Raw genomic sequence first — 57,671 nt, forward strand, 5'->3', positions numbered from 1 at the left:
CTGTTCAAACGATTGGTTATACTACCTGTTCCTTTTGTAATTACTTCGCTAAAAAGCGTAGAAGGATCATAACTCTTTAATGTTGTCCAAGTATTATCGGAACCTATACTTAATTTATATTTTAAACCATCTAAAATTTCATACTCACCGTAAACATTCATCAATAAGTTTGATAAATCATTAACTCTTTGACTTTGAGAAACAATACCTATAGGATTATCATTGGTCACTTCTCCTGTAAAAGTTTGAATAGTAAACTCTCCGTTTTCATCTCTTACAGGCAATGTTGGCAAATATCCAGCTACATCTGTTATTCTGCTAGAGTAAGGGGCAGATTCTGTTTTAGCATAGTTAATATTTAATCCAATCTTTAATTTATCACCAATCTTAGTATCCAAGTTTACTCGTGTTTGAAATCGCTCTAGTTCACTACCAACATAAATACCCTCTTGGTTTAAGTAATTTCCAGACATGTAGTAATTAGTACTTTTTTCCTGACCTGACACCGAAAGCGTATGACTTGTTGTGATTGCAGAATTTTTGTAAACTTCATCTTGCCAATTGGTTCCTTTACCAAAAGAATCTACATCAAAAACTTCTGAACCTTTTACCTCATTTTGAAATTCAGCATATTCCCTAGCGTTTAACATGGATAACAGTCTTTGAGGAGACGTCATAGATACAAAAGAATCGTAGTTAATCTTTGGTTTACCTGCTTTACCTCTTTTTGTAGTAATCAATATCACACCGGCAGAACCTCTAGAACCATACAAAGCAGTAGCAGATGCATCCTTAAGCACTTCGATTGATTCAATGTCATTATTGTTTATAAAAACGTTATTACCAGAACCAATGTAACCGTCTATTACAAATAATGGTGAACTATTACCGTTTATGGAGTTTGTTCCCCTAATTCTTATACTGGCTGCTGCACCAGGTTGAGATGATGTGGGAGTTATCTGTAAACCCGAAGCTGCTCCTCGTAATGCATCATCCAACCTTACGGCAGGTGTTTCTGTAATTCTTTCAGATTTAACTGAGGTTACAGAACCTGTCAAATCTGATTTTTTTATAGTACCATAACCAACTATAACCACTTCGTCCAAACTAGCCGCGTCCTCTTTCAATTTAATACTTAATCTGGTTTTGTTTCCTTGAATTTGAACTTCTTTGGTTTTGTAACCTACATAAGATACGATTAAAACGGTGTTTTCACTCGTTGTAGTTATTATAAAATTACCATCAAAATCACTTTGAGTTCCATTGACAGTCCCTTTTTCTATAATATTTGCGCCTGGCAATGGTTGCCCAATCTCATCAGTAACAACACCCTTAACTTCAATTTGTTGAACATCATCAGACACCTTTAACTTCTTCTTTATATAAATGGTGTTATTATTAGTAACTTCAAAACTAAAGTTACTTCCTGATAAAACCTTCGATATCAAATCTATAACAAAAACCTCACCTTTTATTAATTGAATTTTGCCCCCATTCTCAAATAGATTTTTTGGGTAAACAAAACTGAAATTGGTTTGCCTTTTTATTATTTTAAAGACATAATTTGGAGTTACTAATTTATCTTTATCAATTATTATCTTTTCTTGAGCGAATGCTTTTGTGTTGGTAAGTGAAAAAGTGGATGTACAGATTAAAAAGACAAACACTTTCATAATCGTTAATACCCTTTTTCTGAATAGAAAAGGGACATTAATTAATTTAATTTCCATAAATTTGTATTGTGTTAGTTAGACATTAGTTTAGTTGATACTCTATTAAAGGAACGAGAGTTTCACACCGCCAAATGTTTAGTCTCCGTTCCTTTTTTTCTTATTTTATTACTACCTATAATTTTTCGGTTTTCAAAATTTTAAAATTGGTTGCTACTTTGATTTTTCCTTGAATATTAATTGCTCTCAATTTGTTAGATATTTTGAATATTAATTAGTCATGATATTTTCACAGTAAAATGATGATAAGAACACTAATTTAAGTTTTCAAAATGACATTATTAATTAATGTTCTTTATTATATTACAAGCTAGAATTTACAAACCCTTGCTTTTTTAATATTTTTTTTTACTTTCTATTATTATTTTATGATATTTACACACCTTCGAATACGAATTTAATTATGGCTTACGTTTACACAAATGATACAGAATTGATAGAACACCTTAAAAGAGGTATAGAAAGCGCGTATGTTTACGTAGTGACTTTTTATCATAAACCTCTATTTATTTATGCGCTGAGCTTAACAAATGATCGTGATAGTTCGGAAGATGTTGTTCAAAACGTTTTTTTAAAAACTTGGGAATATAGGAAACGCTTAAACTCGAATTACTCAATCAAAAGTTTTTTATACAAAACCACGTATAATGAGTTTATAAATCAATATCATAAAAAGCGAACAACCTTTGCTTTAGAACGCCTTTACACTGAAGCGCTTGATGAATTTATTGATGAAAACAATACTCAATTATTACAAGAAAAGATTGCTTGTGTAAACAAGGGGATTGAAAAATTACCCAAGAAATGCAAAAAAATTTTTCTATTAAGCAAGAAAGACGGACTCACTAATATGGAAATTGCAGAGCACCTAAACGTTTCTATTAAAACTGTTGAAGGACACCTTGCCAAAGCCTATCGTTTATTACGTGAACGAGTCGGTGCACAATTAAAAACAATATTACTTTTATTGTTCGGACCAAATGTTGAAACCCTTGTTAACTAAAAAAACAGCTTTATTAAAACGTTCCATATTTCTACCTTTTTTTATATAATACATTTATGAAGTGCAAAAAAAAACAGAGCAGTAGCTCTGTTTTTTTTAACACTAATTCTATTTACCACTCCTCAAAAGCTAAATCTTGTTCTGGTGGTCTTCTTATAATTAAACTGTCTATAACTTCAAAGTCTTTCCCATTTAAGGTATAACTATATTCTATATTAAATGCTCTAGTTACAGAATTATAGGTACCTGTTCCAGAAAAATCAGTAACATTTGATCCTGGAGCTAACTCGAAACTTACAGTACTTGTAGTCTCATCAATATTCATTATAAATTTTTCGTTCGTATTAGCTCCTACCCCTGGTGTAATTACAGAGTTCCTATCTATGGTTTTTAAATCCCATGTTTGGTTTTTAACCAAATCTGCATTGTTATACGTCACTTCATTTACTACTGCTCCAGAAGCATCCAACTCTTTTTGTGCCCCTTTATGGTAGTAAGTACCATGATATGGACTAATATATTTAACAACAAGAATAGTATGGTCTTTTGGTGAAGGTAAAATATTGCCATCTGGTCCAATACCGCCAATAGAGTCTAAAGATGACTCTGTTATCCGAAGTGGTAAGGCGTAAGTATTTGTTGTGGCATCAGCATCAGTAGTAAACAATTCTCTATTTAGAGTTACCGTAATATCACCAATGAATTTTCCTTTTGGTATAATCATTTTATTGGCATTGCTCAATGTGTAATAAGATTCAGGTAAAAGAGTGAAACCGCTTGCCCCGTCCACATCACTCAATAAAGACGGATCAATAACAAAATTTGCATATTCATCGGTATCATTAGACCTTTTGCCTCCCAAAGCTACTCCTACTTTAAATTGCATATCCTCATAGGCTACAATAGTTCGTAAAGGTTTCTGACTTGCAAAATAAACGGTTGTTGTATCAAAATCTTTTATAAAATCTTCGTAAGGTTCACAAGATGTTGCTAGGACAAGCAATAGTCCAAACATCAATAAACATTGTTTCATTAAAAATACTTTTTTCATAATTTTTATTTTTTACCAACCTAAATTATTAACTAGATTCGGACTTTTTATTAATTCATCATAAGGAAGTGGTGCATAGTAATACTTAATGTCATTAAAATTCCTAGGCTCTAAATCAAAAGTTTCATATTGAAATGAACCATCATCATTTTTAATAACCTTTACCCCTTTTACCGTTTCATTTAATGGCAATAAAGCACGTCTTAAATCAAAATAACGATGATTTTCAAATGCCAATTCTAAACGGCGTTCATTGTAAATCAATGTTCTGAATGCATCTTTTCCTAATGTAGCAATTTCATCGACATACGTGTTATCTGAAATTCCTGCTTTAGTTCTAATTTCCTTAATGATATCAACCGCTGTTTGAGCTACGCCGTCTCCAGTGCCTAATGGACCATATGCTTCATTTGCAGCTTCAGCTAAATTCAAATACAATTCTGTTTTACGCAAGTGAGGGTTATAATGTCTATCTCCCCCTGGTGCATCAACATCATTTAAACCTGGAGCAAGTGACATCCACTTTCTCACATAATAACCTGTTCTTGTATTGTTAGGAAAAATAGATCTAGAATCCACACCACCTTCATAAATTTCAAGGTTTCTATTATTAAACTCCCTATCATTATATAGTACGTTTAAATATAATCTAGGATCCCTATTGTCATAAGGGTTACTTGCATCATAACCAGAACGCGGATCTTCAATAGGGTACCCATTGGCTGAGTAAAAAGCATCTACCAAATTTTGAGAAGGCCCCGTACGTGCCGCTCCAAAATCAACTACTGGGTAATTGGTGTCTTCTAAATTTGATCCGCCATGATAAGTTCTAAAAATAAACTCGTTAGGCGTATTATTACTATTAAAATCTGCTTCACTTAAACTCGTAAAAATACCTATTTCATCAATAGCTTCTTGAGCATGTATTGCTGCTGTACGCCATTTATTTGTATAAGCCGCTTGGTTAGTAACACTATATTGACCCATTCCAGAAATGGTAATAATAGTATCGGGTTGGTAAGCTGGACTAGCGGCATATAAACTTACTCTAGATTTAAGTGCTAATGAAGATTGACCATCTGCTCTACCGATATTACTATTACCGAGTACTGGATCATTACCACTATACACAAAAGGTAAATTAGCATAAGCAGAATCAATATCTTTTAAAATTTGATCCACACACTCTACATAAGTATTTCTTCTTGTATTTTCTAGATCTTGTGAGTCTTCGTCCAATAACGAGCCAGTGACAATTGGATAGCCTAAAGCTCTTCCATCTGCAGTTTTACCGCCATAAACTTGTAATAATTGAAAACCCCACCAAGCTCTTAAAAAGAAAGCTTCACCTTTTAGATTTTTTCGCTTTAATGCATCTTGTTCTTCCGAAAGGATACTATACTTTACGTTATCACTTAATCCATTTTCTAAAAAAATATGAATATTACGAAACTGAGTATAAGAGCGATTCCATCTATTTAAAGGTGTAGTATTTGGTGTTAAACCACCAGAACCTAAACGATATACGCCGTTCCCAAACTCATTAGAAACCGCATTATCTGTTGCTGCATCTAAAAAATCTCCTCCAAATTCATCTGTAATTGTATTTGGTATATTTCCATAAGCATTTAGCAAGAATCCTTCCATAGATTCTGGATTAGTAAAAGCAAAATCTCCACCAAATGTATTATCTATCTGTGGTTCCAAAGAACAGGAAACCATAACTATAGATAGAACAAATAATATAATTTTAATAAATTGTTTTTTCATCATTTTTAATTTTTTAAAATCCTAATGTTACACCACCTGTTATAGTTCTGAATAAAGGATAATTATTAACACCAGAATCTGAAACTTCTGGATCGAGATCTTTTATGTTAGACAAAACAAATAAATTTGCTCCTCTTAGGAAAAACTTCATGTTTTTTACTGTCCACAAATCTTTAGATAAAGAATAACTTAATTCCACATTTTTTAATCTAAAAAATGAGGCACTATCTAACCAAAATGTTGATCCTCTAGTATCATTAAGAGGGCTTAATGTTGTTAAAATAGGTTCTGTACCATTTGGGTTGTTTACCGGATGAAATCTATCATTAGCCAATACAGAGTATTTACCCTCTCCGCTATTTCTAAAATAGTCATTGGATTTTATAAAATTAACTCCTAGTTCCGAAACACCTAATATGGACAATCCGAATCCTTTATAATTAGCATTTAAAGTAATTCCTAAAGTAGTTCTAGGAAAATTGTTACCTATTACCGTTTGATCCTGCTCATTTACAACACCATCATTATTCAAATCTTTATAAGAAACGTTTCCAACCCCGTAAGGTCCTAATGCCTGAAACGGCGCATTATCAACTTCTTGTTGTGTTTTGAATAATCCATTAGAAACATATCCAATGATAGCATCTGATGGGTTTCCGATAGTATTTACATTTGTGGTAGGATCAAAAACAGTATTATTAGCTTTGACTTCATTTTTAGAAAATAAAGCATTCGCTCCAATATTAAGATTAAGGTCTCCTACGATTTTTGTCCAATCTACAGACGCTTCAAAACCATTATTCACAACCTTTCCTAAGTTTTGTGGTACATTTAACCCTCCATTAATCGTGTTAAATATTGATGTTGGATTATCAACAATAATTCGATCTCTAACTTGATTAAAATAGTTAACCTCAAATCGTAAAGTGTTTTTAAACGCAGAACCTTCTAAACCAATATTAAATTCATTTGCGGTTTCCCACAATAAATCTCGATTACCGAAATTGTCAAAGCCAGTTCTTAAATTCCCGCCACCAGTATTTCTTTCTCCGAAACTGATAGACCCATTTCTACTATACCTTGTATCATATAAATAAAATGAGGTCGCATTATCATACCCCATAACGCCATAACCTGTTTTAAACTTAAGGTAATTTAAATTTTCCCAATCAGCCAAAAATTGCTCTTCACTAAGTACCCAAGCGGCACTAACTGAATGTGATAACATATATTTCTTATTTCCAGTAAATTTATTACTCCCCATAAGAGCATAACTTAAATCAACATAGAATTTATCTTTATGCGAGAAGCTAGTTTTAAAGTAAGTGTTTGATGTTTCAATATCTTGCAATCGACCTTTATCTTGATTTAAGAAATAAAAATAAGATAAGTCAAATGCTAATTTATTATTTTTTCGTAAATCCATTTTATATTTAACATTAGATCGCCATCCTATAGATCTTCTAATATCATCGCCTCCACCTTGTCTGTTATCGGTGATTTCTCTTTGGTTTAATTTATAATAAACTAAATCATCTTGCCCACCTGCATCAATAAAACGTTGTGAAGCATAACGAATTGGATTCTGAATTTGACCTGAATTACTGAACTGAAAATTATCAAAATTCACAGTTGTACTAATCTCAAGACCTTCTGTAATACCACTGGCATCCCAATCTAAACCGAAATTTGTTTGACCAAAAAACACTTGACTATCTTGAAGTCCTCCGTAAATTTTGTCTCCATAAAGACTATTTGGATTTAAAAACGAACCGCCCAAAGGTGGTAAAACCTCTACTCCTAATCCAACAACTTCAGGACTAAGGTTTGGATCAGTAATCACAAATGGAAACTCATTTGGACGCTCAGTATTTATTTTACTAAAAACTTGATTCTCGCCTAATTTTCCCCAATTCCTATTGTCAATAACGCCATTAACATCTAGATGTCCTTTAAGTTTTGGTGTAATTTGAACATCTAAATTTCCTCGAAGACTAAAACGGTCTTTAACAACTTTTTCTCCTACTTTTTCAATACCTTCTAATCCAAGATAATTAATAAAAATAGCGTATTGAGAATCATCAGTACCTCCAGAAAATTCAAAGTTCGCATTTTTAAATGGGGCACTATCTTCTAAAAAATAGTCAATATGATTAACATCAGGATATAACAAATCATTTTCGCCTATACTTTGTCTATACCCTTCAATATCTGCAGCCGAATAGAAGGCAGAAAAACCATCATTAGCTCTAGCTTCATTATACAATGTTGCATAATCTGCACTATTTAAATATTTAGGAATTCTAGTAGTAGCTGAAACGCCATACTCTAAACTTCCTCTTATGATTTGAGTATTATTTCGCCCTCTCTTAGTTGTTACCAATACCACTCCATTAGCAGCACGCGGACCATATAATATTTTTGCACTAACATCTTTAATGACTTCGATGCTTTCAATTTCTTCAGCCGATAGATATTCTAAAGGTCTTTCAATACCATCGACTAGTGTTAATGCGCCATTATTATTTTCTCTTCCTAAGCCACGAACAAATAAATTAGGAGTATTATCTCCTAGTCCATTGGTTGTCATTTGAGTTACTAAACCCATCAATCTGCCTTGTAATGCATTTTGAAATACAGCATCAGGATAAGATTCTAATGTTTCGCCTTTGATTGTACTTATTGCACCTGTTAACTCACGTTGCGAGGTTTTACCTCCTGCGGGTAACATTATTTCATAAGCGAATCCAGAAAAATAAGGCTGCTCAATTAATACAATTTTATCATTTATAGTTTCTGTCTTTAACAAAATTGTTCTGTCCTCATACCCTACAGCACTTATTAAAAGTATATTATCTGATTTAGCCTGTAGTGTAAAGTGTCCATTACTGTCGGTATGGGTTTTAACCATTCCTTTTCCTAAGGATATCAATGCGCCTTCTATTGGTGCATCCATTTCACTGACAATGATAGCGTCAATATTGATCGACTCTTTATTTTTATCATCCTGCCCAAAGCTTTTCATAAAAAGAAGCATAAAAAATGATAATAAGAAATATTTTAGTTTAGTTATATTCATTATTTTTTTCTCTATAGTGTAACTCATAATTACCATCCTGGATTTTGTTTATAATTAAATAAATCTTGAACATCTGTTAGTGGCATTGGATACCAGTAATGGCGAAGATTAAATACACGTTGTTCACTAGGTGCATTATAATATTCGTAAGTAAAATTCAACGTACTTTTATCCGTAACCGATTCATGACCTGTAGGAGGAATAGCTCTTACACCTCGTATTGGTTTACTCAATACATCTTCTGCAATCATCCAACGACGTAAATCAAACCATCTGTGATTTTCCCACATAAGTTCTACTGCTCTTTCGTTTCTAATTTTATCTTGAAAAGCTGTTTTAGAACTAGTAAATTCAGGTAAAACATCTGGCATACCAACTCGATTTCGAACAATGTTTATAGCTTGAACAGCTGTTAAACCATATCCTTTTGGATCTGCAGTAGGACCATAAGCCTCATTCATGGCTTCGGCATAATCTAAATACACTTGAGCAACTCTTATATAAATAGTATTGAACGTATTAAGCTCCCACTGTCTTGGACCATCTGTTGCTTCTGGCCAGATATACTTTTTACACACATAACCAGATATATCCCTTGCATTAGTATTATTGTTAGTACTTGTTTCTATATAATCCGTACCATCAACATAAAGTTCTTGATAAGTTTTGTTACCATTTCTAGCAACACTCCATTCTTCACCAGGATAGAGTATATTATTATAAAACCTTGGATCACGATTTACAAAAGGATTTTGAGGATCATAGCCAGAGCGAGAGTCATGTATAGAATAGGCATTACCATTATTAATAACCTCAAACATATCTACTATATTTTGAGTAGGATTTGTGAATCTTGCATCACCTCCAGCAAGTCTTCGAGGTAGGTAAAGCTGTTGGATACTTTTTCTATTATGATTACTATGCGAGATATCAAATCTATACCATAACGATTCATCAGATATGTTGACCTCTTCGTGGTAAAAAATGTTTTTATATTCAGAACCATTCATCAACCTATAATTAGATGGACCACTTCCTCCAACGCCACTTGCAACATATTTTATCGTATTGTTAGCATATTCTGCTGCACGCTCAGCCCATGATTGACTGTAATCCAAATATTGCGTACTGTTAGTATCATTTTGCATCAATGGGCTTGCTGCATATAGGGCAGCCATTGATTTTAATGCTAAAGCCGATCCTTTAGTAGCGCGTCCTGCTTGAATATCTTCCCAACGGTGTGGAAGCAAAGCAATTGCTTGGTCTAAACCAGAAATTAACCATTCTGAACTTTCAGAATATGTTTTCCTTACTAAATCAACGTCGTCATCCCCCGCATAAGCCTTGTCTAAAAGTGGCAAACCACCAAATCGTCTAATCATTTCGAAATAATACCAAGCCCTTAAAAAATAAGCCTGCCCTGCTAATTCATCTTTTTCATCTTGTGAAAGGTTAGCTGTAATATCATTTTCAAGAGCTTCAAGTACTTTATTAGTTATACGAATAGCATATGAAGCATTATTAAATATAGGAGCCCTCCAAAGTCTGTTATTTGGATTTTTCCAACCAATTTCTGGAACATCATCATGATTTGTCCAAGCCCCAGTATTCAAAAATTCAACTATAGAAGAATTATTTTGCAAACTCCCTGCTTCGTCTGAAAGAGCATATATAGCATCACCTTGTGACCTGTTTTGAGATGTCCAGTTCAATTCGTCATTTAGAACAACATAACAATTATCTAAATAAGCTCTAAGCGAAATGTAATCAGAAAAAACAACATCTTCACTTAACCCAAACTCAGGGTTTACTTCCAAATAATCTTCACATGATGTTAATCCTATAAATAGTAACATCAATAATGTAATATTAAATTTTGTTTTCATTTTTTATGTCTTAAAATGTTATTCTTAAACCTAAATTGTAACGTTTTACCACAGGATAAGTATTGGCTCCTGGAGTTTCTGGATCAATTTGGCTATCTAATTTGGACCAAGTGAATAAATTGTTACCATTAGCATATAGTTGTAAAGATTTTATTCCTGCTTTTTTAACAAGCCCTTTATCAAACTTATAATTGAATTCAATATTTTTTAAACGTAAATAGGCGCCATCTTGATAAGACAGTGTACTTGGATTAAGGTTATAAGCATTTCCTACTCCTAAATGCAGTGCTGGATTTTGAGCCGTTAAAGCTGTTTCTGGTGTAAACCTATTTATAGCATTTGAATTTGCTTGTACATAATAATCACCGGTAAAACTAAGTGTGTATAAATTAGGCATTACATAGCCCACATCAGTTACTCCGTACAACAAAGCCGACATACCAAAACCTTTGTAGTTTGCTCCAAGATTCAAACCATACGTTCTTAAAGGACGCCCTGGTTGTACGTCCATTACTACTTGATCATTGGAATCTATAGCGCCATCACCATTATAATCTGCATATGCAACGTCCCCTGGAATTAAATCTCCTTTTACAGCACCTCCTAATGTGGGAGCTGTGGCATTGTATATATCATCTAAACTGCGAAATAAATCAGTTTGTATTAATCGAGCGTTCCAACCAATAGGCTTACCTGCTTCCTTTAAATATTCTGGGCGTAATCTTGGATCGTTTCTAAAAACGGTTCTATTTTCAACAAAAGCCGTATTAAAATTGATATTATAGCTAAAATCTCCTAATGAGGATTTCCAACCTATATCAAATTCATAACCATGATTTTTTGTAACACCAATATTCCCTGTAGCTTCTGCGTCAATTCCCACAAAAACAGGTTGCCTAACATTCATCAAAATACCTGAACGATCTTCCTTGAACAGATCTAGGTTTGCGCTAAGACCTTTTAGCACTTCCAATTTAAACGACACATTATGAATACGACTTTCTTCCCAAGTAGAGTTTGTATTCGCAAGTGCTCCTTCTTCAAAAAAACTAGGATTTTCTTGAACGTTTATATATCCAAATAGGTTTTGGATATTATAAGGTCTATTATTAATATTATAAGTCTGTATGTATTGAAAACGATCGCCACCATTATCAGAACCAGTAACTCCATAAGAATAATTTATCTTAAAAAAGTCTAACCAATTTTTTGTATTCTTTTTAATAAATGGTTCTTCTGAAACTACCCATCCGGCACCTATTGAAGGAAAGAAACCAAAACGCTTGCCACGAGCAAACTTTTCAGAACCGGAATACGATCCATTAACTTCTAACAAATAACGTTTTTTAAAATAATAATTCACCCTACCAATCCACTCTTCTCGTTTATAAGCATAACCTCCTCTAGGTTTTTCTTCCTGTCTCCAAAAAATAGTATTACTATTTACCTCATGGTCTCCAAAGGTTCGCTTATAGTCCATTTGAAATTTATAATTAAGTCTACGACCATAACCACTTAAACTTGGAGTGCCAGATGAAATATAACCAGGTTGAATATCAGTTGTTGGATACCTAAATTCACTTAATAAAGGATAAGTAACATCTCCATTTGAACTAGTGATAGGATTTGAATAATCGTATTGGCGATAGTACCGAATAATCTCAATATCAGGAGATGCTGCACCGTCACCATAATTAGGAACAGCAATTACTTTTTCATAATTTGAAGATGAAGTATAATTGATCGTTGCACTAGCGCTAAGCCCTTTGGTTATAAAATCCAATTCCTGTTTAAGTAAGGCATCATACAACCCTTGGTAGTATTGAAATGTTGTTTGACCAGCTTCGTTAGTACGAGCTATTAGGTTTGTAAGTCCGTCTTGATCAGTTCCATAAAAACCATCCTCATAACGTATAGGATAAAGATTTCGTGGTGCACTGAAAAGTTTATTAAAGAAAATATTATCTTGACCAAATGCAGGTTGTGACACCGTTCTATAATTGCCCGCAAAATTGATACTAAACTTTGTTGATTTGGTAATATCAAAATCAAAATTTGAACGCCAGTTGTAGCGTTTTAATTTAAATGCAGGATCAAAATTTTCGTTTGCCTTTGTTTGGAATACATCCCCATCATTTCTGTGTCCTAAGGAAACAAAATACTTTACCAATGGCGAACCTCCACTAACATTCATATTGTATGTTTGTTCGAAACCTGTTCCAATCAATTCATTAAACCAATCTATTTCTGGGAAATATTGATTATATGGTCCTATTTGATCTCTGTTTTGTTCCCATGCATTTATAGTAGATTCTGGAATAAGAATGTTCCAATTTCTATCGTTAGTAGCTGCTTCGTTGTGTAAGCGTTGCGCCGTAATAGCATCTACAAAATCAGGTTTTTCTGTTACCTGTTTAAGTCCAAAATTTGATGACACATTAAATTTTGGAGCTCCAATCTTACCTCGCTTTGTTGTAATTAAAATAACACCATTGGCCCCTCTAACACCATAAACTGCTGTGGCCGAAGCATCTTTTAATACAGATATGGTTTCAATCTCATTAGGATCTAAATTATTAATTTCTCGTTCTATACCATCTACTAAAGTTAATGGAGCTCCATTTCCTTGCCATGACGAGTTTCCTCTTATAAATATTTGAGCCGCATCATCACCAGGCCGCCCACCACTATTAACAGCGGTTAAACCAGGTACTGCACCTTGTAAAGCTTCAGAAATAGTACTCACTGAACCTACTCGTTGAAGCGTTTCTCCTTTTACTGAAGTTACAGCACCTACAAGTGTTTGCTTGGTTTGTTTTGCAAATCCCACAATAACAATCTCATCCAATTTTGAAGTAGATTCTAACAAAACAATATTGAACTTTTTATTATTTCCTGCAGGAATTTCTTGAGTAACAAAACCTAAATAAGATACTACTAGAACTGATGTTTTATCTTTGATATTTAAAGTAAACTCTCCATCAAAATCAGTTTGAGCACCATTACTCGTGCCTTTTTCAATAATATTTGCACCTGGTAAAGGCTGTCCGTTTTCGTCAGTAACAATTCCATTTATTTGGTATTTCTGTACATTGGTATTGACTAATGATTTACTTTTAATATAAATTGTATTATTTTCTGTGAACTCAAAACTAAAGTTTTTATCTTCTAGGACTTTACCAACTAATTCTGAAACTTTAATTTCTCCCTTTCTTAAATAAATTTTAGGTGTATTATCAAATAAACTTATAGGATAAACAAAACTAAAATCAGTTTGTTTTTTTATAATTTTAAATACACCTTTAACTGTTACCAATTGATCTTTGTCAATTAATATTTTTTCCTGAGAAAACATGTTCACCGTTGATAAAGAGAAAACGGTAGTACACATCAAAAATATAAATGTTTTCATAATAAATATTAAGATCCGTTTTCTAGCTAGATAGCGGAGATTAACTAGTTTAATTTTCATAAATTGCTTTGTGTTAGTTATACATTAATTTAACTGATACTCTATTTATTAACAGAAACTATAATCTCACACCGCCAAATGCTAATTCTCGTTTCTTTTTTAAATTTTATATTCTACCTTATTTGAAATGAGATAAAAACCTAATTTTGTTTTATAAATTTAATTGTTTTTAATAAGCCAAAACTTTTAATTGTCAAAAAGTACGTTCCTACTTCTAGTTCTTTGACATCAATTGATTGCTCTTCTAAATTAGTTATGTTTTTTAGTTCTAGGTTTTTTACTTTTTTGCCAAATAATGAATAAATCGTTAATTGAACTTCTCCTTCACTAAGATTATTTAGATTCAAATTAATCTTATCATTTACTGGATTAGAGTAGATTATAAATTCATTAATATCTCTACCTCTACTGGGCATTGATAAATTGTTATCACTCGTTAACGATATAAATAAATCAATTTCTTCTTGATCAAAAGGCGTTCCATCGGTTCGAAACAAATCGTGAAACCAAAGTTCTGGTTCAGGAAATGGATCTCCTGGATTAATAACCTCTCCTCTTTCTCGCTTACCATTTAAACCACCATTTGCATTTGTTCTGCTACTCCATGGCCAAATAGTACCTGTTTTACCAGATACTAGCCCCCAATTTATTGCCCCAGCATTCAAATCTTTTAAAACGGGAAGGATTGCTTGTACAGTACTTCCTTTTTCTCTTGCAAGCCATTCAGTAACTACAACTGGCCTACCACCTTTTTGATAGTTTAAAATTAATGTTCTTACATCTTCTGGTCCTTTATAAGTATGAATTGATTGTAAATCTGAGTTTACCTCATTTATTTTACGATTAGTTCCTCCTATACTTCCAGCAGAATTGGACATAATAGGCTGTGATGGGTTAATTTCTCGTGCCCAAACCCAAGAATTATATACTAACTTATTAGATTTCTCTCTGATGCTTGTATCAGATCCTGCTTCGCCTTCTAAGTCACCGTTTTCGCCACTTCCTCTCCCAGGCTCATTATAAAGTTCCCACATTAAAACTCTAGCATCATCTTTAAAATGTTCTATTGTTTTTTGTACATAGCCTTTTAACTTTGCAACTTCTTCAGGCGTAGCCAATCCATCTGCATATCTTAATGCTAACTCTCTTGCTGGAGAATTGACCCAGCCAGAGTTATGCCATGCAATTACAGGTAAGGGTTGCGGACCTAATTTAGGTTCTGGATAATGGACATCCTCAAAAAACACAAAGAAAGGACGAATTTTATGATTTTGACAAATAGTTAGGAATTGGTCCATACGATCGTATAAACCTTGTTCATCATCTTCCCAAACTAAATCATGCAGATATACACGTAAAGTATTCATACCCATATCTTCTGCCCATCCTAATTCTTTATCAATTGTTACAGGATCCCAAGTAGAGGCCTGCCACATTTCAATTTGATTAATAGCTGTAGCTGGGTTATAATTACACCCTACTAACCACGGTAAATCATCATACCAATCGTTTATTTTTTCTTTAGTCCATTGTCCTGCAACTGGCACTAAATAATCAATCTCTTCATCTACATCTCCTGTAGGTTCCCATACAAAAATGGTGTTTTCATCAGGAGTTACACCAGCCGCATCTATATCTCCATTTGCTTCATCCCATCTTACATAGCCTAAAGCATGTTCTGCTCCGTTTTCAAATTGTACAGGTACTTTAGGCCGTAATCTAAATTCATTGTTCCCTAAATCTATATATGTAAATTGACCATTATCAAGGTTGCCACCAGTTGCCAACAAACTTCTATAACTCTTATTGGTAAAGTATTTAAGATTACTATTTCTGGCTTCATCTTCATATACTTTAGCCTTTAAAAGCACTTTGCCTTCTCCATTAATAGTCCACTTAAAGGCTGAATATTCTGTATCAGGCGTGTCTGACAAAATGGATAATTGATCATTATTATTTGGATCTAATGTCCAATATTTATCGCTTTTTTTAACCTTAATATAGCCATAAGTATTGGCTGTTTGGGCATAAGAATTCAGTCCAAAAATAAAAACGATAACGAAAAATAAAACTCCCGTTTTCACTTTTGTTTTTTTTATTACTTTATCTAAGCTTGAATAATTCATGTGTTAGTTTAGTTATTATTTTATAAAGTTAAGTTTAGTTAGGCTTAACTCGTTTCCATACTGATCCTTAATGCTTCTCTTTATTTTTTAGATTTAAAGTTTATTGGTAAATAAATTTTTTTAAAATAAAACACTAAGATTAAAATGATATTAACCTTAGTGCTTAATAACTTATTATTTAACTAGTAATTTGAAACTTTGCTTTTTACCTGCATGCTCCAAAGCCAAAATGTACATTCCCGAATTTAATGCAGTAATATTGATTTCTTTAGTTCCCTTTGGGAAATCATAATCCAAAGATTTTACTTGCTTACCAAGTAAAGAATATATTTTTAAAGAAAGCTTGCCTTCAATTTTAGAACCAAAATTTAATTTTACAATATCTTGTGCTACTGAAGGATACATTTTGATATCATTACTAATAATATTATCGTTTGTACTTAGTGATGTTACAACTTCCCATGTAAAAGTTTCATCAGTACCTGCTGCCCCTGACACTATACCTGAAGATATTTTTGGAACACTAGCAGTATAAGCTACAACGTAAGTTCCTTGTGGCATTCCATTTATCCCGGTTTTAAATGGTGCTAATTGAAACTCATTATTTGTACCTTTAGTAATTATATACCTTGCATTTCCTAAAGTACCTAAGCCTAATGGAGCATCAAAATTACCACCTCCTGTATAATATCTAAGGTAGTTAGGCGTAAATGCTACAGACTGAAAAGAAACTATAACGTTATTTGGATCAGTATCATCAATAACATTATAAGTAAGAATAGAATTGGTATCAGCCGTACCAGTAATTGATGAAGGACTAGCATCAGCCAGAGTAACGTAATTTCCATCAGATGTTTTGATGTATCCTGTGTCTCCATTAGTTTGCCCAAAGCAAACTATTGTGAAAATTGATAATACCATTGTTAATGTAATTTTTTTCATGTTATTTAAATTTAATTGTTAATAATTCTGCTCTATTTTGAATTTGTTATTTCTATCGGAACCAAGACTAATAATGAACTACAATTAATCTTGTTTTAAGAACTTAAAAAACTGCACTTTACCTGCGTTTTCTATTTTCATGATGTACATACCAGCTTGTAAATTGCCAATATCTATTTCATTTTTACTTGTACTCCCCTTAGATGTTAAATTCTTTTGGCCAACCAATTTCCCTAAAATGGAATATATTTTTAATGAAATTTCTGCCGCTTCTAAACCATTTAAGTCAACATAGATTTTATTATAAGCAGGTATAGGGTATATTTTAATTTCATTATTTAATACATCCTCTTGAATACCTAAGCTAAATTCTGGCACCCAAATAAAAACCGTATTGTCTGTATCTGTTTTACCAGAGGCATCAATATCGCCATTAGCTTCATCCCATCTTACGTACCCAATACCGCTAGTATTGTCTCCAAAAGTTATTGGATCAACTGGTCTAAGTCTAAATTCAAAATTTCCTAAATCTTCAAATGTAAATTGCGCATTTGTTAGATTACCAGCTTCTGCTTTGAGACTTCGGGTACTGTTACTTGTGTAATATTTAAGGTTACTTTTTCTAGAGTCGTCATTTTCATATTCCTTAGCCTTTAATAACACTTTACCAGCATCATTTTCAGTCCATTTAAACGTTGAATAAATGACGTCTGGAGCATCCGATAATGCACTTAATCGGTCTCCATTTTTAGGATCCATTGTCCAAAACTTTCCGTTCTTCTTTACTTTTATGTAGCCATATCCTCCTATGGTTAAATCATCTTCAGGTTCCGGTACATTTTGTTCAGGAAGCTGCGTTGGGTAAACCTTAAACAATCTTGAAGCATGTGGCGGTAAATAGAACGTCCAATTGTCATTACCTTTCAATACATGGAACTCATCTGTCCATAAATTATCAAGCCTTAAATTTGAAGTATTATCTATAATTCTATCAATATCAAAACTTAAAGGAAGTGAGCCCGAAGTATGGTTAAATAAAGCGATATACAAAATGCCAGTACTTTCTTCTTTATAATAAAACACATTTGGTGTTAGTTCACTTGCTAGGTCTAAAGGTTCAAAAGAAACACCTTTATTTAAAACGTTAAATACTTTTGTTTTTGTAAGGTACTTTAGGGCCATATCCCTTCTGTGAGGATCTGTAAAATCATCAGAAGACTGAAAATATCCAGTTATAGCTGCAGCATTGATTTGAGACATGGTAGCTTCTTCATTATCTTCATTTGGATTAAAATCTACATCTCCTGGATCCAAATTATCATAAAGGTTACCATTACCTAACCACCATCCACCTGCTAGAGCATTCAATTCATATTCGATAGTCTCAAATTTATAGCTTGTATCACCTGAAATTCGTCTTGAATGACCATATTGGAATGGAAAATATGGAGAAATAGCTAAGTTTATATGCATTTTACCTTCCAACTTATCAATCAAATTTTTCATTCCAAAATTATAAGCCTGGACCCCTGTTTTTATTTCAGGATTATAAAATTTACCCTCAAAACCACCGTAAAAAGTAAAGTCTAATCTAATAAATTGGTTTCCTTGAACTAGGTGGGTGTTCAAGTTTTTTTCCAATCTTGCTATATTTCCTGGATGAGTGGGGTCAAAAGCATAAACTGTTTTACCCGCATTATTAACAAATTCAACAATATTACCATCATGATCTCTTAAAACAAGTTCTCCAAGAGTATAATTTGAAGTTGCGGCATGAACCACTTGGTCTAAATTATCAATGCTACCACATTTCCAAGTGCCATTATAAGCACCTTTTATTTGATCATTAGCATCCACTTGCTCCCTAAAAGGCTTAAGTGGTTTGTGAATACCTGGAGTATTACCTGCAACAGCAATTACAACTTTTCCCTCCGTATTCTGAAATCCAGTAGGTTGTAATTCTTCTTTAATGAAAACCGGGATAGACGTTAATTCTGTAGTTGGCCAAACATCTGAAGAGTTTTTATTAGCACCATTACCCCAAGTCTTCCAACTAATGATGGTATTCTTATCAAAAGTCAATGAAGCAGCTCTTCCAAGTTTAGGAGTTATACTCCCTATGGTTTTCGCATATTCTTCTAAACCATTTTTATAGTTATCAAAGAAACCGATCATCATAGTTGATGAAGTAATTACTGTGCCGCTTAATTTCCCATGTTCAAGCTCACTGTTTATACTACTCATGGGTGCTCCACACATAACTTCTAAATTAGTTAGTAGGTTATTAACACCTTTAGTCAAAACAGCGCTTCTCCAATTATCATGAGTCAAAGCACCCAAAACAAAACCATTCCTTGAAGCTACATTATGCAAAGTCGTTACATTATAGCTTCTATTATCTCCATTTATACTTGGGTATTCCCAACGTACACCATTGGGCTGGAACCAAGGCATTGACATAGTTCTTATCTCTCCACCAACTCCTAAATCCAAAACATTTGCCCCCTGAGCAACCATAGGTGCCATATAATTAGTTTCAATGGGGGTCACATGTTCTAAAGTCAATCCAAACCGACATTGATTATTATTATCTAACACAAACCATTGTTTCATGGTAGGAAGCCCCAAACCAGTATTTACAATAGTTGTTACAGCTCCTAAAACTTGAACCGTTCTATTGGTATACATTCTACTGGTTACTGAATTTGGAATTTTCACCTCTGCATAAAAATTCATAATTGAAGCATTTCCATTAATATAAGTAGCTTCTCCCGTATCTAGATTGTAAATTATTTCTTGACTTCCTCCTAAGGAAATCGTTGTAGTATTTTGCGAAAAACCTTTTAAACAAAAAGAAAAAAATAATAGGTAAATAAAAGTATATATATATATTTTCATATAAATTATAGATATTAAAAAGAAATTAAAAATTCATTTAGAAGTGAATATAATATTGAACTTGAAACATTCTTAGAGGAAGCTACTACATACAGTAAAGAGTAACTCCCTATAAAAAACTAAACAAACTAAATTCAAACTATATTAATCAAGTATTCATATTGATTTAATAATCAAACCCTTATAACACTTCGTTAAATAAAAATTATTAATAAGAGAAGAGAAATCTTTTATTAATTCTAAAAAGACTAATTCTAGCTAGAGCGTATGCGTGAGAAATAAATAATTTAATTTCCATAAATCTGTAGTGTGTTGGTTAAACATTAGTTTAGTTGATACTCTATAAAAGTGATGAGGGATTCACACCGCCAAATGTTAAGGCCCTATTCCTTTTTTAATTTAATATTACTTTTTTATCTGTAATCTCAAAGTCTTTAATAATTTCGAAATTTTTGATACTATTTAAAATTTCTTCTAAACTTTGACTCTTTCTTAAAACACCGCTGAACATTTCATTTTCGATAGATTTATTTTGAAATTCTACATCAACATCATACCATCTAGATAATATAACCATCATCTCTTTAAGAGATTTCTCATCAAAACTAAACACTCCATCTTTCCATGATATTTGATTATAGACATCAACTGTTTTCACTATTAAATCTTTATTTTCTTTATTTAAATTTAATTGCTGTGATGGTTTTAAGTTACTACTTAAATCATCAACATTGACGACAACTCTACCTTCAACCAACGTTGTATAAACATTAGATTCATCCTTATAAGCCTTTATATTGAATTCAGTACCTATAACTTCGACTATCTGAGATTTATTAACAACCTGAAAACTAGCTCCCTTATGTTTAGAACTAGGAGATACTTCAAAATATCCTTCACCATAAACCAGCTCAACTATTCTAGATTCGCCTTCTTTAAACTTTACTGGGTATTTTAGTTGTGATTCAGAATTTAACCACACTTGAGTCCCATCCGAAAGTTTAACAAAAAATTGCCCACCTCTAGGAATGGTTAGATAATTATATTCTGTTTTTTCGAAATCTGACTCGCTTGCTTCATAAATAATTTTCACCCCATCACTATTTGCATTTTGTGTTTGAAGAAAGGTCCCCTCCTCTAGAGCAACCTGTTCTCCGTTAGCGAGCGTAAGAGTTGCTTTATCTGAACCTGGCTCAACAACTTTATGAACAATTACAGGAGTATTCTCTTCAACATCGCCCAAATGCATATTATCTTTAAATAAATATGCAAAAACCATCATTCCGACCAAAATAGCTGCAGCCGTATATTTATACACTGATTGGTTCCTTAATTTATATAAGAACGATTTTTCTTTACGTACTACCATAAGAAGCTGTATCAATAATTTTTCTGTATCCGGATTATTGACACTGTAGTTAATTACATAATGTGTTTTTACAAAGTCTTTAAACAACTCTATATTACTCGGAATCTTAATCCATCTAGAAAGCACATCCAAATCATTCGCAGATGCCGATTTCGTTAAATACTTTACTATTATTTTTTCTATCTTTGGAGACATTCCTTTATACTTCTTTTATATATTACAATACAAAATTTAAAAACCCTTGCTTTTTTTAAAAATATTTTTTAATTTATTGGATATGGCTTTAAAAAGCCCGAATTACTTTGTGCAAAGAAAAAAAGGGACCAATTTGGCATATCTTAAAAAACTATTATCTTCAATAGATCTATTAAACAATTAAAACCTAAAAAATTAATAACTTTTTCTGATTCCCCCATCTGGATAATTTTACATAAAATTTGATTGCAACAAAACTATTATGGTAATAGGATTGTATTCATTATAATTTTTGATGGATCTGTGTTGGATTACTATTACCTGTTATATTTTGAACCTTCTATTCTCTTAAATTCAATAATTAAATTGGTGAATTTTTTATTATCTATGGCTTATAATTCAAAACTCGGAGGTCGAAAAAGATTCAATGAGCAAAAATTATCCATAGTAGAGCAAAATAATAATGTTTGATATCAATTATATTTAAAACTAATCAATAAAAATAGTGAAATGTTGTATCTATCCTGTACCTAAGTAAAAAAAGAGAAGTTTTTTTTACAAAAAAAAACCGAAGAAAAACTTCGGCTTTGTACAGACGTAGAAACTCGAACTCCCACACATTGCTGCACCAAATCCTAAGTCTAGCGTGTCTAACAATTCCTCCACACATCAATAAAATTAGAAGTTAAGCGAACTTGAGCCTAAAATACATGTTTCTCATTTTAGGTTTATGTTCAAGACTTTTTTAATGAAGCGCTTTTACCGAAATAAAGTGTATACAAAATGTAATGGAAAAATAAGGTCTATAAACTTTGATACACCTTCTCTGAATCGTTTTTTGCCTTCAAAAACTGTTCTCTTAATTTTTTCATATCATCACTCACTTTTCGCTCAATAACCTTAGCGTAAATTTGTGTAGTTGATATTCTAGAATGTCCTAATAATTTTGAGACTGTTTCTATAGGCATACCATTACTCAATGTTACCGTGGTGGCAAAGGTGTGTCTAGCAATATGGAATGTTAAATTCTTTTTGATACGACATAAATCAGCTATTTCCTTTAGGTAGGCATTCAATTTTTGGTTTGAGATTTTTGGAAACAAACTTTCTTGAATCTTTGACTTGTTTTTACTTTTATACTTTTCTATGATTTCCAATGCCTGTGGCAATAACGGGATTCTTATAAACTTAGTTGTTTTCTCTCGTTTATAGTAAATCCATAATTCGCCGTCAATTCCTATGCTAATATTATCTTCAGTTAAACTAATGACATCTATATAACTCAAACTAGTATAGCAACTGAACACGAACAGATCTTTGACCAATTGCAACCGCTCAATCGTAAATTGCTTCTCTTCTACTGCTCTCAATTCTTGCAAACTCAAAAAACCTCGCTCTATTTTTATAAATTGAGCTTTGAAATTTATAAAGGGGTCTTTGTCAATCCATCCCAGCTTAAATGCTAAATTCATCAATTTTCTGAAACGCTCTATATGTTTCATCACCGTATTATTACCCATAGGTTTTTGGTGGTCCTTAGGAGTATGTCCTTTTAAATATTTTTCAAACTTAATTATGAAGTTATAGTCAAGTTCTTTCAAATAGATGTCAGTGGTCTTATACGTTTTTAATAGAAATTTTGACACATACTTTTGGGTGGTATAGTAATTTTTTTGAGTGCCCCATTTTAATTTATCCTGCATATCCTCATTATGATACTTAATAATATCAATAACCGAGTGATTTTGCTCATCTTCTCCTAAATACCTTGCTTTTATAACCTGGGAGGTTATAAGCTTATGTTCTAGCTTTAATTCTTGATAGCATTTAAAAATACTACTGTTTACTTCTTCTAAATAGTTGTTAAGTATTCTGGCGTTCTGGTTAGTGCCTCTAGATCTTCCCTTATGGGCATCCCAATCGGTTACGGAAACTTTTCGTTTTAAACTGATTGTTGCACGTTTGCCATTTACTGTAATCCTTACATAAATGGAAGCTTGGTTTGCTTTTGCTCTGGAAAAATCTGCCCAGAACAAAATACTGAAAGTTGCTGTTGTTCTCATGATTTCGTCTTTTTGTTAATACTTATTTAGTACCAGACGAAAGTCAAATCACTTTAAAGATACATTTATTCTATCAACTAATCATTGAATTTTAACAATTCGGTCAACACTTTTACTAAAATCGATTTGTTATCCGATTTGTTGACTTTTTCAACTGCATTATTTACATTCATATGACACCGTTAAAAACACAAAAACCTGTAAATCATAAGATTAACAGGTTTTTGATATAGATTGATATACTATTTTGTCGGGGTGGCAGGATTCGAACCTGCGACCTCCGCGTCCCAAACGCGGCGCGATAACCGGGCTACGCTACACCCCGAATTGGTTATCCTATTTTTAAGGACTGCAAATATATAGTTTTCTTTGAGATATAAAATCTTTTTTTAATTCTTTTTTACTTTTTAAAAATAATTTTCTTGATAAATTTTTTACAAAGAATTAATCTTAAATTTGTTTCATTAAAAAAGTAAAATAATCTTTATGCTAATTATTGGAATTGCAGGTGGTACAGGCTGCGGAAAAACAACTGTAGTAAATCAAATATTAAACGAACTTCCAGAAGGCGAAGTGGGTATACTATGGCAAGATTCGTACTATAAAGACACCTCACATTTATCCTACGACGAGCGTATAAAAATTAATTTTGACCACCCCAGATCTATAGATTTCGATTTAATTGTAGCGCATTTAAAAGATTTAAAAAACAACAAGCCTATAGAGCAACCCGTCTATTCGTTTGTAAAACACAACAGAACTGGCGATGCTATATTAACGCATCCTAGAAAGGTAATGATTGTAGAAGGTATTTTAATACTTGCCAACCCAGAGTTAAGAGATATGTTCGATATTAAAATATTTGTTCATGCCGATAGTGATGAGCGCTTAATAAGACGATTAAAACGCGACATAAAAGAAAGAGGACGCGATTTAGACGAGGTTTTAAACCGCTACCAAACCACCTTAAAACCAATGCACAATCAGTTTATTGAGCCTACTAAGGAATATGCAGATATTATTATCCCAACCAACAAGCACAATACAGTAGCTATAGATATAGTTAGAACCATAATAAACGATAAACTATAACATGGCACTTCCAAAAAGCAAATATTTAAAGCCTTTTAAAAATATATTCATACTAATATTAGTTGTATTTGTAGTTTGGATGTTGTTTTTTGATGCCAACTCGTGGTTAATTCATCATGAATTAAATACAGAAATTGAAGATTTAGAAAACGAAAAAAGCTATTATAAGAAAGAAATAGAAAAGGACGAGAAGGATTTAAAAAAGATAAGCACCGATGAAGGTTTAGAAAAATTTGCTAGAGAAGAGTACTATATGAAACGTGATAATGAAGAAATTTACATTATTGAGTACGAAGACAGCTTAAAAACTACAGATAATGACTAAAAACTTGTTTGATGGTTTCAATTCGGTTTCTGCTAAACAATGGAAACAAAAAATTCAGTTCGATTTAAAAGGAGCTGACTACAACGATACGCTTATTTGGAAAACAAATGAAGACATCGATGTAAAGCCCTTTTATCATGCCGGTGATTTTGAAAAACTACCAAACATATCTAACACCAAAGCAACCCAATGGAAAATTTGTCAAACCATTTATGTTGCCGATATTGAAAAGTCAAATTTAAACGCTATTCGTAGTATTGAAGGCGGTGTAGAACAAATTAATTTCATTATAGCATCAGATGCTGTTTCAATTAAAAATTTAATACAGAATATTAAATTAGATGCCGTAACCCTTCAATTTGAATTACTATTTCTATCTGAAGCCTACACAACACAATTACAAAACCTAGTACCAAAAGCAAAAATAAAACTAGATTGCATTGGTCAATTAGCTAAAACAGGTAATTGGTTTAAAAATTTAAAAGACGATTTAAAAACCTCTGAAAGCCTAATTAGCACCACCAAAGCACTTCATATAAATGGTTCGCTTTACCAAAATGCAGGTGCCACCATGGTGCAGGAACTGGCTTATACCCTAGCCCACACAAACGAATATTTAAATAGTTTAGAGGCCTCTAAAAGTGATTTATCTTCGCTTAGCGTAACATTTCATGTATCCGTTGGCACAAATTACTTTTTTGAAATCGCAAAACTGAGAGCACTAAGGGTGCTATGGAAAACCTTAGCATCAGAATATCAAATTAATTTAGATTGCTCTATTGAAGTAACTCCAACAAAGCGCAATAAAACGATATACGATTACAACACAAACATGCTGCGCACCACGACTGAAAGTATGAGTGCGGTATTAGGTGGCGCAAATGCTATTTGCAACTTACCGTATGATTATGTGTACCATAAAAGCAATGAATTTGCCCAACGCATAGCAAGGAACCAACTATTAATTTTGAAGAACGAAAGTTATTTTGATAAAGTTAATAATCCTTCAGATGGATCATATTACATTGAAAGTTTAACCGAACAACTCTCTGAAAAAGCCTTGGAGTTATTCAAAAACATTGAAGCTACTGGTGGTTTTTTAAAACAATTAAAACTAGGCACTATTCAACGAAAAATAAAAGAAAGTGCAGCAAAAGAGCAAGCGCAATTTGATAACGGAGATATTATACTATTAGGCACAAATAAACACCCTAATGCTATGGATAAAATGAAAAACGAGTTAGAACTTTATCCTTTTGTTAAAATAAAACCTAGAAAAACGCTTATTGAACCCATTATAGAAAATAGATTATCAGAACATTTAGAAAAAAACCGATTAAAAAATGAAAATTAAAATGAAATCAAAAATCACCACCCTAACATTTTTATTAGTTATAACGTTATTCAGCTGTAATCAAGGAAGTCAATTTTCAGACTTTAAATATGCCGATAAACCTGCAACCATTACTTGCGAAGGCGTAAATTTAAAATTATTAAACGAAGCACTTTATAGTTTTGAAGATGATATTGCCAAGCATTACAATAAAGGCAATGGAACTCCTAGGTTAGATCAGGCCTATTCGCAAATAATAAGAAATTCCATTTATGGCAGATTAAAAATAGAAGATATCGCATCAAAACATACTGTTGCTGTTTTTGAAGCATTAAAAAAGGAAGAAGATCTTTGGGATGCTAACAACATAAAAAGCCACTTAAACTATAAAAGCAAAGTACTTAACTGCATTTCTAGCTCTATTAAAGATGCAAGTTTAAAAACAACCCTAAATGCACTTATATCAACAAATAGTATGGCTCCAAAATTATTTGGACCTGCTATAGTTAACAAATCTAGAAACGCATTAAGCGATAAAAATTTAGCGATGTACATCACACTAGATTTATTTTACGCAAAAATGTTCGACATCGATTTTAGTAAAGTAAATTTGGAAAAACCTGAGAAAAAAGTAGATTTCAACGCAGTACCTGCAACAGAAAAACCAGTAGCAGATCCGCATGCTGGACATAACCACTAAACAGTAATGAGCAGAAAAAATCTTCAACATATCAAAATTAATTCGGAAATTGAAAATCAAGAGGCTACGCCTTCAACTTTTCAAACAGCCGAAACTATTGATGTGAAATCAACTTACACCAAAGCTGATATTGAAGATTTACAACATTTAAATTTTGTGGCAGGAATTGAACCGTATCTTCGAGGGCCTTACAGCACCATGTATGTTAAAAGGCCCTGGACGATACGCCAATATGCTGGATTTTCAACCGCTGAAGAAAGCAATGCCTTTTACAGAAGAAATTTAGCCGCCGGACAAAAAGGCTTATCCGTTGCTTTCGATTTGGCAACCCACAGAGGCTACGACTCAGACCACGAACGCGTTGTTGGCGATGTTGGTAAGGCAGGAGTAGCAATCGATTCGGTTGAGGACATGAAAATACTCTTCGACAAAATACCGTTAGATAAAATGTCGGTTTCTATGACCATGAATGGCGCCGTACTACCTATTATGGCATTTTATATTGTGGCTGCCGAAGAGCAAGGTGTAAAACCAGAACATTTAGCGGGCACCATTCAAAATGATATATTAAAGGAGTTTATGGTGCGTAACACCTACATCTACCCACCTGCACCTTCCATGGAAATTATTTCGGATATATTTAAGTATACCAGTAAATTCATGCCTAAATTTAATAGCATTAGTATTTCTGGCTACCACATGCAAGAAGCTGGAGCGACCTGCGATATTGAATTGGCTTATACACTAGCCGATGGCTTAGAGTATATTCGTAAAGGATTAGCTGCCGGAATGGATATTGACACCTTTGCCCCTAGATTATCATTTTTCTGGGCCATTGGGTTAAACCATTTTATGGAAATTGCTAAAATGCGCGCTGCACGAATGCTTTGGGCTAAATTGCTAAAACAATTTAATCCTAAAGACCAAAAATCTTTAAAACTGCGTACCCATTGCCAAACGTCTGGATGGAGTTTAACCGAACAAGACCCGTTTAACAATGTGGCACGAACAACTATTGAAGCTGCCGCAGCTGTATTTGGTGGCACGCAATCGCTACATACCAATGCTTTAGATGAAGCTATTGCTTTACCCACCGATTTTTCGGCAAGAATAGCAAGAAACACACAACTATTTTTGCTTGAAGAAACTAATATTACAAAAACAGTTGATCCTTGGGCTGGTAGTTATTACGTTGAAAAACTAACCCATGATATCGCCCATAAAGCATGGACTTTAATTGAAGAAATTGAAGCCCTTGGTGGGATGACTAAGGCTATTGAAGCCGGTATTCCTAAAATTAGAATTGAAGAAGCTGCCGCTAGAAAGCAAGCCAGAATAGATTCTAATCAAGATATTATTGTTGGTGTAAACAAATATGTACTTGAAGAAGAAGCACCAATTACAACACTTGAAGTCGATAACCAAACCGTTAGAAACTCGCAAATAGAGCGATTAACTAAGATTAAAGCCGAAAGAAACCCAGAAAAAGTTAAAGCGGCCTTATCAAAATTAACCGAAGCTGCAAAATTTTCGTTAAATTCGGAACATAGAAATGCCAATAAAAATCAAGAATCAGCATCAATAGATGGCAATCTAGATGAAAATCACAACTTATTAGCACTTGCAATTATAGCTGCTCGCGAACGTGCAACCTTAGGTGAAATTAGTGATGCCTTAGAGGTAGAATTCGGGCGACATAAAGCACAAATAAAATCATTTTCTGGTGTGTATAGTAAAGAAATAAAAGACGATAAATCCTTTAAAAAAGCTCAAGAACTAGCCGATGTTTTTGCTGAGCAAGATGGCAGGCGCCCTCGTATTTTGATAGCAAAAATGGGACAAGATGGTCATGATCGTGGTGCAAAAGTGGTTGCTACAGGTTATGCCGATGTGGGTTTCGATGTGGATATTAGCCCTTTATTTCAAACACCAAAAGAAGTTGCCAAACAAGCCGTTGAAAACGATGTGCATATTTTAGGCATTTCATCGTTAGCAGCAGGACATAAAACACTTGTACCGCAAGTTATTCAAGAACTTAAAAACTACGGTCGCGAAGATATTATGGTTATTGTTGGTGGCGTTGTGCCTAAACAAGATTATCAGTTTTTATTTGATGCCGGAACAGTAGCTGTTTTTGGACCAGGAACAAAAATTAGTGAGACTGCCATTCAGGTTTTAGAAATTTTAATTGATGAGGAATAAACCTTTTAATTCCCCACAATCAAATGGATAACTCAGCTATAATTAGTATTACAAGCCTAATCATAGTGGCACTGTTTTCACTTTTTTCTACATTTCTACTTACTGTAAAAACGTCTAAAAAACTTAGCAACCAACTACTCGCTGCATTCTTAATTGTAACAGCTATAGATATTAGCGTATTTTTTTATCATAATTTTATTGAATTCCCGCATGCAATAGAAATGTTGAGGATGCAAATTTCGAGCTTTAAGGACCCCTTGCTATTTCTATATATCCTTTCGGTATTATATTCCGATTTTAAGCTAAGGCCAAAGCACCTCGTATTACTACTGCCATGGGTAATTACCATTCTAATACTTATTCCAAATTTCTTTTTAGTTTCTGAAAAAGCACAAATTCAGTTTCGAATAAACTATACTGAATCTTTTGAAGGGCAATTTATAATTGGAATGAATCGCTTTGTTGAAGTACTTTATATTATAGCCGAAATATATTATTTACTAAGATACCGAAAACTACTCTTAGAAAATTACACCAGTAAAGATGCTTTTTATAATTACCATTGGGTAAAGCAGCTCATTATCTTTATTCTAGTTGGTCAATTACTTACATTTATCAAAGGATACATTCGAGACTCTGGAGATTTTGATGTAGAATTCGTAAACATTTTTAGAATCATTCTACTAGCTTTTGGTTTGTTTTTTAGCTTTTGGTTAGTGTTTAAAGCGCTGTTATCTCCCAAACTTTTCAGAGGTATTGCTGTTGATCTACGCTTATCTAAAGAAATGATTTCTGAAAAGCCGAACGAATTCACTAATCAAATTGAAAGTATTAGATCTTATATGTTAAAGGAAGAACCTTTTTTAGATGCTTCACTAACTGTAAAAAGTCTTTCAGAAAAAATTGATATTCCACATAGAGAGTTATCTATTATAATAAACCAAGAACTGGGTCAACACTTTTTCGATTTCATTAATAAATATCGCATTGAAAAAGCCATGTCAATTTTAAAAGACCCTGCAAAAAAGAAACATACCGTTCTCGAAATTTTGTACGAAGTTGGTTTTAACTCAAAATCTTCATTTAATACGGCGTTTAAAAAACATACCGGAAAAACACCAACAGCCTTCCGTAAAAACCAATAAACACAGAGGCTTGTAAAAAGCCGAACGTTTTAATTAAGAAAGTCGAACGCATTTTATTTTTAGAAATACGTTCGACTTTTTGCATTCGGTCGTGTAAGGTTTCATTCGGTTAGATATTTGTTCCAGATAAAAAAAATCAATCTTAAAACCAACAATCTTATGAAACATGTATTTACTTTAATTCTACTAACACTTCCAACATTACTTATAGCACAAATTAGTATTACAGGAAAAATCACAAATCAATCTCAACCCATAGTTTGGGCAAATGTGGCGTTAACGGATTTGGATGGCTACAATAATACAGGAAGCATAACCGATGATAATGGAGTATTCCATTTAAAAACAGCACCAGGAACTTACTATCTACATATTAGTTTTATTGGTTACACCAGTTTTAAAAAAGAAATAATCGTAAAAACTGAATTAAACCTAGGTGAAATTGAATTAAAAGCAAACCAAACACTCGATGAAATTGTTATAACACACCAAAAGAAACTTATAGAACAAAAGCCAGATCGTATGATTTTTAATGTTGAAAACAGCACAACAGTAATAGGTGGCGATGCTTTAGATGCCTTACGCATTGCACCAGGTTTAAGCGTACAAAATAACGGTATTAATTTACTGGGCAGAGGCGCATCTAGAGTCATGGTGAACCATCGATTATTACAACTTTCCGGCGAAGATTTAGTGAGCTATTTAAACACTATAGCTGCGGGCGATATTAAAAAGATTGAAGTCATAACAACACCTCCCGCAAAATATGAAGCTGCTGGAAATGGTGGACTTATTAATATTATTTTAAAAAAAGGACAAGTCGATTCTTGGAAAAACACCCTCGCGTTTGCAGATAATATAAACACCTATAATTTTGCAACCCTTAGAAACAGTTTACTATACAACAAAAATAAGGTTAGCCTATCGTTTAATGTGAACGGAACCAAAGGTAGTTCTAGAAACATAGAAGATTTTCAGGTGTATTACCCAACGAGTAATTGGGATATCGATATAAATTCAAAAGAAAAGAAAGATAATTTATCAGGGCAATTGCTTTTGGATTATGAGGTAACCGAAAGCACAACCATTGGCATTCAATATTTAGGAAACTCCAAAACGCCAAATATGTCCGACCGAAGTGTTTCTAGAATTTTTAATGAACAAAACACATTAGACTCATTACTTATTAACAACGGCAATAATCAATCTAAAGTAAATAGCCATTTAATAAATGTACATGCCAATACTAAATTAGATAGTTTAGGAAAAAGTATTTCTTTCGATGTCGATTATTTCACGTACCAATCCAACCAAAACAGAAATTTTATTACCAATAGTTTTTCAGCTAACAATGAGTTTCAAAATATTAATGCTGCAGCCAATAACTTTACAGATTTAAACATTGAAAACTTCAGTGCAAAAACAGATATGGAGCATCCAACAACCTTTATTAATCTATCTTATGGCGCCAAAATTAGTAGCATTAAAAACCATAGCGATATTCAGTTTTTTAATACCATTTCTGGAACTCCCGTTTATGACACTAACATTTCCAACACTTTTAAATACGAAGAAAACAATCAAGCCATTTACATAAGCGGATTAAAAAAACTAAATGAAAAATGGGACATCCAATTGGGTTTTAGACTAGAACATACAAGAACTAAAGGACACTCTGTACAACTAAACGAAACCAATAGCAATAATTATACAAAACTATTTCCATCGCTATACGCTAGCTATAGTAAAAATGAAAACAATAGTTTTTCTATAAGTTATGGTAAACGTATAGAGCGCCCACGTTTTAGCGATTTAAATCCTTTTAGATCTGTAATTAGTAGTAACACCTTCAGTTTAGGAAATCCATTTTTAAGACCTTCATTTGTAGATAGTTTTGAGTTTAAACATACCTATAAAAATAAATATACTACCAATGCATTTTTAAGTATTAAACATGATGGAGCTAGCGTTATTTTTACTTCCGATGTTGAAAACAGCACACAAATTGTAACGCGTTCAAATTTCTTCAAACAGCATATGTTTGGCATTGGAGAAAGCTTTTTATTCGATATGTTTTCTTGGTGGCAAAGTCAAAACAGTTTTAATGTAATTGGATCGAAAACAGAATTTACACAAAATATTGGGGCGAAACCTAAAAACGGATTCATGTTTAGCGCAAACTCTAGCAATTCATTTACCATAAATGATTCTACTAAATTACAACTAGATGCGACTTACAGCTCACCTTTTAAAGCCGGTTTATTTAGCGTAGGAAGCACGTCTAGTATAGATTTAGGAATGAGTAAGACGTTTTTAGACAAAAACTTACAAGTGGCTATTCTCGTTAAAGATATTTTCAATAGCTCTAGCTTAAACCAATTAGAATCTACGGTTAATAACGTTAAGCAAGTATATGGACAAAATGATAACAATCGATATATAAGACTAACCGCGAGCTACCGTTTTGGTAATAAAAAGATTAGCGAAAAAAGAAGAAACTTTGGTAATGAAGAAGAGCGCCGAAGAACTAATTAACAAATCGGTTTTAATCTATATAAACTAAGCGGTTCCTGCTATTCAAATAATGTTAACAAATTCCGCTTTTATTCCTCGTAAATAATTGTATTTTTACAGCTAATAAAACCAAATCATTTAATGGGTAAAATCATAGCAATTGCTAATCAAAAAGGCGGTGTTGGAAAAACAACAACCTCAATAAATTTAGCAGCTTCACTAGGTGTTCTAGAGAAGAAAGTATTACTTATAGATGCTGACCCTCAAGCAAATGCAACTTCTGGAATTGGAATTGATGTAGAATCTGTAGACATTGGAACCTATCAACTTTTAGAGCATTCTCATTCTGCAAAAGAAGCTATTGTAAAAACAGAAACACCGAATTTAGATATTATTCCGGCGCATATTGACTTAGTTGCAATTGAAATTGAACTAGTTGATAAGGATGAACGCGAATATATGCTTAAAAAAGCGTTACAAGAGATAAAGGATGATTATGATTATATCATCATTGATTGTGCGCCATCATTAGGTTTATTAACCTTAAACGCATTAACATCGGCCGATGCTGTAATTATTCCTATTCAATGTGAATATTTTGCACTAGAAGGTTTAGGAAAGTTATTAAACACAATAAAAAGTGTTCAAAAAATTCATAATGCCAACTTAGATATTGAAGGCTTATTGTTAACCATGTACGATTCGCGCTTAAGACTATCAAATCAAGTTGTTGAAGAGGTTCAAAAACACTTTAACGACATGGTGTTTAAAACCATCATTCAAAGAAACGTAAGACTAAGTGAGGCACCAAGTTATGGCGAAAGTATAATTAATTACGATGCCAGTAGTAAAGGTGCTAACAATTACTTAAGTTTGGCAAAAGAAGTCATTAATAAAAACGCTTAATTATGGCTAAGGCAATTAAAAAACAGGCTTTAGGTAGAGGTTTATCGGCCCTATTGAAAGACCCAAGTAACGATATTCAATCTGCTCAAGATACCAACGCCGATAAGGTTATTGGTAACATTGTAGAGTTAGATTTAGATTTTATTGAAGTTAACCCGTTTCAGCCTCGTACTAACTTTAGTGAAGAATCGCTTCGCGAACTTGCATCTTCCATTAAAGAATTGGGCATTATACAGCCCATTACCGTTAGAAAATTAGGCTTAAACAAATACCAATTAGTTTCTGGAGAACGTCGTTTTAGAGCTTCAAAATCATTAAACTTAGAAACTATTCCTGCCTATGTTAGGATTGCTAACGACCAAGAATCATTGGAAATGGCACTGGTTGAAAACATTCAGCGTCAAGACTTAGATCCTATTGAAATTGCTTTATCGTACCAACGTTTAATTGACGAAATCAATTTAACACAAGAGCAAATGAGCGAGCGCGTAGGTAAAAAACGATCTACTATAGCCAATTATTTGCGTTTATTAAAACTAGACCCAATTATTCAAACCGGTATGCGCGATGGTTTTATTTCTATGGGTCATGGTCGTGCATTAATTGCTATTGAAGACCAAAGTGATCAATTAGATATTTACGAAAACATACTATCCAATAAACTTTCAGTTAGAGAAACCGAAAACTTTATTCGCGATTTTAATTCTGATAGTCCAATAAAAAACACCGAAAAAAAGACGGAAGAAGACGATATGCCAAAGTTTGTTAAAAAAGGCATGACGGCATTTTCTGAATACTTTGGACATAAAATTGACGTTAAAGTTTCTAAGAATGGTAAAGGGAAAATTACAATTCCGTTTCATTCTGAAGAAGATTTTAACCGTATAAAAAAATTAGTTCAAGGTGATTCCAAATAAAATCCTAATAACAGGAATAGTATCATGCTTACTTTGTTTTGCCACTTTTGCACAAGACAAGAAAAAGGAGAAAGAAGAAAAAGTACTTCCTAAAGAAGTGGTTGTGGACTCCATCGTTAAAGTTAGCGATCCTATTAATCCGCTTTCGCCTGCCAAAGCAGCATTCTATTCTGCAATTTTACCTGGTTTAGGTCAAGCTTACAATAAAAAATACTGGAAAATCCCACTTGTTTATGGTGCCATAGGTACGGGGGTATACTTCTACATTACTAACAACAAAGAATATAATAGATATAGAGATGCTTATAAAAGCAGACTCGCCGGCTTTACTAACGATGAGTTTTATTTGGACTCTGCTGGTAATCAATTAACAACTCCAAGACTATCTACCGATAAACTTGAAGACGCTCAAGAATTTTATCGTCGTAACAAAGAAATTTCACTTTTAGTAACGCTTGGGCTTTATGCCCTAAATATTATTGATGCCAATGTAGACGCGCATTTATTGCAGTATAACATTGATGAAAACCTATCTTTAGCGCCGCATTATAAATTCAATGAATTTGATGCGAAAAGTAATTTCGGACTAACTTTAAACTTTAATTTTTAACCCTTAATTGGGATTTTATAAACAATACATTTTAATATGAATATAGCATTACTCGGATACGGAAAAATGGGCAAAACTATTGAGCAAATTGCCATTAAACGCGGACATAAAGTAGTTTTGACTATTGACAAAGGAGACACCAATTACGACATTACTAAAGCAGATGTTGCTATCGATTTTAGTATTCCTACGGTGGCTTATAGTAATATTGCAAATTGTATTGACAATAATGTACCAGTAATTTCTGGAACTACCGGATGGCTAGATAAATATGAAGATGCTGTAGCGTTATGCGAACAGAAAAAAGGTGCTTTTATTTATGCGTCTAACTTTAGTTTAGGTGTAAACATCTTTTTTGAACTTAATAAAACACTAGCTAAAATGATGAGTGCCTTGAAACAATACAATGTTTCTATGGAAGAAATTCATCACACTCAAAAACTTGATGCGCCTAGTGGAACTGCAATTACTTTAGCCGATGGCGTAATTGAAAACCACGATGGTTACAAAAACTGGAAACTAGAAGAAAACGGCGAGCAAACCATTCCTATTGCAGCAAAACGTATTGCCGATGTTCCTGGTACGCATACCGTATCTTACGAAAGCGAAGTAGACACCATAAATATAGAGCATGTTGCACATACTAGACAAGGTTTTGCTTTAGGTGCTGTTGTTGCAGCAGAGTGGATTGTTGGAAAATCTGGTGTTTTCACAATGAACGATGTGTTAAATATTGGTTAACACAAAATAATACTGTAACAAATAGAACGCTGTTACAACTAACAACAAATTAAAATTTTGAGATTATGACTTGGACACAATGGTTTATATTCATCTTAATAATACAAATAATTCATGGTTTAGGCACCTGGAAACTATACATTAAAGCAGGAAGACAAGCTTGGGAAGCCTTTGTTCCTGTTTACAATGGTATTGTATTAATGAAAATAATAAACCGTCCGTGGTGGTGGATTATCCTTTTGTTTCTGCCTATTGTAAATCTTATTATGCTACCCGTTATTTGGGTTGAAACTGCGAGAAGCTTTGGCAAAAACACCATAGTAGACACCATTTTAGCGGTTGTTACTTTAGGGTTTTACAATTTCTACTTAAACTATGTTGCCGATGTCAGCTATATAGAAAACAGAAGCTTACAACCAAAATCTAGTTCTGGCGATTGGACAAGTTCTATTTTATTCGCTATTGTAGCAGCAACTATTGTACACACGTATTTTATGCAGCCGTTTACTATACCGTCGTCGTCTTTAGAAAAATCGTTATTGGTAGGCGATTTTCTATTTGTAAGTAAGTTTCATTACGGCGCAAGAGTACCAATGACAACCGTTGGCGCTCCTATGGTGCACGATACTATTCCTGTTTTAAACAAAAAATCATATTTATTTGATGATCATTTTGAAGACCGCAACACATCCTGGAAAAATAAACTACAACTACCCTATTTAAGAATTCCTGGATTTCAAAAAATAAATCGTAACGATATTGTTGTTTTCAATCAGCCGGCAGATACCTTGTTGGATATGAATGATTTTACGCCAGATAGAAATTATTACAAACCAATAGATAAGAAAACAAACTTAGTAAAGCGTTGTGTTGGTGTTGCTGGCGATACTCTAGAGGTTAGAGATGGTTATGTTTATATAAACGGCAAGAAAAACGACTTACCAGACCGTGCACATTTACAATTTAGTTACTTGGTGCAACCTAAAACAAATCAATTTAACCCAAACTACATTAAGGAGCGTTATGATATTACTGATGGTTTTGGCATTATGAATGCTCAAAACACATATTACTTTTCGGCGATTTCAGATGAAGCCTTGGCAACATTTAAAAATCATCCTAATGTAAAAAGTATATCATCTAATATTCAAGAAAAAGGCGTTCGCGATGCCGATATTTTTCCACACGATCCCAACTATAATTGGAATGTAGATCAATTTGGACCTTTATATATCCCAGAAGAAGGCAAATCGATAGGAATTAACATAGAAAATTTACCGCTATACAAACGTGCTATTACTGAGTACGAAGGCAACACATTACAAGTTAAAGGCAATCAAATTCTTATTAATGGTGAAGTAACCGATACTTACACCTTTAAACAAGACTATTATTGGATGATGGGTGATAACCGCCATAACTCTATTGATGCAAGACGTTGGGGCTTTGTACCTTTTAATCATGTTATTGGTAAACCTGTATTTATCTGGATGAGCCTTAAAGACATGAATTTATTTAAACCACGTTGGGAGCGTTTCTTTACTACCGTTAGCGGAACAGGGAAAGCAACCTCATTTTTAATTCCGTTTTTAGTTTTATTATTTGGTTGGATAGGGTTTAATAAATGGAGAAAGCGTAAAGCAGAAAAAGAATAAACTAAAGTATATTTTACGGCTGACTTGTAACGTCACAAACCATATGTATGTCTTTTAAAGCGGGTATCTTAACTTTTTTTATAGGATTGATAGCTTTCGGTCAAAACCATAATGCTATAGAAGTACCTGCCATTACTAAAGATTTTGTTTTAGGGAAATTCGACTATAAAACGCATGCCCAATTTACTAAAGTAGATATGGCTCATGCCTCGAAAACAATTTATTTAAACAAAGACGTGTATTCGGCATTTCTTAAAATGTATAACCACGCCAAGGCAGATGGCGTTGATTTAATTATAAAATCTGGTACCAGAAATTTTAAGGAACAGAAAGCCATTTGGGAACGTAAATGGGTAAAATACAGCAGCCTTAATCCTATGGACCGAGCTAATAAAATATTAGAGTATAGTTCGATGCCCACAACATCTAGACACCATTGGGGCACCGATATGGATTTAAACAATTTTACCAATTCGTATTTTGACCATGGTAAAGGCAAGCTGGAATACCAATGGCTTTTAAAAAACGCTAATACCTATGGTTTTTACCAAGTTTACACGAACAAAGCTAATGGAAGAACGGGTTATAATTTAGAGCGTTGGCATTGGTCTTACATGCCCTTAGCTAAAACTTACTTAGAGTTTTATAACAAGCACATAACCTATTTGGATATTACGGGTTTTAAAGGCTCTAACCTTGCAATAGAATTGAATACTATAACTTTATATGTTAATGGTATTTCCAAAAAAGCTAAAACGGCATTTAATAAAGACTAAATGAATATTGTTATACATCCAACATACTTCCCTAATATTGCACACTTTGTTGCTATAGCTAACGCGAAAACGGTTGCCTTTGAAATGGATGATAATTTCCTGAAACAAACCTACAGAAATCGCGCATACATTTATGGCGCCAACGGTAAATTAGGTTTAAACATCCCCGTTATTCATTCGCAAAAAAACAGACAAAAACACAGAGACGTTAAAATTTTTAATGAAGATAATTGGCAAAGTTTACATTGGAAATCTTTACTATCGGCCTACAGAACATCCCCCTTTTTTGAATATTACGAAGATGAACTCCAGCATTTATTTACCGAAAAAGCAGAGTTTTTATTAGATTTTAATTTAAAATGTTTTGAAGTTATTACCGATTGTTTGCAATTAGATTTAGAGTTAACAAAAACGGAAACCTACCAAAAAACCTACTCTGATAAAACAGACTTTAGACCTCTAGTGCATGCTAAAAAAGAGCCGCTTTATCCTTTTGAAAGTTACACGCAGGTATTTAATAGTAAACACGGTTACATACCTAATTTAAGTATTTTAGACTTGCTTTTTAACGAGGGTCCAAATGCTTTAAATTATCTGGAAGCTCAAAACACAACCCTTTTATAATGCTACAAACTTTTGCTCATTATGGTTGTCATTTTTTGTTACCACTTGTGGTGGCATTACTCTTTTATAAGTCGAATTGGAAATACGCTTATTTAGTAATGATTGCAGGTATGTTAATTGATTTAGACCATTTATTGGCAACGCCTATTTTCGATCCTAACCGATGTAGTATTGGGTTTCATCCGTTACACTCTAGCTTTGCTATTTTGTTTTATATTTTTTTATGTGTACCAAAGACATCTAGATTGGTAGGCTTAGGTTTAGTGATTCATATCATTGCTGATACTATTGATTGTTCTTTAATGTAGAATACTAGAGTGAAGCGTTGCGCAAGGGATAGTAGAGGAAAGCCCACAGCCCGACGCAGGAGGTGCGAGGACTTGTAACGGATAGCCCGACCACCTGTCCTGAGCGGAGTCGAAGGGTGTGGTTGCGCCCAAATTAAAAAAACAGGGTGCTGACTACTCGAGACTAAGTGTTGTTGTAATGGGATAATGATCGGAATAATGGGCGTTATAGGCTTTAAAACCATTGACGTTAAAGGCTTGGTCGGCAAAAATAAAATCGATACGAACTGGGAAAAATTTAAAATCGTAAGTTCTGCCAAATCCGTTTCCAGCTTCTTTAAAGGTATCATTTAAATCGCCTCTAATTTGTCGGTATACATACGAAAATGCGGTATTATTAAAGTCGCCACAAATAACCATTTTGTATTTGCATTGCTTTTTATGCATTAAAAACAACTCGGTTTGAAATTGTTGCATTTTAAAGGTGGAACCAATGCGTTTAAATAAGCGCTCGGAATCTTCCTTTTTTAGACTTTCCACCTTGGTATCGATACGCAAGGACTCGAGGTGGATGTTATAAAACCTTATGGTGTCTTTGCCTTTTACAACATCGGCAAAAATGGCATTATTAGCTGTATCTGGAAACTCGATTGAGCCGGAATTTATTATTGGAAATTTTGAAAAAATAACTTGTCCGTATTTCATTTTTTTTCCAGATAGTTTTTCGAATTTATATTTAAAAAACGATAAATCGATGTTTTTATGCGGATGGTATTCCTGTATACTGAGTACATCGGGAGCTTCGGTTTTTATAAAGTCTACAATTTTAGTTTCTACACCCTTTTCTGGAATCCATTGATATAAATTAAACAACCTTACATTGTAGTTCATGACCTTTATATTATTGGGGCTTTCGACTTTTACCGATGATGAAAATTTATAAAGCGAACCAAAAGAAAAATAGCCAATTAATAAGGCCACCAACGATAACATAAACTGCCTTTTTAAGCGAAAAACCCAGTACAAAAAGAACACAACATTAATAATAATTAAGAAGGAAACACCTAGGTTTACAACGGCTAATATGGAGAATGTTTTTGGTGGTAAAAAAGGTAAAACAAAAGACAGCAAAAGCAGTACAGCTACAACAACATTTACTAGGTAAATGATTTTATTTATGAAGCTTAGTTTTTTCATGAAATTAACTGCTAGGAGACTTTTGACCGTTGACGGTTGATTACTTTAAGTTTCTTTTGAATGCTATCATCATATTCATCAAATGAAAGGATTCGTTATAATATTTATTAAATTGTTCTTCTGAAATATATTTTCTCCTAATTGCTTTATGTAAGCAGGTTACAACTTCCGCTAAAGACCTAATTGAATACCCCAAAAACTTGTTTTGTTCAGGGTTTGATTGCCCAATAGCGCCTTCTGAAATATTTAAAGCAACAGAATCTACTGCTCTTATTAATTGCGAGGATAAATTATAATATTCTTTTTTAGGAAAATTATCAATCAATACATTGATTTCCTCTCCTAAATCCATTGCTTTTTGCCAAATAAGCAGTTTCTCGAACTTAAATTTACTCATAACGCAATACGTTTTTTATCTTCTGTCTTCTACCTTCCGACTTCCGTCACTTTTCATTTCCCTGCTCTAAATAAAAATTCCTTTTCTTCTGAAGTTAAACTATCATAACCACTTTTACTGATTTTATCTAGAATGACATCAATTTTTTTCTGATTATTAAAGGCATTAAAATCGGCTTTAGTATAACCACCAACTTTTCCTTTATTTTTATGAACCGTTTTTAACGGTCCTTTTTTTGATGGTTTAAACATGCTTACCACGCTATCTGTCATACGCTCGAAACCTTTTCCTATATCGTTTCCACTAAGTAATTGTTTGGCATAAAAATAACCTAACAAGGCTCCACCTAAATGTGCTAAGTTACCACCTGCATTTCCATATACCGGATCTTTAATACCCGAAAAAACACCTATAACATCCAATGCCACAATGGCGGCTCCAACATACCATAGTTTTAAACTAAATGTAAAAAAACGCATTTCCTGATTTGGCATGTAAGCGCACAAAAAAATTAGTAACGCTCTCACTGCTGCAGAAGCACCTAATAACCTTGAACTCCCACCAAATACGCCAGGAAACAAGCTGTAACAAAACATAAACAACAACCCTCCAGAAATAGCACCAAGAAAATAAATATTTATAGCCATTTTAGCACTAAACAAGTTTAAAAACATGCGCCCTAAAAAGTACAACCATAGCATATTGAATAAGATATGCCAAACATCGTAATGTAAAAAGGCATAGCTAATAATACTCCAAGGTTTCATTATGAAACTAGAAAAACTACTTGGTAACTCAAACCAAATTAAATCTGTTCTTAAAATAAGCGCCAATAGAAAAACCACCACATTAATGGCTATAATTTTTTCTAGCACATTAAGGTTTGTAAGTTTGTCTTTTATGTCTTGTGTTAGTGTTGTCATTAATTCCAACGGTTGCTGTTAAACTGATTTTTTTTCCAATACCACATAATTAAAAAACCTGTTACCGCACCACCAACGTGTGCCATATAAGCCGTATTACTTGGACTAAAGAAAGATTGCCCGGTAACACCAGAAATTAAATCTAAAATAATTATTCCAGGTATAAAGTATTTAGCTTTTATTGGAATTGGTAAAAATATCATCATTAATTCGGCATTGGGATTCATCATACCAAAAGCAGCCATAACACCCATGATACATCCTGAAGCGCCAACCATACTTGCATTATAAGCAGGAAAAATATCTTTAAGCATAGCAACTTGAGCCTGAGAAACTCCCGAACTTACTTGATTACTAGTTAGCATTTGCTTTATACTTTCTGAGGTTAAACCAGAATCTATTAAAGCATTATAATTAGGAAGATATTGAAAATAATAAAACCCAACTTGCAATAATACTGCGCCTAATCCTGCTGAAATATACAGAAACAAAAACCGCTTAGAACCTAGTACTTGCTCAACAGGTGTACCGAACATCCATAAGGCAAACATGTTAAATAAAATATGCATAGCACCACCATGCATAAACATGTGGGTTATAATTTGCCAAGGCTGAAAAGCATCATTCTGCGGAAAATACATAGCGAACCATTCGTAGAACGTATTCCCATTCCCTATAGTTAATGTACCAATAAACATAATCGCGTTAATGATTATTAAATGTTTAACGGTATCTGAAATTCTCATCATATTATATAAATTTTTTATCTAACTCATCAACACTCATGGTAATAAATGTTGTTCTATTAGTAGGCGATACATTAGGTTCTTTACATGCAAAAAGTTTATTTACCAAATGCTCTTGCTCATCCTTTTGTAAAGACTGCCCTGTTTTAATGGCTAAACTTTTTGCCATAGATTTTGCTAGCAAATCGGAAGCACTAAAATGACTTTCGGGCACTTCGTTCTCTACATCGCTTACTAATTGCTCTAAAATAATAGATACTTCGCTTTCTGGCACACCTACAGGAACTCCGGTAATCTCTACCAACTCTTCCATAACGCTAGAAAACACAAAACCTGTATGTTCTAAATCTACTTTTAACTGATTTATAATAACGATATCCTGTGGCGAAAAATGCAGTTGAAGCGGAAAAAGTAATTGCTGACTAGCCGCTTCCTTGACCGTTAAATTTTTTAAAAAATCTTCATACAACACACGTTGATGTGCTCTATGCTGGTCGATAACCATCATACCAGATTTAATGGTACTTACAATATATTTGTTATGTAACTGATACGTGGTATGCGTTTTTTCAACCTGCTTATCATCATCAAAAATAGATGCTGTACGTTCTTCGCTTTCAAAGCTAATGGCACTAAATTCCTGTTTAGAATGATTTCCTTTAGATTCTAGACCTACATATAAACTTTCCCAACTTTCGGTAGGTTCTTTTTTATAGTTTGATACTCTTGGCTGTGAAGTTTTTTCTTCTTGAAAAGGGTTAAAACTTCTATCAACCTCAACTTTAGGAACGCTAGTTTCCGTTTTTTTATAGCTGTACGGTGTGTCTAAATTAGGGTCGCGATCAAAATCTAAAACAGGCGCGATATTAAATTGCCCTAAGCTATGCTTTACGGCAGAACGCAATAAGGCATACAAGGTATGCTCATCGTCAAACTTAATTTCTGTTTTTGTGGGATGTATATTAATATCTATAGTTTGCGGATCGACGGTTAAGTTTAAAAAGTAACTGGCATGTGTACCGGTTTTTAGCAACCCTTCGAACGCCGAGGCAATAGCATGATTTAAATAGGCACTTTTAATAAAGCGATTATTAACAAAAAAGTACTGTTCGCCTCTGGTCTTTTTAGCAAATTCTGGTTTACCTACAAAGCCAGAAATATTTAAAACCTCGGTATCTTCCTCTACGGGAACCAATTTTTCGTTAGTTTTTGCTCCAAAAATATTAACAATACGATGCCTGTAATTACTTATTGGTAAATTAAAACTTTCGCTTCCGTTATTATACAATGCAAAACTAATACCTGGGTGTGCTAATGCCACACGATGAAACTCATCGATAATATGGCGTAACTCTACCGTATCGGATTTTAAAAAATTGCGTCGCGCAGGAATATTAAAAAACAGATTTTTTACAGAAACGGAGGTTCCTGTAGGTGTAACTACAACATCTTGAGATGTAATATTACTACCCTCGATTACCAAAACATTACCAACATCGTCGGTTTCTTGTTTGGTTTTTAACTCCACATGCGCAATAGCGGCAATACTAGCTAAAGCTTCACCACGAAAGCCTTTAGTGTGCAGCTGAAATAAATCTTCGGCACTTCTAATTTTTGAGGTAGCATGACGCTCAAAACTCAATCTAGCATCGGTAGTACTCATGCCTTTACCATTGTCAATAACTTGCACAAGGGTTTTTCCGGCGTCTTTAATAATAAGTTTTATCGTATCTGCTCCGGCATCAATAGCATTTTCTAAAAGCTCTTTAACTACTGACGCTGGGCGCTGTACAACTTCTCCTGCCGCAATTTGATTTGCCACATGATCGGGTAAAAGCTGTATAATGTCTGCCATAAATTATTTGGGTAAAAATATAGATAAATCGAAATCGATGATGAATAAAAATACTAAAACAAGAATTCCAATAATAATTAAAACACGCTTACTAGCTTGGTGGTCTGGGTTGTTTTTATAGTCGTCGAAAGCATCAATAAACTTACCTTTTATACCTTTATTAGGACCTACGGTTTTTCTGTATTCGTCAAACTTATGTTTAATCTCATAAGGATTACCTTCGCCTTTATCATCATAAGTACGAGGTGTATAACTAAATTTTTTGTTTTTACGCAGTTTTAAAATTCCCATGATTTCTAAGTTTTTTAGTACCAAATAAGGGTCAAGTTTATTTGGTAGAGTTTTACATGTATTTTTTTTCTAATAAATACATACAAATCAATAATAATACCAAAACCAATAGTAACACCTTCATGGACATAGCACCTCGTGTTTTCACTTTAGTGCTTTTTTCGCGTTTCCATTTGGAAACAAATTCTTTGGTATTAGAATTGTTATCTAAACTAGAATCCGTTTGATTTTCCTTAGAAAACCTAGGTTGATAATTAAAAGTTTTATGCTTACGTTGTTTAAACAAAATCTAGTTTTTTGCCAATAAAAATGTTAAATACATTGGCATTGCTCCTCTTTTCAAAAATACTTAAAAGTAGTCAGAAACAGAAGCTTTAAAAGCCAAAAAATGTTAACAAACCGCTTATTGAGCCATTTCTAAAAAAAGAAAAACTAAATTCCAAATACTTAGAAGACGCTTCTAAGCATATCATGGAATTTAGTTTTTTTTGAATATTGAAATTTTTAAAACAACTTAATTGTTTTCTCTAAGTTCTGCCATTTTAATAGCAGCAATAGCCGCTTCTGTACCTTTGTTACCGTGTTTACCACCAGAGCGATCAATACTTTGCTGTATATTATTATCGGTAAGCACACAGAATATTACTGGTGTTTCGCGCATTACATTAAGATCTTTAATACCTTGAGTTACACCTTCGCAAACAAAATCGAAATGCTTAGTTTCACCTTGTATTACACTACCAATTGCAATAACCGCATTTACCATTTGTTCTTGCATTTTTTTACAACCGTAAATCAACTCAAAACTTCCTGGTACGTTCCAACGGATAATATTACCTGGTAATACGCCATTATCAATTAAGGCATTATAGGCGCCTTCGTATAAACCTTCTGTAATGGTATCGTTCCATTCTGAAACAACAATCCCAAACCGATAATTACTCGCGTTTGGGATTGATGTTTTATCGTAATCCGATAAATTTTTATTTGCCGTAGCCATATATGTTTTAGCTATTATTTGTTTGCTAACACTGTTGCTTTACCAATAAACACATCTACTTGTGCCGCTTCGGTAGAGTTTGCGTAGTCATTTTTAATTCTTTCAAAGTAAGCTAACGCCTTATCTGCTTTCCCTAACTCTAAAGCAATTGTACCTGCTTTAAATAAATACATAGGTGTAGTAAATTCGTTGTTACGCATTTCGGCAGCTTGCTCGTAATACCCTAAAGCATCATCGTTTTGGTTAAGTTGCACAAAGGCATCACCAATATTTCCTTTAGCTAAAGGTGCTAAAATCTCGTCGTTACTTTTAAATTCACCTAAATACTTAACCGCATTTTTGTAATCTTTTAATCTTAAATACGCTGTACCAGCATAGTAGTTTGCTAAGTTAGCAGAAGGCGTACCACTGTACTCCTCGATAATATCTAACATACCAAATTTACCTTCGCCACCATTTAAAGCTAAGTTGTATAGAGAATCTTTTGACGCTCCTGTAACAGCTTGATCAAAGTATTTTTGAGCTTGAAACATATCGTTCATAGCCGCTTGTTGTTTTGGCTTTGCAACATATTCTTTATATGCTAAAGAACCTAAAACAATAACAGCAACAAGACCAATTATAATAAAAATATACTTTTGGTTTTTTGCTACAAAATCTTCTGTTTTAGAAGCTGTTTCATCAAGTGTGTTAAAAACCTCTGCAGTTGTAGACTCCTCTTCAATATTAGTTTGTTTTTCTACTTCTGTTTTTGGTTTGTAACCTCTTTTCTTATAAGTTGCCATGTATTTAGTCTATATGATATGGTCCTAACAAAAATATATAGGACACATTTTATTAATGTGGCGCAAAAATATAATTTTTCTTCATAACTAAAAGCCTATTTATTTGATATTTTTCAATAATTTGCACTTCTTATCTAGAGTTTAACCTCTAAAGGCCCTCAAAGTTGCTTTTTCTATGATTTTAAAATCGCTTTCTTTACTTAATTATAAAAACTTCGATAGTAAATCGTTCATTTTCAATGATAAAATAAATTGTATTGTTGGTAATAATGGTATAGGCAAAACGAATGTACTAGATGCGATTTATCATTTATCCTTCGGAAAAAGTTATTTTAATCCTGTAGCTACGCAAAATATTAAGCATGATGAAGAGTTTTTTGTGATTAATGGCGACTATAATAAGGATGAAAAAACCGAAAAAGTAGCGATAAGTTTAAAACGCGGGCAAAAAAAGGTGATTAAGCGCAACGGAAAGGCTTACGATAAATTTAGCGAGCATATTGGCTTTTTGCCTTTAGTAATAATATCGCCTGCCGATAGAGATTTAATTATTGAAGGTAGTACCACGAGACGAAAGTTTATTGACTCGGTAATTTCGCAAAGCGATAAAAGCTATTTAAATCATCTAATTAACTACAACAAAATACTAGCACAACGTAATGCATTATTAAAATATTTTGCATTAAACCATACCTTTAATAAGGACACTTTAGAAGTTTATAATTCGCAGTTAACCGAATACGGAACGGTAATTTTCGAAAAAAGAGATGCCTTTTTAAAAGCTTTTATTCCCATTTTTAAATCGAGATACGAAGCCATTAGCAATGGCAACGAAACTGTAGATTTAATTTATGATAGCCATTTATTTGAAGATAACTTAAACACACTTTTAATGGCTGCTATTAATAAAGATAGAGCCTTACAATACACTAGTGTTGGTATACATAAAGACGATTTACATTTTAATATAGCAGAACATCCTATTAAAAAATTTGGAAGCCAAGGGCAACAAAAATCGTTTTTAATAGCCTTAAAACTAGCACAATTCGATTTTATAAAAAACCAAAGTGGTGTGAATCCTATTTTATTGCTAGATGATATTTTTGATAAACTAGACGAACAACGTGTAGCACAAATTATTAAACTGGTGGACGATGAAAATTTTGGACAACTCTTTATTAGCGATACGCATGCAGAACGCACTGAAAATGCTGTAAAACAGGTACATCAATCGTTCGAGATTTTTAAGTTGGAATAGCCATTTATTTCTCCCTTGACTTTATTGAGAATTTCGACTACTTTCGCTTATCGCTAAATATAAATTAGAGGTATCCAACATGTTTTTAGCATGAAAACCAGTTGGTATTCTTAGAAACATTGTTTACTATTTAAACTAAAGAAAACTAAATGTTTAGACATCAAGGAAAAAGCAGAACTTTAAAACATAATTTACGTATTGCCACTGTTCTATCTTTTGTTGCAGGCATAGTAAATGTTACGGGCTTTTTAGCGTATAAGCATTTAACCACTAATGTAACCGGTCATTTTGCGCTATTTATTAACGATGTTGCTACTTTTCAATTCTGGAAAGGCACTATATATTTCCTGTACATTTTCTCTTTTCTATTCGGGTCTTTTGTGTCTAGTTTTTTAATTGAGCAGTTTAGAGAAAACAAAAAGCTAAATGTTTTTTTTCTGCCAACTTTAATTGAATGTTTAATTTTAATATCAATTGGGCTTTTAAGTAATGTTATGGCTTTAAAATCTGCAGATTTAATTGTGTGCTTACTGCTTTTTGCAATGGGGCTTCAAAACTCTTTTGTAACTAAAATTTCGAATGCTGTGGTAAGAACAACGCATCTTACTGGCCTATTTACTGATTTAGGCATTGATATTTCGCAATTATTCTTCCCCAATCTACATAAAGAAAGAGAAAAACTAAAGGCTAATATTAAATTGAGGATTTATATTATTTTATTCTTTTTTGCTGGTGGTTTAGTGGGTGGCTTTCTTTATTCTAAAGTCGATTGGAAATTAAACACACTGCTTTTTGCCGCTTTAGTTTTATTGAGCAGTTTATTTTATGACGATATTAAGTATAGCTTAATAAAAAACAGAAGAAAGCATAAGCAAAGTAATCGGTGTTAATCCGAAGTCATATTTAAACTAGCGTTTAAAAGAACTTTTTGACTTTGTAAAAAATTTCGACTACCTTCGTTTACCCTCGGATATAAAACAATAAAACGAATTCATTTCCGAGAAAAAGTTGTAAAACATTTAAGAGATGCGAATAATACCAACATTAATTCTGACATTATTAGTTTCAATAAACATTTTTTCTCAGGAAGCTTATATAAAACTACCACAAGCAAAAACTCAAAAACCATCCGTCATATTCAACAAAAATATTATTGGAAATGAATATTTTATAAAAAGTTTGGGAACTTCAGAGGATGAGTTAAAATCCAAAATCAATGAAATGTCAATATTAATGGAGATTCCGAATAAAGAAAGCATTGATTATTATAATCTCACCGAACAAGGTATCTTATTTGTGGATTTAAAAACAATTCCAGTTAGCAAAAAGCAATCGGAATTGAATCAATTTTTTGGATTGAAAAAAAAAAGGAAAAATCTATATAGATGGCTACTTATTAGAAAGCGAAAAATATAATATAGCATTAATTGGTATTACTGAAATTGAAATTGTTGAACCAAATACCGCAAATGGACTTAAAAGTCGAGTTCTAAATATATGGACTTTACCGAAAAAGGAAAGATATGGGAAATAATCTCCTTGGATTGAAAAAACGTTTTACAAAACAGTATCTAAAAAATTGCTAATTTTAGCCAAACTAATGTTAGTTGTTCGTTTATTAGCTTATGATTTTCCTTCGAAAAACCCTCGCACACAAACACGAACCTTTCCATATAAATAAACGGCAAACGAACCTCTCCAAAAACTAAATAACTTTCCATTTAAAAAACAAACTAGCCAACATACCCGCGTTAGGGATAAAAGCGGCATCCTTTTTAAAGCTTGCCAAAATACAACTTGAGTTAGTCTATAATTTAACAGATTGCGACATCGATAACTCTTAGCCGCAACAACTTTAAAAAGATATAGCGGATAGCCCGACCCTTTTCGGGTAACGCCCAAAAAACATGGCTAGAATTGGACTTAATTTTATACTTTTAAACAAAATTTAAATTACATATATAAGTTAACCGCACCATGGCAAAACGAAACAACGAAAACCTAAGTATTAGTGACGCTTTAAAAGAGTTTGTTGAAACTAATAGGCTTGAAAAAGGATTAAACAAAGTAAATGTTGCTGAGGCATGGGCTAACCTTATGGGGAATGGGGTTAATAATTATACCACCTCGGTAAATCTAGAACGTGAAACGCTTTATGTACAATTGAGTTCCAGTGTTTTAAGGGAGGAATTAAGCTATGGCAAGGCGAAAATAATTACCATGCTTAATGAGGAACTAGGCAAAGAAATTATTAAAAAACTGGTTTTAAGATAATTAGATATTATGGGTTGGCATAAAAATTTCACAAAAAAGATAAGACTTATTCTTTTTTACATTATATTTGTTGCTTAATTTATTATAATACAAATACAATGAGTAAAGGTACCGTAAAATTTTTCAATGATTCTAAAGGATTTGGTTTCATAGTTGAAGAAGACAACAACAAAGAACATTTCGTACACATTTCAGGACTTATCGATGAAATTCGTGAAGGTGATGTTGTAGAATTCGATCTACAAGAAGGTAGAAAAGGATTAAACGCCGTAAACGTAAAAGTAGTCTAACGATATACTATTTCACAATTACAAGTAGGGCCTATCATTTATTTTGATAGGCTTTTTTTGTTTATAGTGTTTTATAACTTAATTGGCTGTACCTTTGCTGCATATTAATTATTATAATACAATAACAATGAGTAAAGGTATCGTAAAATTTTTCAATGATTCTAAAGGATTTGGATTCATAACTGAAGATGACAACAACAAAGAACATTTCGTACACATTTCTGGATTAGTTGATGAAATTCGTGAAGGTGATGCAGTAGAATTCGATTTACAAGAAGGTAAAAAAGGATTAAACGCCGTAAACGTAAAAGTAATCTAAGGATATACTATATAACAATTACAATTAAAAGCTTATCATTTATTTGATAGGCTTTTTTTTTGGTTTAATATGAAGCCTCTCTGAGCATACGGAAAGCGCAGAACTACAGAAAAACAAATTGTTTTTAGAATCTAATATGCGGCAAGAGTATTCTAGTCCTTCCATATGAAAGGATTTAGTATGTTTTTTTTGTGGCACGACCTTTGCAATCCATATAATATTATTAATTAAAATATATTACAATGAGTAAAGGAACAGTAAAATTCTTCAACGATTCTAAAGGATTCGGATTTATAACTGAAGAAGGTTCAAACACCGAACATTTTGTTCACATTTCTGGATTAATCGATGAAGTTCGCGAAGGTGACATAGTTGAGTTTGATTTACAGGAAGGTAGAAAAGGCTTAAATGCCGTAAACGTAAAAGTAGTTTAGTAAAACATACAGTACTTTTTTAAAACAAAAAATCTCGCAACTTAGTTGCGAGATTTTTTTATGTTTTATTATGGTGTAATAACTAAAATTGGTCTCTTCCTGAAAAATGGAAAGCGCCTTCGATAGCTGCGTTATCATCACTATCACTACCATGTACTGCATTTTCACTTATAGAATCTGCAAACATTTTTCTGATAGTGCCTTCGGCAGCATCAGCAGGATTTGTAGCACCTATTAATGCTCTAAAATCATCTACAGCATTTTCTTTTTCTAAAATAGCAGCAACAATTGGTCCGCGAGTCATGTACTCTACTAATTCTGGAAAGAATGGACGCTCATTATGTATCGCGTAAAACTCTTCTGCATCTGCAGTTGTCATTTGTGTTAATTTCATTGCTACAATTCTAAACCCTGAAGCTGAAATTTTTTCTAATATTGCACCGATGTGTCCTTTCTCAACAGCATCTGGCTTAAGCATTGTAAATGTTCTATTTGTTGCCATTATATTGTTTTAATTTTGTGCAAAAATACATTTAAATATTATTTTTATCTAATACTTTTGTAAAAGTTCTTGTAGTATAATATTTTCATTTCCACGCATTTCCATTTTTATTGCTTTTGTATCAAAATTTACTTTTAGCAAACCGAAACTAATTTGACTTACCACTTTACCAATTCTATATTGATTAGGCTCCGAACTAAAATTAGAATACGAATGTGTTAATCCACTTGATGTAAAATCTATTAATGGATAGTTTACACCATCAACAATAGTTTTAGAAAATTCTGAAATATGTCGGTCTCCAGAAAGCAATAAAACGCCTTTTGCTTGAGTTTTTTTTATGAGCTGCTTTAATTTATCGACTTCGTGAGGAAAATTACCCCAAGTTTCAAACCCATGTTCTGTAGATAAAAACTGAATACTGCTAACAATTATATTAAAATCTGCGTTTGTTGTTTCTAGTTCTTTCTCTAGCCATTGCCATTGTTGGTTTCCTAAAACAGTACCTTCTCCATAATTATTTGGCTTATACCTTTTTGCAACTATGTCATCATCAGTCAAGGCCGTTCTAAAATAACGTGTATCTAAAACTATAATTTTTATTGCGCCTTTTTCTGTTTCGATAACTTCTGAATGATAAATGCCTTCTCTATGCCTTCTGAAATCATGTTCTGGCACATTTAAGAAATCTAAAAATAATTCTTGACTTTGCTGTTTTGCTTTAAACTCTGCACCACCATCGTTTAAACCATAATCATGATCGTCCCAAGTGGCCAAAACTTTAGTGCTTTGGGTTAGTTTTTTATACTCGGGCTGTTTTAATAATTGGTTGTAATCATCTTCCATTTCCTGTCTGTCAGCGGTATCAGAATATACATTATCGCCTCCCCAAATCCATAGGTTTGGTTTATTACTTAAAATATCATCCCAAAGTATATTCTCAATTCCTTGCTTATTACATGAGCCAAAAGCAATTACAAAATCACTACTTGTATCAACTTGAGCAGCTGTTTTATGTTTTACAGATTTACACGAAAAAATAAACACACTCAAAACAATACACTTAAATATAAACTTCATTTTAAATAAATTTATAGGTTTAGATGCTATAAATGTACGTTAATCCATTTAAAGTATATATTATTAAATTGTATATTCGTGGCCTATGAAAACACAAGATATTACATGCATAAAACAGCTATTATCATCGGCTAAAAAAATAGTAATTGTACCGCATAAAAACCCCGATGGCGATGCTATTGGCTCTACTTTGGGACTTTACCACTATTTAGTTAAAGGCAATCATGATGTTACCGTTATAACACCTAATGATTATCCGCATTTTTTAAAATGGATTCCTGGAAACGAAAGCATTTTAAAACACGATACACAAAAGGAGGTTTGTGAAGATTTAATTAAAAATGCCGACATTATTTTTACTTTAGATTTTAATGCTTTTCATAGAACCGGACAGATGGAAACTGTTTTAACAAACAGTAAAGCTTTAAAAATTATGATTGACCATCATCAAGCACCAGATGATTATGCGACTTATACCTACAGCGATGTTAGTATGAGTTCCACTTGCGAAATGGTATACAATTTTATTGACTTTTTAGGCGATGAAAACTTGGTAGATAGCATCATTGCAACTTGTCTTTATGTAGGTATTATGACAGATACAGGTTCGTTTAGGTTTAGATCTACCACCAGTAAAACACACGCTATAATTTCTAAACTCATAGATAAAGGGGCCAATAATAATGAAATACACAATAACGTTTACGATACTAACAGCTATGAACGTTTGCAATTATTAGGCTGTGCGCTAACTAATTTAAAGGTGATCCCTGAGTCTAGAGCGGCATATATTACGCTTTCGCAAGACGAGCTGCAACAGTATAACTATAAAAAAGGAGATACCGAAGGTGTTGTTAATTATGGTTTATCGTTAGATGGTGTGGTACTTGCTGCAATTTTTATTGAAGATAGAAAAGAAGGTATTATAAAAATATCTTTACGTTCTAAAGGCAATTTCTCTGTAAACGAAATGTCTAGAGCACATTTTGAAGGTGGCGGTCATACCAACGCTGCAGGTGGCAAAAGTGATTTATCCTTACAAGAAACGGTTGAAAAATTTATTAGTATATTGCCTAGTTATAACAAAGCACTAAATAATGAATAAATTACTCACCATAGCCATAGTTTTACTAGTATTTAGCTGCAAAACTCCTGAAGCAAGACGCCCAATTTCGGTAACATCGGGTTCTTTTATTGATGCCTCCGTGGAGCGCAATAAAAAATTAAATGCAAAAGAAAAAGCATCTATTGAAAAACTAATGAGCCTTGAGCAAAAGGATTACATTGCTTCAGAAAGTGGTTTTTGGTATTATTACAATAATAAAGTTGAAGTAGACTCTTTAAAAACACCCGGTTTTGGAGATGTTATTAATTACAACTATAATATAAAAGCTCTTAATGGTAGCGTTATTTACTCGACCGACGAGTTAAAAACACAAACCTATGCCATGGATAAAGAAGAGTTATTTACTGGACTTCGCGAGGGTTTAAAGCTCATGAAATCTGGTGAAACTGTTACTTTCCTTTTCCCTTCGCAAAAAGCTTATGGCTATTATGGAGATGAAAATAAAATTGGAAGAAATACACCTCTAATCTGCGAGGTAACCGTAAATTCTATTACCCTAAATCAATCCCATTAACATGTTATCAATACGTTTTATTAAAGTTTTATTGCTTGTTTTTGCAATGTATTTAACCTCCTGTAAAGCACAATACCCAGACCTAGAAGACGGTATGTACGCCGAGTTTGTAACAAGCAAAGGAGTTATGGTTGCTAAACTAGAGCAAGAGCTAGCGCCTATTTCGGTTGCAAATTTTGTATCCTTAGCCGAAGGTAATAACACCATGGTTAACGAAAAATACAAAAAGAAAAAGTTTTATAACGGTGTTATTTTCCATCGTGTTATCGATAAATTCATGATTCAAAGTGGCGACCCTAACGGTACAGGGCAAGGTGGACCAGGTTATAAGTTTAATGGCGAGTTTAACGAAGCCTTAAAACACGACCAACCAGGAATTCTTTCTATGGCTAATTCTGGACCTAACACAAATGGTAGTCAGTTTTTTATAACCGAAGTTCCAAAACCTCATCTTGATAATAAATACAATGTATTTGGTAAATTGGTTATTGGTTTAGATATTCAAGACTCCATATCGAATGTAAAAACAGATAACAGAGATAAGCCTTTAGAAGATGTAACTATTGAAGAATTGAATATTATAAGAAAAGGAAAAGCCGCGAAACAATTTGATGCTCCTTCGGTATTTAAAAATCATTTTGCTGAAGCTGAACGTATTGAAAAAGAAAAAAAGGCTAAAGCAGAAGCGATATTACAAGCTACATTAGATAAATTCGAAATGCAAAAATCCAAGGCTACTGCTCTAGAGTCTGGTTTAAAATATTATATCTCTGAAAAAGGAAACGGCGAAGGCTTAACCGAAAACACACCGGTATTAACCCATTATGCGGTGTATTTTGAAAATGGAAAACTACTAGAAACTAGCAAATTGGAAATTGCTGAAGAATTAGATGCTGTTAACGAAAAACGTAAAGCAGCAAATAGGTATAAACCTATTACTGCCGATATTGGTCCAGATGCTCAAATGATAGCAGGTTTTAAAGAGGGCTTGCAGCAATTAAACGTTGGCGATAAGGCTACATTATTTATTCCTTACCATTTAGCCTACGGCGAAGCGGGATCTAGAGGTATACCGCCAAAATCTAATATTATTTTTGAAGTTGAAATCTTAGAACTTCTTAAATAAATTTTAACATTAATACCTCTTTAAACCCTTATATTTACAGCGTAAAACAAAACCTATGCAAGTATTAAAATTTGATTGGAACCCAATAACTGGGATTGATATTATTGGAAATTTCAAACTCCACTTTTACAGCCTTATGTGGGTTATTGCATTTATTATAGGTTGGTATATCATGAAACGTATTTTCACTAAAGAAAAAGTGTCTTTAGATTATTTAGACCCTCTTTTTATCTATACCGTTTTAGCTACTATGCTTGGAGCACGACTTGGGCATGTTTTATTTTATCAATCGGAATTAATCTCTGAAGATTTTTTTAGCATCTTTCTGCCTTTTAAATTTAAAGGTGGTTTTGAGTTTACAGGGTTTCAAGGGCTAGCTAGCCATGGTGCTGCCATTGGTATTATTGTTGGAATGTACTTGTACAGAAAAAAATATACTTACAAATCTTTACTCTGGATTTTAGACCGTATTGTAATTACCGTAGCTTCTGGAGCTGTTTTTATTAGAATAGGAAACTTTATAAATTCTGAAATTATAGGAAAGGTAACCGATTCTAATTTTGGGGTACGTTTTATACAAGACCAATATTATAAAAGGGAAATTGTACAGCGTACAGGTATAAACGATGTACAAAAAGCCTATAGCGCTGTAACCGATAATGCACAGTTTCAAAATTTATTAGAGGCTGTTCCTTATAGACACCCATCGCAGCTTTACGAATCGTTTTGCTACATTTTTGTATTTTTAATTTTATTGTACTTCTACACCAAGACTAGCAAAAAAGACCAACCAGGATTTTTATTTGGTTTGTTTTTAGTTTTACTGTGGAGCATTCGTTTCTTTATAGAATTTACAAAAGAACCTCAAGGCGAAGAATACATTAATTGGTTTGGTTTAAATACTGGACAATGGTTAAGCATACCTTTTGTATTAATAGGGCTTTATTTTATGTTTGTTTATAAGCCCAAAACAGCAGGTAATTAAAATTTCAAATAACAAAAACTAAATTCCAAAAAAAGGAGATTTATGATGACTTTGAAACCTAACATTATAGCGCTTCTCTTATTTTTAGGTGTTTCTTTATTAAGCTGTAAGGAGGACAAAAAAGTTATAAAACAAACCGAAATTAGCTTTACTAAAGAAGGTGAATTAAGTATTATAAAAGCCTCCGACGCTACAGCAATAAAGCTTGATATTGAAATTGCTGATACCGATTTTGACATTCAAACTGGCTTAATGTACAGAAATTCAATGGCCAATAACCAGGGCATGCTTTTTGTCTTTGATGATGAAAAAGAGCGTTTCTTCTACATGAAAAACACCAAAATCCCTTTAGACCTTATTTATATTAATGCTAACAAAATCATTGTTAGCTTTCAGAAAAACGCGAAACCTTTTGATGAATCTTCACTCCCATCAAACACACCTGCTAAATATGTATTAGAAGTTAATGCTGGTTTAGTTGATGTTTGGGGTATTGCTGTTGGAGACCAAATTATATATGAGACTAAATAGCCTAAACTAAACCTCCAAAATGGTTTTACAAAAGGCACTACTAACATGCAATAGCTGTCTTTTAACAGCAGGATTCCACTTTAATGCCTAAGCGCCATCTCTAACAGGCACACTACAATAATCGCCTTAACCATTTTTAATTAGGTTAATGTAAGACACATAAACCTAAATAAATTAAATGTTATAATTACATTTAATAAAAAATTATTACTTTAGGCACATTAAAGTTAGTATAGCTTTACACTGAATAATAAACCGCTACAATTTAATATATCATGAATAAACTACTCTCCATACTTTGTACCTTAATTATACTTGTTGCCTGCAAAAACAGCAGCAATAAAGAAGACGAGACCGAGGTAGTTTCCAATAAAACCAAGTCTTTAATGGCCATATTTGCGCATCCAGATGATGAGATTGTAATCTCCCCGTTGCTTACAAAATATGCAAATGAAGGCGTAACAATTAATTTAGTGTTTGTTACAGATGGCTCTAAAGGTGTTGCAGAACATGCCAATATACCAGTAGGAGATTCCCTTGCTAAAGTGCGCATGGAAGAGGCCTTGTGCGTTACAAAAACCTTGGGTATTAACCCACCTATTTTTTTGAAGTATACCGATGGCGATC

The 57,671-nt window shown here is 33.1% G+C and carries 51 protein-coding genes and 1 tRNA gene (2 of these 52 running past the window's edge); 29 read left to right on the top strand and 23 right to left on the bottom strand.

Annotated elements, in window-relative coordinates; translation table 11 throughout:
- Positions 1 to 1,673: the 5' portion of a SusC/RagA family TonB-linked outer membrane protein gene (locus tag HNQ90_RS11540; protein ID WP_172625849.1), read on the bottom strand. Its footprint begins 1,606 nt before the window's first position; 1,673 of the gene's 3,279 nt are visible here — the first part of the coding sequence; the start codon lies at positions 1,671 to 1,673; its stop codon lies beyond the left edge, outside the window.
- A gap of 460 nt (positions 1,674 to 2,133) precedes the next feature.
- On the opposite strand from HNQ90_RS11540, the gene HNQ90_RS11545 reads away from it, so the two are divergent.
- Positions 2,134 to 2,733, top strand: coding sequence for an RNA polymerase sigma factor (locus HNQ90_RS11545; RefSeq protein WP_144116166.1), 600 nt, complete (start codon positions 2,134 to 2,136; stop codon positions 2,731 to 2,733).
- Positions 2,734 to 2,845: 112 nt separating this feature from the next.
- On the opposite strand, the gene HNQ90_RS11550 is transcribed toward HNQ90_RS11545, so the two are convergent.
- From HNQ90_RS11550 to HNQ90_RS11600, 11 genes are all read right to left on the bottom strand, one after another.
- Positions 2,846 to 3,784 carry a DUF1735 domain-containing protein gene (locus HNQ90_RS11550; RefSeq protein ID WP_144116165.1) on the bottom strand — a complete coding sequence of 313 codons (939 nt, stop codon included), beginning with the start codon at positions 3,782 to 3,784 and terminating at the stop codon, positions 2,846 to 2,848.
- A gap of 12 nt (positions 3,785 to 3,796) precedes the next feature.
- The gene (locus HNQ90_RS11555; RefSeq protein WP_144116164.1) at positions 3,797 to 5,557 is read right to left on the bottom strand and encodes a RagB/SusD family nutrient uptake outer membrane protein; all 1,761 of its coding nucleotides are present in this window, start codon (positions 5,555 to 5,557) and stop codon (positions 3,797 to 3,799) included.
- Positions 5,558 to 5,567: 10 nt separating this feature from the next.
- Complete coding sequence (locus HNQ90_RS11560) at positions 5,568 to 8,660, bottom strand: SusC/RagA family TonB-linked outer membrane protein (RefSeq protein ID WP_183822344.1); 3,093 nt, start codon at positions 8,658 to 8,660, stop codon at positions 5,568 to 5,570.
- A 2-nt stretch (positions 8,661 to 8,662) separates the two neighbouring features.
- Positions 8,663 to 10,519 (bottom strand): RagB/SusD family nutrient uptake outer membrane protein, encoded by a 1,857-nt coding sequence (locus HNQ90_RS11565; protein ID WP_144116162.1) that lies wholly within the window; start codon positions 10,517 to 10,519, stop codon positions 8,663 to 8,665.
- 10 nt (positions 10,520 to 10,529) lie between these two features.
- The gene (locus tag HNQ90_RS11570) at positions 10,530 to 13,931 is read right to left on the bottom strand and encodes a SusC/RagA family TonB-linked outer membrane protein (protein WP_172625847.1); all 3,402 of its coding nucleotides are present in this window, start codon (positions 13,929 to 13,931) and stop codon (positions 10,530 to 10,532) included.
- A 200-nt stretch (positions 13,932 to 14,131) separates the two neighbouring features.
- Positions 14,132 to 16,117, bottom strand: a complete 1,986-nt coding sequence (locus tag HNQ90_RS11575) for a T9SS type A sorting domain-containing protein (RefSeq protein ID WP_144116160.1) — start codon at positions 16,115 to 16,117, stop codon at positions 14,132 to 14,134.
- 174 nt (positions 16,118 to 16,291) lie between these two features.
- Positions 16,292 to 17,059 (bottom strand): T9SS type A sorting domain-containing protein, encoded by a 768-nt coding sequence (locus HNQ90_RS11580; protein ID WP_144116159.1) that lies wholly within the window; start codon positions 17,057 to 17,059, stop codon positions 16,292 to 16,294.
- A gap of 84 nt (positions 17,060 to 17,143) precedes the next feature.
- Positions 17,144 to 19,957, bottom strand: a complete 2,814-nt coding sequence (locus HNQ90_RS11585) for a T9SS type A sorting domain-containing protein (protein ID WP_144116158.1) — start codon at positions 19,955 to 19,957, stop codon at positions 17,144 to 17,146.
- Between the two features lie 394 nt (positions 19,958 to 20,351).
- On the bottom strand, positions 20,352 to 21,521 hold the full coding sequence (locus HNQ90_RS11590) for a FecR family protein (RefSeq protein ID WP_144116157.1): 1,170 nt from the start codon (positions 21,519 to 21,521) through the stop codon (positions 20,352 to 20,354).
- 803 nt (positions 21,522 to 22,324) lie between these two features.
- Complete coding sequence (locus HNQ90_RS11595; RefSeq protein ID WP_144116156.1) at positions 22,325 to 23,584, bottom strand: site-specific integrase; 1,260 nt, start codon at positions 23,582 to 23,584, stop codon at positions 22,325 to 22,327.
- Positions 23,585 to 23,834: 250 nt separating this feature from the next.
- Positions 23,835 to 23,909 (bottom strand) — tRNA-Pro (locus HNQ90_RS11600).
- A gap of 161 nt (positions 23,910 to 24,070) precedes the next feature.
- Between HNQ90_RS11600 and udk the strand changes: the two genes are divergently transcribed.
- The 15 genes from udk (at position 24,071) to HNQ90_RS11675 (ending at position 39,432) form a co-directional block, all read left to right on the top strand.
- Positions 24,071 to 24,676: a uridine kinase gene (gene udk, locus HNQ90_RS11605; protein WP_092847529.1), complete on the top strand. Its 606-nt coding sequence runs from the start codon at positions 24,071 to 24,073 to the stop codon at positions 24,674 to 24,676.
- Between the two features lies 1 nt (position 24,677).
- A complete protein-coding gene (locus tag HNQ90_RS11610) occupies positions 24,678 to 25,001 on the top strand; it encodes an FtsB family cell division protein (protein WP_144116155.1) in 324 nt (107 codons plus the stop codon).
- Entirely contained in the window at positions 24,994 to 26,355 is a 1,362-nt protein-coding gene (locus HNQ90_RS11615; protein ID WP_144116154.1) for a methylmalonyl-CoA mutase subunit beta, read from the top strand. Before HNQ90_RS11610 ends, HNQ90_RS11615 begins: the two co-directional genes overlap by 8 nt.
- A 1-nt stretch (position 26,356) precedes the next feature.
- On the top strand, positions 26,357 to 27,034 hold the full coding sequence (locus tag HNQ90_RS11620; RefSeq protein WP_144116153.1) for a hypothetical protein: 678 nt from the start codon (positions 26,357 to 26,359) through the stop codon (positions 27,032 to 27,034).
- 6 nt (positions 27,035 to 27,040) lie between these two features.
- Positions 27,041 to 29,236, top strand: coding sequence for a methylmalonyl-CoA mutase (gene scpA, locus HNQ90_RS11625; protein ID WP_144116152.1), 2,196 nt, complete (start codon positions 27,041 to 27,043; stop codon positions 29,234 to 29,236).
- A gap of 23 nt (positions 29,237 to 29,259) precedes the next feature.
- The gene (locus tag HNQ90_RS11630; protein WP_144116151.1) at positions 29,260 to 30,381 is read left to right on the top strand and encodes a helix-turn-helix domain-containing protein; all 1,122 of its coding nucleotides are present in this window, start codon (positions 29,260 to 29,262) and stop codon (positions 30,379 to 30,381) included.
- Between the two features lie 159 nt (positions 30,382 to 30,540).
- On the top strand, positions 30,541 to 32,916 hold the full coding sequence (locus HNQ90_RS11635; RefSeq protein ID WP_144116150.1) for an outer membrane beta-barrel family protein: 2,376 nt from the start codon (positions 30,541 to 30,543) through the stop codon (positions 32,914 to 32,916).
- A gap of 120 nt (positions 32,917 to 33,036) precedes the next feature.
- Positions 33,037 to 33,801 carry a ParA family protein gene (locus HNQ90_RS11640; RefSeq protein ID WP_144116149.1) on the top strand — a complete coding sequence of 255 codons (765 nt, stop codon included), beginning with the start codon at positions 33,037 to 33,039 and terminating at the stop codon, positions 33,799 to 33,801.
- Positions 33,802 to 33,803: 2 nt separating this feature from the next.
- Complete coding sequence (locus tag HNQ90_RS11645; protein ID WP_144116148.1) at positions 33,804 to 34,718, top strand: ParB/RepB/Spo0J family partition protein; 915 nt, start codon at positions 33,804 to 33,806, stop codon at positions 34,716 to 34,718.
- Positions 34,708 to 35,328 carry a DUF5683 domain-containing protein gene (locus tag HNQ90_RS11650; RefSeq protein WP_144116257.1) on the top strand — a complete coding sequence of 207 codons (621 nt, stop codon included), beginning with the start codon at positions 34,708 to 34,710 and terminating at the stop codon, positions 35,326 to 35,328. The genes HNQ90_RS11645 and HNQ90_RS11650 overlap by 11 nt, the downstream gene beginning before the upstream one ends.
- Positions 35,329 to 35,364: 36 nt before the next feature.
- Positions 35,365 to 36,069, top strand: coding sequence for a 4-hydroxy-tetrahydrodipicolinate reductase (gene dapB / locus HNQ90_RS11655; RefSeq protein WP_144116147.1), 705 nt, complete (start codon positions 35,365 to 35,367; stop codon positions 36,067 to 36,069).
- A 65-nt stretch (positions 36,070 to 36,134) separates the two neighbouring features.
- Positions 36,135 to 37,724, top strand: a complete 1,590-nt coding sequence (lepB, locus tag HNQ90_RS11660; protein ID WP_144116146.1) for a signal peptidase I — start codon at positions 36,135 to 36,137, stop codon at positions 37,722 to 37,724.
- Positions 37,725 to 37,771: 47 nt separating this feature from the next.
- Positions 37,772 to 38,500, top strand: coding sequence for a M15 family metallopeptidase (locus tag HNQ90_RS11665; RefSeq protein ID WP_144116145.1), 729 nt, complete (start codon positions 37,772 to 37,774; stop codon positions 38,498 to 38,500).
- A complete protein-coding gene (locus HNQ90_RS11670) occupies positions 38,501 to 39,124 on the top strand; it encodes a WbqC family protein (protein ID WP_144116144.1) in 624 nt (207 codons plus the stop codon). It begins immediately after the preceding gene.
- A complete protein-coding gene (locus HNQ90_RS11675; protein ID WP_144116143.1) occupies positions 39,124 to 39,432 on the top strand; it encodes a DUF6122 family protein in 309 nt (102 codons plus the stop codon). Before HNQ90_RS11670 ends, HNQ90_RS11675 begins: the two co-directional genes overlap by 1 nt.
- A gap of 153 nt (positions 39,433 to 39,585) precedes the next feature.
- Here the strand turns inward: HNQ90_RS11675 and HNQ90_RS11680 are convergent, their stop codons facing one another.
- From HNQ90_RS11680 to HNQ90_RS11720, 9 genes are all read right to left on the bottom strand, one after another.
- Complete coding sequence (locus HNQ90_RS11680; RefSeq protein WP_144116142.1) at positions 39,586 to 40,608, bottom strand: endonuclease/exonuclease/phosphatase family protein; 1,023 nt, start codon at positions 40,606 to 40,608, stop codon at positions 39,586 to 39,588.
- Between the two features lie 40 nt (positions 40,609 to 40,648).
- The gene (locus HNQ90_RS11685; protein WP_144116141.1) at positions 40,649 to 41,005 is read right to left on the bottom strand and encodes a four helix bundle protein; all 357 of its coding nucleotides are present in this window, start codon (positions 41,003 to 41,005) and stop codon (positions 40,649 to 40,651) included.
- Between the two features lie 53 nt (positions 41,006 to 41,058).
- Positions 41,059 to 41,928 (bottom strand): rhomboid family intramembrane serine protease, encoded by an 870-nt coding sequence (locus HNQ90_RS11690; RefSeq protein ID WP_144116140.1) that lies wholly within the window; start codon positions 41,926 to 41,928, stop codon positions 41,059 to 41,061.
- Positions 41,928 to 42,677 carry a rhomboid family intramembrane serine protease gene (locus HNQ90_RS11695; RefSeq protein ID WP_144116139.1) on the bottom strand — a complete coding sequence of 250 codons (750 nt, stop codon included), beginning with the start codon at positions 42,675 to 42,677 and terminating at the stop codon, positions 41,928 to 41,930. The genes HNQ90_RS11690 and HNQ90_RS11695 overlap by 1 nt, the downstream gene beginning before the upstream one ends.
- Position 42,678: 1 nt before the next feature.
- The gene (gene mutL, locus HNQ90_RS11700) at positions 42,679 to 44,529 is read right to left on the bottom strand and encodes a DNA mismatch repair endonuclease MutL (protein WP_144116138.1); all 1,851 of its coding nucleotides are present in this window, start codon (positions 44,527 to 44,529) and stop codon (positions 42,679 to 42,681) included.
- 3 nt (positions 44,530 to 44,532) lie between these two features.
- Entirely contained in the window at positions 44,533 to 44,820 is a 288-nt protein-coding gene (locus tag HNQ90_RS11705) for a riboflavin synthase subunit beta (RefSeq protein WP_144116137.1), read from the bottom strand.
- Positions 44,821 to 44,872: 52 nt separating this feature from the next.
- Complete coding sequence (locus tag HNQ90_RS11710) at positions 44,873 to 45,106, bottom strand: hypothetical protein (protein WP_144116136.1); 234 nt, start codon at positions 45,104 to 45,106, stop codon at positions 44,873 to 44,875.
- A gap of 228 nt (positions 45,107 to 45,334) precedes the next feature.
- On the bottom strand, positions 45,335 to 45,820 hold the full coding sequence (gene ribH / locus HNQ90_RS11715) for a 6,7-dimethyl-8-ribityllumazine synthase (protein ID WP_144116135.1): 486 nt from the start codon (positions 45,818 to 45,820) through the stop codon (positions 45,335 to 45,337).
- 14 nt (positions 45,821 to 45,834) lie between these two features.
- Complete coding sequence (locus tag HNQ90_RS11720; RefSeq protein ID WP_144116134.1) at positions 45,835 to 46,605, bottom strand: tetratricopeptide repeat protein; 771 nt, start codon at positions 46,603 to 46,605, stop codon at positions 45,835 to 45,837.
- Positions 46,606 to 46,780: 175 nt separating this feature from the next.
- Between HNQ90_RS11720 and recF the strand changes: the two genes are divergently transcribed.
- The 7 genes from recF (at position 46,781) to HNQ90_RS11755 (ending at position 51,180) form a co-directional block, all read left to right on the top strand.
- Positions 46,781 to 47,863: a DNA replication/repair protein RecF gene (recF, locus tag HNQ90_RS11725; RefSeq protein WP_144116133.1), complete on the top strand. Its 1,083-nt coding sequence runs from the start codon at positions 46,781 to 46,783 to the stop codon at positions 47,861 to 47,863.
- Positions 47,864 to 48,012: 149 nt separating this feature from the next.
- Entirely contained in the window at positions 48,013 to 48,753 is a 741-nt protein-coding gene (locus tag HNQ90_RS11730; RefSeq protein ID WP_144116132.1) for a YoaK family protein, read from the top strand.
- 99 nt (positions 48,754 to 48,852) lie between these two features.
- Positions 48,853 to 49,026, top strand: coding sequence for a hypothetical protein (locus HNQ90_RS18125; protein ID WP_420837929.1), 174 nt, complete (start codon positions 48,853 to 48,855; stop codon positions 49,024 to 49,026).
- Between the two features lie 814 nt (positions 49,027 to 49,840).
- Positions 49,841 to 50,137, top strand: a complete 297-nt coding sequence (locus HNQ90_RS11740) for a DciA family protein (RefSeq protein WP_144116130.1) — start codon at positions 49,841 to 49,843, stop codon at positions 50,135 to 50,137.
- Positions 50,138 to 50,235: 98 nt separating this feature from the next.
- Positions 50,236 to 50,427, top strand: coding sequence for a cold-shock protein (locus HNQ90_RS11745; protein WP_067150460.1), 192 nt, complete (start codon positions 50,236 to 50,238; stop codon positions 50,425 to 50,427).
- Positions 50,428 to 50,554: 127 nt separating this feature from the next.
- Positions 50,555 to 50,746: a cold-shock protein gene (locus HNQ90_RS11750; protein ID WP_144116129.1), complete on the top strand. Its 192-nt coding sequence runs from the start codon at positions 50,555 to 50,557 to the stop codon at positions 50,744 to 50,746.
- A 242-nt stretch (positions 50,747 to 50,988) separates the two neighbouring features.
- The gene (locus HNQ90_RS11755) at positions 50,989 to 51,180 is read left to right on the top strand and encodes a cold-shock protein (protein WP_144116128.1); all 192 of its coding nucleotides are present in this window, start codon (positions 50,989 to 50,991) and stop codon (positions 51,178 to 51,180) included.
- An 82-nt stretch (positions 51,181 to 51,262) separates the two neighbouring features.
- On the opposite strand, the gene HNQ90_RS11760 is transcribed toward HNQ90_RS11755, so the two are convergent.
- Both HNQ90_RS11760 and HNQ90_RS11765 read right to left on the bottom strand, forming a co-directional pair.
- Positions 51,263 to 51,682 carry a nucleoside-diphosphate kinase gene (locus HNQ90_RS11760; protein ID WP_144116127.1) on the bottom strand — a complete coding sequence of 140 codons (420 nt, stop codon included), beginning with the start codon at positions 51,680 to 51,682 and terminating at the stop codon, positions 51,263 to 51,265.
- Positions 51,683 to 51,730: 48 nt separating this feature from the next.
- Positions 51,731 to 52,762, bottom strand: coding sequence for an alkaline phosphatase D family protein (locus HNQ90_RS11765; protein ID WP_144116126.1), 1,032 nt, complete (start codon positions 52,760 to 52,762; stop codon positions 51,731 to 51,733).
- 85 nt (positions 52,763 to 52,847) lie between these two features.
- Here HNQ90_RS11765 and HNQ90_RS11770 point away from each other — a divergent pair, with 85 nt between their 5' ends.
- The 6 genes from HNQ90_RS11770 to HNQ90_RS11795 form a co-directional block, all read left to right on the top strand.
- A complete protein-coding gene (locus HNQ90_RS11770) occupies positions 52,848 to 53,867 on the top strand; it encodes a DHH family phosphoesterase (protein ID WP_144116125.1) in 1,020 nt (339 codons plus the stop codon).
- Positions 53,860 to 54,402 (top strand): gliding motility-associated peptidyl-prolyl isomerase GldI, encoded by a 543-nt coding sequence (gene gldI, locus HNQ90_RS11775; RefSeq protein ID WP_144116124.1) that lies wholly within the window; start codon positions 53,860 to 53,862, stop codon positions 54,400 to 54,402. Before HNQ90_RS11770 ends, gldI begins: the two co-directional genes overlap by 8 nt.
- Before the next feature lies 1 nt (position 54,403).
- Entirely contained in the window at positions 54,404 to 55,528 is a 1,125-nt protein-coding gene (locus tag HNQ90_RS11780) for a peptidylprolyl isomerase (protein WP_144116123.1), read from the top strand.
- A gap of 55 nt (positions 55,529 to 55,583) precedes the next feature.
- On the top strand, positions 55,584 to 56,513 hold the full coding sequence (lgt, locus tag HNQ90_RS11785; RefSeq protein WP_144116122.1) for a prolipoprotein diacylglyceryl transferase: 930 nt from the start codon (positions 55,584 to 55,586) through the stop codon (positions 56,511 to 56,513).
- A gap of 45 nt (positions 56,514 to 56,558) precedes the next feature.
- Positions 56,559 to 57,044: a DUF192 domain-containing protein gene (locus tag HNQ90_RS11790; protein WP_144116256.1), complete on the top strand. Its 486-nt coding sequence runs from the start codon at positions 56,559 to 56,561 to the stop codon at positions 57,042 to 57,044.
- A 275-nt stretch (positions 57,045 to 57,319) separates the two neighbouring features.
- Positions 57,320 to 57,671 carry the 5' end (the start) of a PIG-L family deacetylase gene (locus HNQ90_RS11795; protein WP_144116121.1) on the top strand. It continues 479 nt past the right edge of the window, so the window shows 352 of its 831 coding nt (coding positions 1–352); it begins with the start codon at positions 57,320 to 57,322; its stop codon lies beyond the right edge, outside the window.

The organism is Algibacter amylolyticus (assembly GCF_014202225.1).
GTDB lineage: Bacteria > Bacteroidota > Bacteroidia > Flavobacteriales > Flavobacteriaceae > Algibacter_B > Algibacter_B amylolyticus.

What these genes read in the sequence shown, in the direction of transcription:
- HNQ90_RS11685 (WP_144116141.1), bottom strand. Translation starts at nt 41,005, where the DNA reads ATGAGTAAATTTAAGTTCGAGAAACTGCTTATTTGGCAAAAAGCAATG.
- HNQ90_RS11665 (WP_144116145.1), top strand. Translation starts at nt 37,772, where the DNA reads ATGTCTTTTAAAGCGGGTATCTTAACTTTTTTTATAGGATTGATAGCT.
- HNQ90_RS11690 (WP_144116140.1), bottom strand. Translation starts at nt 41,928, where the DNA reads ATGACAACACTAACACAAGACATAAAAGACAAACTTACAAACCTTAAT.
- dapB (WP_144116147.1), top strand. Translation starts at nt 35,365, where the DNA reads ATGAATATAGCATTACTCGGATACGGAAAAATGGGCAAAACTATTGAG.
- ribH (WP_144116135.1), bottom strand. Translation starts at nt 45,820, where the DNA reads ATGGCTACGGCAAATAAAAATTTATCGGATTACGATAAAACATCAATC.
- HNQ90_RS11790 (WP_144116256.1), top strand. Translation starts at nt 56,559, where the DNA reads ATGACTTTGAAACCTAACATTATAGCGCTTCTCTTATTTTTAGGTGTT.
- HNQ90_RS11760 (WP_144116127.1), bottom strand. Translation starts at nt 51,682, where the DNA reads ATGGCAACAAATAGAACATTTACAATGCTTAAGCCAGATGCTGTTGAG.
- lgt (WP_144116122.1), top strand. Translation starts at nt 55,584, where the DNA reads ATGCAAGTATTAAAATTTGATTGGAACCCAATAACTGGGATTGATATT.
- HNQ90_RS11635 (WP_144116150.1), top strand. Translation starts at nt 30,541, where the DNA reads ATGAAACATGTATTTACTTTAATTCTACTAACACTTCCAACATTACTT.
- udk (WP_092847529.1), top strand. Translation starts at nt 24,071, where the DNA reads ATGCTAATTATTGGAATTGCAGGTGGTACAGGCTGCGGAAAAACAACT.
- HNQ90_RS11730 (WP_144116132.1), top strand. Translation starts at nt 48,013, where the DNA reads ATGTTTAGACATCAAGGAAAAAGCAGAACTTTAAAACATAATTTACGT.
- recF (WP_144116133.1), top strand. Translation starts at nt 46,781, where the DNA reads ATGATTTTAAAATCGCTTTCTTTACTTAATTATAAAAACTTCGATAGT.
- HNQ90_RS11740 (WP_144116130.1), top strand. Translation starts at nt 49,841, where the DNA reads ATGGCAAAACGAAACAACGAAAACCTAAGTATTAGTGACGCTTTAAAA.
- HNQ90_RS11755 (WP_144116128.1), top strand. Translation starts at nt 50,989, where the DNA reads ATGAGTAAAGGAACAGTAAAATTCTTCAACGATTCTAAAGGATTCGGA.
- HNQ90_RS11560 (WP_183822344.1), bottom strand. Translation starts at nt 8,660, where the DNA reads ATGAGTTACACTATAGAGAAAAAAATAATGAATATAACTAAACTAAAA.
- HNQ90_RS11750 (WP_144116129.1), top strand. Translation starts at nt 50,555, where the DNA reads ATGAGTAAAGGTATCGTAAAATTTTTCAATGATTCTAAAGGATTTGGA.
- HNQ90_RS11550 (WP_144116165.1), bottom strand. Translation starts at nt 3,784, where the DNA reads ATGAAAAAAGTATTTTTAATGAAACAATGTTTATTGATGTTTGGACTA.
- HNQ90_RS11610 (WP_144116155.1), top strand. Translation starts at nt 24,678, where the DNA reads ATGGCACTTCCAAAAAGCAAATATTTAAAGCCTTTTAAAAATATATTC.
- gldI (WP_144116124.1), top strand. Translation starts at nt 53,860, where the DNA reads ATGAATAAATTACTCACCATAGCCATAGTTTTACTAGTATTTAGCTGC.
- HNQ90_RS11630 (WP_144116151.1), top strand. Translation starts at nt 29,260, where the DNA reads ATGGATAACTCAGCTATAATTAGTATTACAAGCCTAATCATAGTGGCA.
- HNQ90_RS11770 (WP_144116125.1), top strand. Translation starts at nt 52,848, where the DNA reads ATGAAAACACAAGATATTACATGCATAAAACAGCTATTATCATCGGCT.
- HNQ90_RS11620 (WP_144116153.1), top strand. Translation starts at nt 26,357, where the DNA reads ATGAAATCAAAAATCACCACCCTAACATTTTTATTAGTTATAACGTTA.
- HNQ90_RS11565 (WP_144116162.1), bottom strand. Translation starts at nt 10,519, where the DNA reads ATGAAAACAAAATTTAATATTACATTATTGATGTTACTATTTATAGGA.
- scpA (WP_144116152.1), top strand. Translation starts at nt 27,041, where the DNA reads ATGAGCAGAAAAAATCTTCAACATATCAAAATTAATTCGGAAATTGAA.
- HNQ90_RS11590 (WP_144116157.1), bottom strand. Translation starts at nt 21,521, where the DNA reads ATGTCTCCAAAGATAGAAAAAATAATAGTAAAGTATTTAACGAAATCG.
- HNQ90_RS11645 (WP_144116148.1), top strand. Translation starts at nt 33,804, where the DNA reads ATGGCTAAGGCAATTAAAAAACAGGCTTTAGGTAGAGGTTTATCGGCC.
- HNQ90_RS11745 (WP_067150460.1), top strand. Translation starts at nt 50,236, where the DNA reads ATGAGTAAAGGTACCGTAAAATTTTTCAATGATTCTAAAGGATTTGGT.
- HNQ90_RS11705 (WP_144116137.1), bottom strand. Translation starts at nt 44,820, where the DNA reads ATGGGAATTTTAAAACTGCGTAAAAACAAAAAATTTAGTTATACACCT.
- HNQ90_RS11595 (WP_144116156.1), bottom strand. Translation starts at nt 23,584, where the DNA reads ATGAGAACAACAGCAACTTTCAGTATTTTGTTCTGGGCAGATTTTTCC.
- HNQ90_RS11555 (WP_144116164.1), bottom strand. Translation starts at nt 5,557, where the DNA reads ATGATGAAAAAACAATTTATTAAAATTATATTATTTGTTCTATCTATA.
- lepB (WP_144116146.1), top strand. Translation starts at nt 36,135, where the DNA reads ATGACTTGGACACAATGGTTTATATTCATCTTAATAATACAAATAATT.
- HNQ90_RS11680 (WP_144116142.1), bottom strand. Translation starts at nt 40,608, where the DNA reads ATGAAAAAACTAAGCTTCATAAATAAAATCATTTACCTAGTAAATGTT.
- mutL (WP_144116138.1), bottom strand. Translation starts at nt 44,529, where the DNA reads ATGGCAGACATTATACAGCTTTTACCCGATCATGTGGCAAATCAAATT.
- HNQ90_RS11545 (WP_144116166.1), top strand. Translation starts at nt 2,134, where the DNA reads ATGGCTTACGTTTACACAAATGATACAGAATTGATAGAACACCTTAAA.
- HNQ90_RS11670 (WP_144116144.1), top strand. Translation starts at nt 38,501, where the DNA reads ATGAATATTGTTATACATCCAACATACTTCCCTAATATTGCACACTTT.
- HNQ90_RS11765 (WP_144116126.1), bottom strand. Translation starts at nt 52,762, where the DNA reads ATGAAGTTTATATTTAAGTGTATTGTTTTGAGTGTGTTTATTTTTTCG.
- HNQ90_RS11640 (WP_144116149.1), top strand. Translation starts at nt 33,037, where the DNA reads ATGGGTAAAATCATAGCAATTGCTAATCAAAAAGGCGGTGTTGGAAAA.
- HNQ90_RS11615 (WP_144116154.1), top strand. Translation starts at nt 24,994, where the DNA reads ATGACTAAAAACTTGTTTGATGGTTTCAATTCGGTTTCTGCTAAACAA.
- HNQ90_RS11585 (WP_144116158.1), bottom strand. Translation starts at nt 19,957, where the DNA reads ATGAAAATATATATATATACTTTTATTTACCTATTATTTTTTTCTTTT.
- HNQ90_RS11675 (WP_144116143.1), top strand. Translation starts at nt 39,124, where the DNA reads ATGCTACAAACTTTTGCTCATTATGGTTGTCATTTTTTGTTACCACTT.
- HNQ90_RS11580 (WP_144116159.1), bottom strand. Translation starts at nt 17,059, where the DNA reads ATGAAAAAAATTACATTAACAATGGTATTATCAATTTTCACAATAGTT.
- HNQ90_RS11695 (WP_144116139.1), bottom strand. Translation starts at nt 42,677, where the DNA reads ATGATGAGAATTTCAGATACCGTTAAACATTTAATAATCATTAACGCG.
- HNQ90_RS11720 (WP_144116134.1), bottom strand. Translation starts at nt 46,605, where the DNA reads ATGGCAACTTATAAGAAAAGAGGTTACAAACCAAAAACAGAAGTAGAA.
- HNQ90_RS11570 (WP_172625847.1), bottom strand. Translation starts at nt 13,931, where the DNA reads ATGAAAACATTTATATTTTTGATGTGTACTACCGTTTTCTCTTTATCA.
- HNQ90_RS11780 (WP_144116123.1), top strand. Translation starts at nt 54,404, where the DNA reads ATGTTATCAATACGTTTTATTAAAGTTTTATTGCTTGTTTTTGCAATG.
- HNQ90_RS11575 (WP_144116160.1), bottom strand. Translation starts at nt 16,117, where the DNA reads ATGAATTATTCAAGCTTAGATAAAGTAATAAAAAAAACAAAAGTGAAA.